Origin of the sequence: Streptomyces sp. NBC_01352 (genome assembly GCF_036237295.1) — a bacterium.
GTDB classification, from domain to species: Bacteria; Actinomycetota; Actinomycetes; order Streptomycetales; family Streptomycetaceae; genus Streptomyces; species Streptomyces plumbiresistens.
This window is the reverse complement of the sequence record NZ_CP108354.1, coordinates 6102758-6159188: the sequence shown is the minus strand read 5'-3', so window position 1 is coordinate 6159188 and position 56431 is coordinate 6102758. Positions and strand designations below refer to the sequence as shown.

The 56431-nt window shown below is 72.1% G+C and carries 52 protein-coding genes (2 of these 52 cut by a window edge); 25 read left to right on the top strand and 27 right to left on the bottom strand.

Annotated features, from left to right (window positions below; genetic code table 11):
• A protein-coding gene (locus tag OG252_RS28750; protein WP_266437931.1) for an amidohydrolase family protein crosses the window boundary here: on the bottom strand, positions 1 to 523 show its 5' end (the start). 716 nt of this gene lie to the left of the window's left edge; 523 of the gene's 1239 nt are visible here — the first part of the coding sequence; the start codon lies at positions 521 to 523; its stop codon lies off the left edge, out of view.
• Positions 524 to 741: 218 nt separating this feature from the next.
• Between OG252_RS28750 and OG252_RS28745 the strand changes: the two genes are divergently transcribed.
• A complete protein-coding gene (locus OG252_RS28745) occupies positions 742 to 3714 on the top strand; it encodes an AfsR/SARP family transcriptional regulator (protein ID WP_329339726.1) in 2973 nt (990 codons plus the stop codon).
• A 218-nt stretch (positions 3715 to 3932) separates the two neighbouring features.
• On the top strand, positions 3933 to 4121 hold the full coding sequence (locus tag OG252_RS28740; RefSeq protein ID WP_266437925.1) for a hypothetical protein: 189 nt from the start codon (positions 3933 to 3935) through the stop codon (positions 4119 to 4121).
• 152 nt (positions 4122 to 4273) lie between these two features.
• Here OG252_RS28740 and OG252_RS28735 read toward each other — a convergent pair whose 3' ends face one another.
• Positions 4274 to 5905 carry a FadD3 family acyl-CoA ligase gene (locus tag OG252_RS28735; RefSeq protein ID WP_329339723.1) on the bottom strand — a complete coding sequence of 544 codons (1632 nt, stop codon included), beginning with the start codon at positions 5903 to 5905 and terminating at the stop codon, positions 4274 to 4276.
• 96 nt (positions 5906 to 6001) lie between these two features.
• Here OG252_RS28735 and OG252_RS28730 point away from each other — a divergent pair, with 96 nt between their 5' ends.
• From OG252_RS28730 to OG252_RS28720, 3 genes are read left to right on the top strand one after another with little or no spacing between them, the layout of a single operon-like run.
• Positions 6002 to 7174 carry a lipid-transfer protein gene (locus OG252_RS28730; RefSeq protein WP_266437919.1) on the top strand — a complete coding sequence of 391 codons (1173 nt, stop codon included), beginning with the start codon at positions 6002 to 6004 and terminating at the stop codon, positions 7172 to 7174.
• 50 nt (positions 7175 to 7224) lie between these two features.
• Positions 7225 to 7644, top strand: coding sequence for a Zn-ribbon domain-containing OB-fold protein (locus OG252_RS28725; protein WP_266437916.1), 420 nt, complete (start codon positions 7225 to 7227; stop codon positions 7642 to 7644).
• Entirely contained in the window at positions 7623 to 8414 is a 792-nt protein-coding gene (locus OG252_RS28720) for an enoyl-CoA hydratase/isomerase family protein (protein ID WP_266437913.1), read from the top strand. The genes OG252_RS28725 and OG252_RS28720 overlap by 22 nt, the downstream gene beginning before the upstream one ends.
• A 19-nt stretch (positions 8415 to 8433) precedes the next feature.
• Here the strand turns inward: OG252_RS28720 and OG252_RS28715 are convergent, their stop codons facing one another.
• From OG252_RS28715 to OG252_RS28705, 3 genes are all read right to left on the bottom strand, one after another.
• Positions 8434 to 8979: a hypothetical protein gene (locus OG252_RS28715; protein ID WP_329339719.1), complete on the bottom strand. Its 546-nt coding sequence runs from the start codon at positions 8977 to 8979 to the stop codon at positions 8434 to 8436.
• A 47-nt stretch (positions 8980 to 9026) separates the two neighbouring features.
• Complete coding sequence (locus OG252_RS28710; RefSeq protein ID WP_266437907.1) at positions 9027 to 11396, bottom strand: outer membrane protein assembly factor BamB family protein; 2370 nt, start codon at positions 11394 to 11396, stop codon at positions 9027 to 9029.
• Between the two features lie 154 nt (positions 11397 to 11550).
• The gene (locus OG252_RS28705) at positions 11551 to 12303 is read right to left on the bottom strand and encodes a VOC family protein (RefSeq protein ID WP_329339717.1); all 753 of its coding nucleotides are present in this window, start codon (positions 12301 to 12303) and stop codon (positions 11551 to 11553) included.
• Positions 12304 to 12437: 134 nt separating this feature from the next.
• On the opposite strand from OG252_RS28705, the gene OG252_RS28700 reads away from it, so the two are divergent.
• Positions 12438 to 13073 carry a TetR family transcriptional regulator gene (locus tag OG252_RS28700; RefSeq protein ID WP_266448367.1) on the top strand — a complete coding sequence of 212 codons (636 nt, stop codon included), beginning with the start codon at positions 12438 to 12440 and terminating at the stop codon, positions 13071 to 13073.
• Positions 13074 to 13214: 141 nt separating this feature from the next.
• Here OG252_RS28700 and OG252_RS28695 read toward each other — a convergent pair whose 3' ends face one another.
• On the bottom strand, positions 13215 to 13667 hold the full coding sequence (locus tag OG252_RS28695) for an Lrp/AsnC family transcriptional regulator (protein ID WP_266437902.1): 453 nt from the start codon (positions 13665 to 13667) through the stop codon (positions 13215 to 13217).
• Positions 13668 to 13749: 82 nt separating this feature from the next.
• Here OG252_RS28695 and OG252_RS28690 point away from each other — a divergent pair, with 82 nt between their 5' ends.
• On the top strand, positions 13750 to 14373 hold the full coding sequence (locus OG252_RS28690; protein ID WP_329339715.1) for a LysE family translocator: 624 nt from the start codon (positions 13750 to 13752) through the stop codon (positions 14371 to 14373).
• A gap of 17 nt (positions 14374 to 14390) precedes the next feature.
• On the opposite strand, the gene OG252_RS28685 is transcribed toward OG252_RS28690, so the two are convergent.
• Positions 14391 to 14885: a nitroreductase family deazaflavin-dependent oxidoreductase gene (locus tag OG252_RS28685; protein ID WP_266437896.1), complete on the bottom strand. Its 495-nt coding sequence runs from the start codon at positions 14883 to 14885 to the stop codon at positions 14391 to 14393.
• Positions 14882 to 16066 (bottom strand): acyl-CoA dehydrogenase family protein, encoded by a 1185-nt coding sequence (locus tag OG252_RS28680; protein WP_329339712.1) that lies wholly within the window; start codon positions 16064 to 16066, stop codon positions 14882 to 14884. The genes OG252_RS28685 and OG252_RS28680 overlap by 4 nt, the downstream gene beginning before the upstream one ends.
• A 284-nt stretch (positions 16067 to 16350) precedes the next feature.
• Between OG252_RS28680 and OG252_RS28675 the strand changes: the two genes are divergently transcribed.
• The 3 genes from OG252_RS28675 (at position 16351) to OG252_RS28665 (ending at position 18750) form a co-directional block, all read left to right on the top strand.
• Positions 16351 to 17529 (top strand): thiolase C-terminal domain-containing protein, encoded by a 1179-nt coding sequence (locus tag OG252_RS28675; protein WP_329339710.1) that lies wholly within the window; start codon positions 16351 to 16353, stop codon positions 17527 to 17529.
• 104 nt (positions 17530 to 17633) lie between these two features.
• Positions 17634 to 18059, top strand: a complete 426-nt coding sequence (locus OG252_RS28670; protein ID WP_329339708.1) for a pyridoxamine 5'-phosphate oxidase family protein — start codon at positions 17634 to 17636, stop codon at positions 18057 to 18059.
• Positions 18060 to 18084: 25 nt separating this feature from the next.
• On the top strand, positions 18085 to 18750 hold the full coding sequence (locus OG252_RS28665; RefSeq protein WP_329339706.1) for a pyridoxine/pyridoxamine 5'-phosphate oxidase: 666 nt from the start codon (positions 18085 to 18087) through the stop codon (positions 18748 to 18750).
• A 38-nt stretch (positions 18751 to 18788) separates the two neighbouring features.
• On the opposite strand, the gene OG252_RS28660 is transcribed toward OG252_RS28665, so the two are convergent.
• From OG252_RS28660 to OG252_RS28645, 4 genes are all read right to left on the bottom strand, one after another.
• Positions 18789 to 19649, bottom strand: coding sequence for a GNAT family N-acetyltransferase (locus OG252_RS28660; protein ID WP_329339704.1), 861 nt, complete (start codon positions 19647 to 19649; stop codon positions 18789 to 18791).
• A 60-nt stretch (positions 19650 to 19709) separates the two neighbouring features.
• A complete protein-coding gene (locus OG252_RS28655; RefSeq protein ID WP_329339702.1) occupies positions 19710 to 20333 on the bottom strand; it encodes a GNAT family N-acetyltransferase in 624 nt (207 codons plus the stop codon).
• 353 nt (positions 20334 to 20686) lie between these two features.
• Positions 20687 to 21082: a Zn-ribbon domain-containing OB-fold protein gene (locus OG252_RS28650; protein ID WP_329339700.1), complete on the bottom strand. Its 396-nt coding sequence runs from the start codon at positions 21080 to 21082 to the stop codon at positions 20687 to 20689.
• Positions 21079 to 21528 carry a DoxX family membrane protein gene (locus OG252_RS28645; protein ID WP_266437873.1) on the bottom strand — a complete coding sequence of 150 codons (450 nt, stop codon included), beginning with the start codon at positions 21526 to 21528 and terminating at the stop codon, positions 21079 to 21081. The genes OG252_RS28650 and OG252_RS28645 overlap by 4 nt, the downstream gene beginning before the upstream one ends.
• A 137-nt stretch (positions 21529 to 21665) precedes the next feature.
• On the opposite strand from OG252_RS28645, the gene OG252_RS28640 reads away from it, so the two are divergent.
• From OG252_RS28640 to OG252_RS28615, 6 genes are all read left to right on the top strand, one after another.
• Complete coding sequence (locus OG252_RS28640; RefSeq protein ID WP_443068434.1) at positions 21666 to 21908, top strand: hypothetical protein; 243 nt, start codon at positions 21666 to 21668, stop codon at positions 21906 to 21908.
• A gap of 252 nt (positions 21909 to 22160) precedes the next feature.
• Complete coding sequence (locus OG252_RS28635) at positions 22161 to 23387, top strand: flavin-containing monooxygenase (protein WP_329339698.1); 1227 nt, start codon at positions 22161 to 22163, stop codon at positions 23385 to 23387.
• A gap of 203 nt (positions 23388 to 23590) precedes the next feature.
• The gene (locus tag OG252_RS28630; protein WP_266437869.1) at positions 23591 to 25078 is read left to right on the top strand and encodes a flavin monoamine oxidase family protein; all 1488 of its coding nucleotides are present in this window, start codon (positions 23591 to 23593) and stop codon (positions 25076 to 25078) included.
• A 104-nt stretch (positions 25079 to 25182) separates the two neighbouring features.
• A complete protein-coding gene (locus OG252_RS28625) occupies positions 25183 to 27408 on the top strand; it encodes an acetate--CoA ligase family protein (RefSeq protein WP_266437867.1) in 2226 nt (741 codons plus the stop codon).
• 7 nt (positions 27409 to 27415) lie between these two features.
• Positions 27416 to 28255, top strand: coding sequence for an enoyl-CoA hydratase/isomerase family protein (locus tag OG252_RS28620; protein ID WP_329339693.1), 840 nt, complete (start codon positions 27416 to 27418; stop codon positions 28253 to 28255).
• 79 nt (positions 28256 to 28334) lie between these two features.
• Positions 28335 to 28973, top strand: a complete 639-nt coding sequence (locus OG252_RS28615) for a flavin reductase family protein (protein WP_329345211.1) — start codon at positions 28335 to 28337, stop codon at positions 28971 to 28973.
• A 10-nt stretch (positions 28974 to 28983) separates the two neighbouring features.
• On the opposite strand, the gene OG252_RS28610 is transcribed toward OG252_RS28615, so the two are convergent.
• Both OG252_RS28610 and OG252_RS28605 read right to left on the bottom strand, forming a co-directional pair.
• The gene (locus OG252_RS28610) at positions 28984 to 30057 is read right to left on the bottom strand and encodes a class I SAM-dependent methyltransferase (RefSeq protein WP_329339691.1); all 1074 of its coding nucleotides are present in this window, start codon (positions 30055 to 30057) and stop codon (positions 28984 to 28986) included.
• 241 nt (positions 30058 to 30298) lie between these two features.
• Entirely contained in the window at positions 30299 to 31627 is a 1329-nt protein-coding gene (locus OG252_RS28605; RefSeq protein ID WP_266437860.1) for an MFS transporter, read from the bottom strand.
• Between the two features lie 71 nt (positions 31628 to 31698).
• On the opposite strand from OG252_RS28605, the gene OG252_RS28600 reads away from it, so the two are divergent.
• Positions 31699 to 32742 (top strand): GlxA family transcriptional regulator, encoded by a 1044-nt coding sequence (locus OG252_RS28600; protein ID WP_329339688.1) that lies wholly within the window; start codon positions 31699 to 31701, stop codon positions 32740 to 32742.
• Here the strand turns inward: OG252_RS28600 and OG252_RS28595 are convergent.
• The 4 genes from OG252_RS28595 to OG252_RS28580 all read right to left on the bottom strand — a co-directional run bounded on the left by OG252_RS28595 (position 32626) and on the right by OG252_RS28580 (position 37283).
• The gene (locus OG252_RS28595; RefSeq protein WP_329339686.1) at positions 32626 to 33912 is read right to left on the bottom strand and encodes an MFS transporter; all 1287 of its coding nucleotides are present in this window, start codon (positions 33910 to 33912) and stop codon (positions 32626 to 32628) included. The two genes, OG252_RS28600 and OG252_RS28595, sit on opposite strands and share 117 nt — an antisense overlap.
• A gap of 130 nt (positions 33913 to 34042) precedes the next feature.
• The gene (locus OG252_RS28590; protein ID WP_307675602.1) at positions 34043 to 35092 is read right to left on the bottom strand and encodes a Zn-dependent alcohol dehydrogenase; all 1050 of its coding nucleotides are present in this window, start codon (positions 35090 to 35092) and stop codon (positions 34043 to 34045) included.
• Entirely contained in the window at positions 35092 to 36258 is a 1167-nt protein-coding gene (locus OG252_RS28585; RefSeq protein ID WP_329339683.1) for an acyl-CoA dehydrogenase family protein, read from the bottom strand. The genes OG252_RS28590 and OG252_RS28585 overlap by 1 nt, the downstream gene beginning before the upstream one ends.
• A gap of 113 nt (positions 36259 to 36371) precedes the next feature.
• Positions 36372 to 37283, bottom strand: coding sequence for an SDR family oxidoreductase (locus OG252_RS28580; RefSeq protein ID WP_266437845.1), 912 nt, complete (start codon positions 37281 to 37283; stop codon positions 36372 to 36374).
• A gap of 83 nt (positions 37284 to 37366) precedes the next feature.
• Between OG252_RS28580 and OG252_RS28575 the strand changes: the two genes are divergently transcribed.
• A complete protein-coding gene (locus OG252_RS28575; protein ID WP_329339681.1) occupies positions 37367 to 38293 on the top strand; it encodes a cyclase family protein in 927 nt (308 codons plus the stop codon).
• Between the two features lie 426 nt (positions 38294 to 38719).
• On the opposite strand, the gene OG252_RS28570 is transcribed toward OG252_RS28575, so the two are convergent.
• The 3 genes from OG252_RS28570 to OG252_RS28560 form a co-directional block, all read right to left on the bottom strand.
• The gene (locus OG252_RS28570; RefSeq protein ID WP_266448360.1) at positions 38720 to 39181 is read right to left on the bottom strand and encodes an ATP-binding protein; all 462 of its coding nucleotides are present in this window, start codon (positions 39179 to 39181) and stop codon (positions 38720 to 38722) included.
• A 517-nt stretch (positions 39182 to 39698) separates the two neighbouring features.
• A complete protein-coding gene (locus OG252_RS28565; protein ID WP_329339679.1) occupies positions 39699 to 40562 on the bottom strand; it encodes an acyl-CoA dehydrogenase family protein in 864 nt (287 codons plus the stop codon).
• 1 nt (position 40563) lies between these two features.
• Positions 40564 to 41718 (bottom strand): acyl-CoA dehydrogenase, encoded by a 1155-nt coding sequence (locus OG252_RS28560; RefSeq protein WP_329339677.1) that lies wholly within the window; start codon positions 41716 to 41718, stop codon positions 40564 to 40566.
• A 142-nt stretch (positions 41719 to 41860) separates the two neighbouring features.
• On the opposite strand from OG252_RS28560, the gene OG252_RS28555 reads away from it, so the two are divergent.
• Positions 41861 to 43369, top strand: coding sequence for a class I adenylate-forming enzyme family protein (locus OG252_RS28555; RefSeq protein WP_329339675.1), 1509 nt, complete (start codon positions 41861 to 41863; stop codon positions 43367 to 43369).
• Positions 43370 to 43396: 27 nt separating this feature from the next.
• On the opposite strand, the gene OG252_RS28550 is transcribed toward OG252_RS28555, so the two are convergent.
• Positions 43397 to 43909, bottom strand: coding sequence for an EF-hand domain-containing protein (locus OG252_RS28550; RefSeq protein ID WP_266437831.1), 513 nt, complete (start codon positions 43907 to 43909; stop codon positions 43397 to 43399).
• A gap of 149 nt (positions 43910 to 44058) precedes the next feature.
• On the bottom strand, positions 44059 to 44439 hold the full coding sequence (locus tag OG252_RS28545; protein ID WP_266437828.1) for an STAS domain-containing protein: 381 nt from the start codon (positions 44437 to 44439) through the stop codon (positions 44059 to 44061).
• 350 nt (positions 44440 to 44789) lie between these two features.
• On the opposite strand from OG252_RS28545, the gene OG252_RS28540 reads away from it, so the two are divergent.
• Complete coding sequence (locus OG252_RS28540; RefSeq protein ID WP_329339672.1) at positions 44790 to 45371, top strand: sigma-70 family RNA polymerase sigma factor; 582 nt, start codon at positions 44790 to 44792, stop codon at positions 45369 to 45371.
• Complete coding sequence (locus OG252_RS28535) at positions 45368 to 46798, top strand: maleylpyruvate isomerase N-terminal domain-containing protein (RefSeq protein ID WP_329339670.1); 1431 nt, start codon at positions 45368 to 45370, stop codon at positions 46796 to 46798. The genes OG252_RS28540 and OG252_RS28535 overlap by 4 nt, the downstream gene beginning before the upstream one ends.
• A 190-nt stretch (positions 46799 to 46988) precedes the next feature.
• On the opposite strand, the gene purU is transcribed toward OG252_RS28535, so the two are convergent.
• The gene (gene purU / locus OG252_RS28530; RefSeq protein WP_266437820.1) at positions 46989 to 47870 is read right to left on the bottom strand and encodes a formyltetrahydrofolate deformylase; all 882 of its coding nucleotides are present in this window, start codon (positions 47868 to 47870) and stop codon (positions 46989 to 46991) included.
• Between the two features lie 47 nt (positions 47871 to 47917).
• Positions 47918 to 48418, bottom strand: a complete 501-nt coding sequence (locus OG252_RS28525; RefSeq protein WP_266437817.1) for an SCO4402 family protein — start codon at positions 48416 to 48418, stop codon at positions 47918 to 47920.
• 117 nt (positions 48419 to 48535) lie between these two features.
• Here OG252_RS28525 and OG252_RS28520 point away from each other — a divergent pair, with 117 nt between their 5' ends.
• Positions 48536 to 49843 carry an ABC transporter substrate-binding protein gene (locus tag OG252_RS28520; RefSeq protein ID WP_266437814.1) on the top strand — a complete coding sequence of 436 codons (1308 nt, stop codon included), beginning with the start codon at positions 48536 to 48538 and terminating at the stop codon, positions 49841 to 49843.
• A gap of 14 nt (positions 49844 to 49857) precedes the next feature.
• Here the strand turns inward: OG252_RS28520 and OG252_RS28515 are convergent, their stop codons facing one another.
• Positions 49858 to 51906, bottom strand: coding sequence for a hypothetical protein (locus OG252_RS28515; RefSeq protein WP_329339667.1), 2049 nt, complete (start codon positions 51904 to 51906; stop codon positions 49858 to 49860).
• Positions 51907 to 52130: 224 nt separating this feature from the next.
• Positions 52131 to 53516: a transcriptional regulator gene (locus OG252_RS28510; protein ID WP_266437809.1), complete on the bottom strand. Its 1386-nt coding sequence runs from the start codon at positions 53514 to 53516 to the stop codon at positions 52131 to 52133.
• A 284-nt stretch (positions 53517 to 53800) separates the two neighbouring features.
• On the opposite strand from OG252_RS28510, the gene OG252_RS28505 reads away from it, so the two are divergent.
• The 3 genes from OG252_RS28505 to OG252_RS28495 form a co-directional block, all read left to right on the top strand.
• Complete coding sequence (locus OG252_RS28505; RefSeq protein ID WP_266437807.1) at positions 53801 to 54463, top strand: bifunctional DNA primase/polymerase; 663 nt, start codon at positions 53801 to 53803, stop codon at positions 54461 to 54463.
• Positions 54464 to 54571: 108 nt separating this feature from the next.
• Positions 54572 to 55366: an ABC transporter ATP-binding protein gene (locus OG252_RS28500; RefSeq protein ID WP_266437805.1), complete on the top strand. Its 795-nt coding sequence runs from the start codon at positions 54572 to 54574 to the stop codon at positions 55364 to 55366.
• Positions 55363 to 56431 carry the 5' portion of a transporter gene (locus tag OG252_RS28495; RefSeq protein ID WP_329339664.1) on the top strand. Its footprint extends 530 nt past the window's final position, so only the first 1069 of its 1599 coding nucleotides appear in the window; it begins with the start codon at positions 55363 to 55365; the stop codon falls past the right edge of the window. The genes OG252_RS28500 and OG252_RS28495 overlap by 4 nt, the downstream gene beginning before the upstream one ends.

The window sequence follows — 56431 nt, the reverse complement described above, 5'->3', positions numbered from 1 at the left end:
GCCCCTGCGCCTGCGGTCCGCACCACTCCTCCACCATCCAGTCGTTGTAGGCCTGGACACAGAGCAGGCCGAGCTCGTGGTCCTTCGCCTCCGTGAAGGTCTGGCCGCAGAAGCGGGGGAAGGTCGGGAAGCAGACGGCGGACTGGACGTGGTTGACGTCCATGTCGGCGAGCCGGGCCGGGACGTCGTACGAGCCCGGCCGCATCTGCTCGTACGTGATGACCTCGAGCTTGATCTCGTCCCTGCTGTAGCCGACGGCGGTGTCGAGGCGGGTGAGGGGGCGATGCAGGTCCTCGTAGATCCACCAGTCGCCGAGCGGGCCGTCGTCGCCGGGGCGGCCCATGACGGGCTTGAAGCGGCCGCCGAGGAAGGACATCTCCTTCAGGGGGGCGCGGACCGTACGGGGACCGGTGTCGAGGTACTTCTTCGGGAGCCGGTCCTGCCAGACGGTCGGGGGCTCAACGGTGTGGTCGTCGACGGAGATGATCAGTGGGAGCGCGGAGTGCGCCGAGTTGGTCTCCATGGGGGCACGGTAGCGCTGATCTGACGGTCCGTCAGCTATGGGTGCGGGGGCGTGCTGGGAGCGTGGTCGTGACGGTTCCTGTCCGGAAGTGTGCGAAGAGAGCGTGAGGAGCTTGTGATATCCCGCGCGCCTCCCTGTGATCGGGCTCTCCACAGCTGACGCATCTGCCATGAGCAAGGCAAACTGGCGTCGTTGCTCACGTTTCTAGGGGGACGGCGATGGACGGTGTACCGCAGGTGCCCGAGGTACCGCGCGTACCGGAGCAGAGGCGTCCCGACTCCGCCACGGGGTCGGCGGCTCTGCGCTTCGGTGTGCTCGGTCCGGTGCGCGCCTGGCGCGGCGAACAGCCGCTGACCACCGGGTCCCCCCAGCAACGCGCCCTGCTCGCCGCCCTGCTCCTGCGCGAGGGCCGCACGGCGACCGCGGCCGAGCTGATCGACGCCCTGTGGGGCGAGGAGCCCCCGTCCCAGGCGCTGGCGGCGCTGCGGACGTACGCGTCGAGGCTCCGGAAGGTGCTGGATCCGGGCGTCCTCGCCAGCGAGTCCGGCGGCTACGCGATCCGCGGACTGAGCGACGGCGCGCTGGACCTGACGGTCGTGCAGGACCTGGCGACCGAGGCGGAGAAGGCGAAGAACGCCGGCGACCTGTGCCACGCCCGTGACGTCCTGGGCCGCGCGCTCGCCCTGTGGGACGGGGAGGCGCTGGCCGGAGTGCCGGGCCCGTACGCGGAGGCGCAGCGGGTGCGGTTGGAGGAGTGGCGCCTGCAACTCCTGGAATCCCGCCTCGACATGGACCTGGAGCAGGGCTGCCACGCGGAGGCGGTCTCCGAACTGACGGCCCTGACGGCGGCGCACCCCCTGCGTGAGCGCCTGCGCGAACTGCTGATGCTGGCGCTGTACCGCAGCGGACGCCAGGCGGAGGCCCTCGCCGTGTACGCGGACACGCGCCGCCTGCTGGCCGACGAACTGGGCGTGGACCCCCGCCCGGGGCTGAAGGACCTCCAGCAGCGCATCCTGCAGGCGGACCCGGACCTGGTGGAACCGTCGGCCCCCAAGGCCGAACCGGCCGCGACGGCGGTCCGCCCGGCCCAGCTGCCCGCCACCGTCCCGGACTTCACCGGGCGCGCCTCCTTCGTCTCCGAGCTGGGTGAGGTGCTGGCCTCGGCCGAGGGCAGGGTGATGGCGGTCTCGGCGCTGGCGGGGATCGGGGGCGTGGGAAAGACGACCCTGGCGGTGCACGTGGCCCACCAGGCACGGTCGGCCTTCCCCGACGGCCAGTTGTACGTCGATCTCCAGGGCGCGGGCTCCCGGGCGGCGGAACCGGAGACGGTCCTGGGGGCGTTCCTGCGGGCCCTGGGCACGGCCGATTCGGCGATCCCGGACTCCCTGGAGGAGCGTGCGGCCCTGTACCGCTCGGTCCTGGACGGCCGCCGGGTCCTGGTCCTGCTGGACAACGCACGGGACGCGGCACAGGTGCGTCCCCTGCTCCCGGGCACCGAGGGCTGCGCGGCCCTGGTGACCTCCCGGGTGCGGATGGTGGACCTGGCGGGGGCCCATCTGATCGACCTGGACGTCATGTCCCCCGACGAGGCGCTGTCCCTGTTCACGAAGATCGTGGGCGAGGAGCGGGTGGCGTCCGAGCGGGAGGCCGCGCTGGACGTCGTGGCCGCGTGCGGTTTCCTCCCGCTGGCGATCCGCATCGCGGCCTCGCGGCTCGCGGCCCGTCGTACCTGGACGGTGTCGGTCCTGGCGGCGAAGCTGGCGGACGAGCGGCGGCGGCTGGACGAGCTGCAGGCCGGCGACCTGGCGGTGAAGGCGACCTTCGAGCTGGGGTACGGACAGCTGGAGCCGGCGCAGGCACGGGCGTTCCGGCTGCTGGGGCTGGCGGACGGGCCGGACATGTCGGTGGCGGCGGCCGCGGCCGTGCTGGACCTGCCGGTGGAGGACACCGAGGACGTGCTGGAGTCGCTGGTCGACACCTCCCTGCTGGAGTCCGCGGCTCCCGGCCGGTACCGGTACCACGACCTGGTGCGGCTCTACGCGCGTGCGTGCGCGGAGCGGGACGAACAGCCGCCGAGCGAGCGGGAGGCGGCGCTGTCGCGGCTGCTGGACTTCTACCTGGCCACCGCGGCCGGGGTGTACGCGACGGAGCGGCCCGGCGACCGGCTCGTGGACCATCTGGCGGGGACGGAGTACCCGGGCCTGACGTTTCCGGACGGCCGCGCGGCCCGGGACTGGCTGTACACCGAGGCGAACTGCCTGCTGGCGTGCGCCCGGCAGTCCGCGAGCGGGTCGGGGACGCTCCGGCGGGCCATCGACCTGCTGTGGGCGGCGCTGGACATCTCCGAGTCCGGAGCCAACTCCAAGGAGTACGAGGCCACGGCCAAGGCGCTGCGGGAAGCCGCCCGGCAGATCGGTGTGCCGCAGGTGGAGGCCCGGGCCCTGATGACCCTGGCCCATGCGCACATCGACGGGGGACGGTTCGACCAGGCCGACCAGGAGGCCGAGCAGGTGATCCAGCTCGCGCACGAGGCCGACGACCTCCTGCCCGTGTGCTGGGCGCGCAACGCGCGGGGCGTCATCGCGCTGTACCAGGGCCGCAACGCCGACGGCGAGGTCCATCTGACGAAGGCAATCGAACACTTCCGCACACTCGGCGACCGCCCGGGCGAGGCCAGCGCCCTGTGCAACCTCTCCCGCATTCACCTGGCGACCGGCCGCACCCAGAGCGCCGTCTCCCTGGCCCAGCAGGGCATGGAGATCTACGACGCCATGGGCAACTCCATGCGCGGCGCGAACGGCCGCTACGCCCTGGGCATGGCGCTCACCCAGAGCGGGCGCCTCGACGCGGCGGCGGAAAGGCTCCACGAGGCGCTGGAGGTCTTCCGCGACAGCCGTCAGCGACTGTGGGAGGGCATGACGCTGTTCCGGCTGGCCGAGGTCGACATCGCGGGGCAGCGCTACGCAAAGGCGGCCGCCAACGCCGAGATGGCCCTGACCGTCCTGCGGGGCATCGGCGGGGAGTGGCGGCGCGGCAACGTCCTCACCGTGCTGGGACGCGCGCTCACCGGCGTCGGCCAGACGGGGCGCGCCCACGTCTGCTGGCAGGAAGCCGTGCACATCTACGAGGAGTTGGGCTCCCCGGAGGCAGTCACCGTGCGCGCGCTGCTGAGTCCCGCGCAGGTCGCCTGAGCCCCTGGTCGCGGCGTTCATCATTCGTTTATCGCCGGGATCCATCCTCAAGTCAGTCGATCCGTCGTGTCGGGGGGCAGACGGGTCGCCGGAACCGGCCGCACACCAGCGTTCTAGGGTTGAGCGGCCCAGGAGGCCCGCCCGGTCACCCTCGGGGGAGTGACCGGACGGGCCCCGCCGACTTACGGACGAACACACCACATGGGGAGAGAGCGATCATGAGCGACAACCCGGTCGTCAAGCCTGAGGACATCCACGCCACGTCGGAGCCCGTCGACGCCGAGGCGGCCGCCACCGAGAAGGCCGACGGCGGTGCGACCACCCTGGGCGACATCCACGCCACGGACGAGCCCGTCGAGACCAAGGACATCCACGCGACGTCGGAGCCCTTCAAGCCGACGAAGTAAGCCTTCGCACACGGGGGGGGCGGCCGCGGCGGCGCGGAGGGGGAGCCGTCGCGGCCGAGGTGTGTCCGGCGTCCGGTCCGGGCCGGATCGTGGCAGCACAGCAACACGGCACCACAGCAACCCGGCAACCCGGCACCACAGCGACCCGGCGTTCACACCGGCCGGCTCCCACGGCCGGCCGACCACGACCGCCCCCGCAGCTCCCCCTTCACCACCTTCCCCCCGGCGTTCCGAGGCAGCTCCACCAGGAACTCCACCGACCTCGGCACCTTGTAGTTCGCCATCTCTCTCCGGGCCCAGGCGATCAGGTCGTCCGCCGTCAGCAGGGCCCCCGCCCGCCGGACCACGTACGCCTTGCCGACCTCGCCCAGCCGGGGATCCGGGACGCCGATCACCGCCACGTCCGCCACATCCGGGTGCAGGCCGAGCAGTTGCTCGATCTCTGCCGGATAGGCGTTGAAGCCGCCGACGATGAACATGTCCTTCAGGCGGTCGGTGATGCGGAGGTTGCCCGCGGCGTCCAGGACGCCCACGTCGCCCGTACGCAACCACCCGTCCGCGCCGACCGCCTCCGCCGTGGCCGCCTCGTCCTCGTAGTAGCCCCGCATCACGTTGAAGCCGCGGACCAGCACCTCGCCGGGGACGCCGGCCGCCACCTCCCGGCCGCCCGCGTCCACCACCCGCACCTGAGCCCCCGGTATCGCCCGCCCGGACGTCGATGCGATCACCGACGGGTCGTCGCCGCGGCGGCACATGGTGACGATGCCGGTCGCCTCGGAGAGGCCGTAGGCGGTCAGGACCGTGTCCACGCCCAGTTCGCCCCGCAGGCGTTCGACCAGCCGCAACGGCACCACCGCCGCGCCCGTCACCACCAACCGCAACGCCGACAGATCGTGGGCGTCCCGCGCGGGGTGGTCGAGCAGTGACTGGTGGAGCGTGGGCGGGCCCGGCAGGACCGACACCCGCTCCGCCGCGATGTTCGCCAGCACGGTGTCGATGGTGAAGACCGGCTGCGGGATCATCGTCGCGCCCCGCATCAGGCAGGCGATCACGCCCGCCTTGTAGCCGAAGGTGTGGAAGAAGGGGTTCACGATCAGGTAGCGGTCGCCTTGCCGCAGGCCCGCGAGGTCGCTCCACACCTCGTACGCCCGCAGGGTCTGCGCGTGGGTGATCACGGCGCCCTTGGGGCGGCCCGTCGTGCCGGACGTGTAGACGATGTCCGAGGGCGCCGAGCCGGGGACGGCCGAGGTCCGCGCCCGTACCGCCGCTTCCCCCACCGCGTCCCCGCTCGCCAGGAAGTCCTTCCAGGTGCGGAAGTCGGCCGGTGCGTCGTCGGAGAGGACCACCACCTGCTCCAGGGCCGGCAGCCCCGGCAGCGGACCGGGACCCACCCCCTCGCCCGCCGCGCGCCGCAGCGACGCCACGTACGAGGTTCCGAGGAACGTTCCCGTCACGAACAGCAGGCGTGCGCCGCTGCGGTGCAGTACGTCCGCGGCCTCCGTCCCCTTGAAGCGGGTGTTCAACGGCACCAGTACCGCGCCCGCCGACACCGCGCCCAGTGCGGAGACGATCCAGTCGAGGGTGTTCGGCGCCCAGATCGCGACCCGGTCGCCCGCCGCCACCCCGTTCGCGACGCACGCCGCCGCCGCGCGTTCCACGCGGGCGCCCAACTCGCCGTAGGAGATCCGCGTACGGCCCTCCACCACCGCCTCGACGTCCGCGTACCGCTCGGCCGCCGACCTGACCAGCCCGGGGATGCTTTCCCACTCCAAGTCACCGCGCACAGCAGGCCTCCAGTCCGATTAGCTGACTACCCGTCAGATTAGCTGTAGCCTGACGGACTGTCAGCCGCCCAGTGAGCTGCGGAGGTAACCCCCAGCATGGCCGGAGCAGCAGGAACAACAGGAACAGGCCTCAAGGACGCCACCGCCATAGTCGGCATAGGCCAGACCGCCTTCGCCAAGCGGCTCGACGAGGACGAGCGGACCCTCGCCTGCCGGGCCGTCCTCGCCGCCCTCGACGACGCCGGCATCGCGCCCGGCGAGGTCGACGCCCTCGCCTCCTACACGATGGAGGAGACGGACGAGGTCGAACTGGCCAAGGCCGTCGGCTTCGGAGACCTCACCTTCTTCAGCCGGATCCCCTACGGCGGCGGGGGATCCTGCGCCACCGTCGCGCACCTCGCCGCCGCCATCGCCACCGGTCAGGCCACGGTCGGAGTCGCCTGGCGCTCAAGGAAGCGGGGGTCGGGACCCCGGCCGTGGAAGAACACCGTCACCCAACTCCCCACCCCCGCCCAGTGGACCCGCCCCTTCGGCCTGCTCCGCCCCGCCGACGAGATCGCCATGCTCGCCCGCCGCTACATGCACGAGTACGGCGCCACCCGCGACCACCTCTTCAACGTCGCCCTCGCCTGCCGGAACCGGGCCAACCAGAACCCCGCCGCGATCATGTACGACCGCCCCCTCACCCGCGAGATGTACATGACGTCCCGCTGGATCAGCGAGCCCCTCTGCCTCTTCGACAACTGCCTGGAGACGGACGGGGCGCTGGCGTGCGTGATCGTCAGCCGGGAGCGGGCCCGGGACTGCCGCCGCAGACCCGTCTACGTCCACTCCACGGCCCAAGGCCTCCCCGCCCAGCACCACGGCATGGTCAACTACTGGAACGACGACCCCCTCACCGGCCCCGCCTGGACCGCCGCCCGGCACCTGTGGAAGCACGCCGACGTCACACCCCAGGAGGTCGACGTCGCCCAGATCTACGACGCGTTCACGCCCCTCGTCCCGCTCTCCCTGGAGGGCTACGGCTTCTGCGGACGGGGGGAAGGGGGGGCCTTCACCGAGGGGGGCGCGCTGGAGATCGGGGGGCTGCTGCCCCTCAACACCGGGGGCGGCGGGCTCTCCGAGGCGTACGTCCATGGCTTCAACCTCATCAACGAAGGCGTGAAGCAGCTCCGGGGGACCAGTACGGCACAGGTTCCGGGCGCCGCCACCTGTCTCGTCACCGCGGGTGAGGGCGTCCCCACCTCCGCCCTGCTGCTGAGGAACTGACACCGGAACCGACACCGGAAGAGACACAGGGAGTGACCCATGGAGCCGCCGTGCTGACCCCCGTGACCGACCCCGACAGCGCCCCCTTCTGGCGCTACGCCGCCCAGGGCGAGCTGCGCGTCCAGGCCTGCGCCGACTGCGGCGAGCTCCGCTTCCCGCCCCGCCCCTGCTGTCCGCGCTGCCAGTCCTTCGCCAGTGAATGGCGGGCGATGTCCGGGCAGGGGCGCGTCTGGTCGTACGTCGTCCCGCATCCGCCGCTGCTGCCGGAGTACGCGGCGCTGTCGCCGTACAACGTCGTCGTCGTCGAGCTCGTCGAGGCGCCGCACATCCGGCTCGTCGGCAACCTGGTCAGCGAGCCCGGGGACCCTCTCAACTCCCTTGATCCACACACCATCCGCATCGGCGCCAGGGCCCACTTCGCCTACGACGGGACGACCGGGCTGCCCCAATGGGTCCTGGAGCGGCCGTGAGCGTGCGCGTCGAGACCGACAAGGACACCGCCGTCGCCGTCGTGACCCTCGACCGGCCGGGCAGACTCAACGCCATCGACCTCGCGATGGCCGATCAACTGCGGGACGTCTGGCAGGGGTTGCGGTTCGACGACTCCGTGCGGGCCGTCGTCCTCACCGGCGCCGGCGGGCGGGCGTTCAGTACCGGGATCGACCGGGACGCCGTGGTGCCGCAGCCGAACTCGCCGTACATGCAGGACGATCCGCTGCTCACGATCGGGCCGAAGGCGAACGATCTCTGGAAGCCCGTGGTGGCCGCCGTGCAGGGGATGGCGTGCGGCGGGGCCTTCTATCTGCTCGGCGAGAGCGACTTCCTGGTGGCGGACACGACGGCCGCCTTCTTCGATCCGCACACCACGTACGGCATGGTCAGCGCGTACGAGTCGGTGCTGATGGCGCAGCGGATGCCGTTCGGGGAGGTCGCGCGGATGATGCTGATGGGCACGGCGGAGCGGATCTCCGCGCAACGGGCCCACGACATCGGGCTGGTCTCCGAACTCACCGAGGCGGGCGGGGCCTTGGAGGCCGCGACCGCCGCCGCGACCGTCATCGCCGGGTATCCGGCCGAGGCCACGCAGGGGACGGTCCGCGCGCTGTGGGCGGCGAAGGAGGCGGCGCGTGCGCAGGGGTTCGCGCAGGCGCCGCATCTCGTCACGCTGGGGAACCTGCCCGCCGACCGCCAGGCCGAGCTGTTCGCCGAACGGCAGAGCGGGAGGTTCCGGTCGCGTTGAGCGCCCGTCGGCCCGTCCGTCAGTCGGCCGACGCGAACAAGTCCGGGTCGCACGTGGCGACTTCAGCTGCCAGACCCGGATTGTCCAGGGGCACCTGCACCTTCGCCCTGTCGTTCGCGGCGACGAACTCGTCCACGCTCTGCACGTCGACCTGCTGGGAGTCGGCGTCGAGGAACCTGACGGTGACGGTGAAGTAGTGGCCCACGGAGTTCGGGTTGGTGACCTCGACCGTGGCGTACGCGTCGGCCTCCGTCACGCAGCTCACCAGCTCGACCTCGGCGTCCGCCGGGGCCGTGGAGGTGCTCCCTCCGGAGGAGCTGCCGCTGCTTCCGTAGTCGTCATCGTCGTCATCGTCGTAGTCGCGGTACGTGCCGCCGCCCGACGTCGACGACGACGAACTGTCGTGGTCCTGGCCGGAGCTGCTGCAGCCCCCGCCGCCGCTGCCACCGTCGCTGCTGCCGCTGCTACTGCTGCCGTGACCGCGCCCCGTAGAGAACCCGGTGAGCGACAGCATCACCAGTACCGCCACCGCCGTGAACTTGAGCCTGCTTCCCCGTAGTTGCATGTCGTCACTCTATGCAACCTCTGTCACGGTCACGTCACCGCTCCGGCTCAGCTGGTTCTCGCCGTCCCCGTCCCCTTCTCCGCATCCAGCGCGTACACGCACCGGTCCTTGCTGCACGCGTACACGACCCCGTCCTTGACGACCGGGGAGCCGGTGATCTCGCCGCCCGTCGCGAGCTTCCAGCGCAGGCGGCCGTCGTCGGCCTTGAGCGTGTAGAGCAGGTGGTCGGTGGAGCCGAAGTGGATACGGCCCTCCGCCACCGCCGGGGCGCCGACGATGTCGCCACCCGCCTGGAAGCGCCACTTGGGCGTGCCGGTGACCGCGTCGAGGGTGTAGAGGCCCTTGCCGCTGCCCACGTGGACGTGTCCGCCGGCCACCAGGACCGAGTCGACGGAGGAGCGGGCCTCGGTGGCGATGCGCCAGCGGTCGCGGCCGTCGGTGGCGTCGAGGGCGTAGACCGTGCCGAGGTAGTCGGCGAGGTACACGCCGCCGCCGGTGACCGCGGGGCCGGGCACGAAGGTGGGCGCGCAGAGGAAGACGGCCGGGGCCTCGAAGTGCCAGCGGACGTGGCCGCTCGCCGCGTCGAGCGCGAGGACCCGGGAGCCGGCGGAGACGTAGACGTTGCCGTCGTGCGCCTGGGCCACCCGGACCGGCACGCCGCCGCAGGAGGCCGTGTCGCCGATGGGGTACGACCAGCGCTCGTCGCCCGTGCGAGCGTCCAGGGCGCGCAGACGGGCGTCGTGCCAGAGGTACACCGCGCCCTCGTGCAGGGTGGGTCCGGCCTCCGGGGACTCGAAGTCGGTCTGGCAGCCGGTGAGCTCCCACAGCTTCTGGCCGCCGGAGGCCTCCCAGGCCTGGACGCCGCCGCCGCGCGTCCCGGTGATCACGGTGCCGCGGTCGGCCTTGAGGGAGTACACCCAGGCGTCCGTGGACAGCCGCCACAGGTCACCGCCCTCGCGGGCGTCGAGGGCGAACAGGGTGGGTCCGTCGGAGGCGTGGATACGACCGTCCGCGACCGCCATCGACCAGGCCACGTCCCGCGTCTTGAAGCGACGGCGGCCGGTGGCCACGTCCAGGGCGTGGACCTCGAAGGAGGTGACGTAGACGAGGTCGCCGGCGACGGAGGGGGTGCCCCAGACGTCGTTCGACATGCGGAAGCGCCAGGGGCGCCAGCCGGCCGCGGTCTCCGCGGGGGCGGGAGGCGCGGCGGTCACGGCAGGGCCTACGGCAGCGTCCGTGCCGTTGACGCCGGGGCGGGGCTTGGACCAGGAGGCGACCAGTCCGGCCTCCGGAGGGGGCGCCTTGACGGCGGCGGCGCGGGCGTCGGCGACGCGCGGGCCGGGCCCGATGGGGACCTGGGCGCCGGCCAGCCGCACGGGGCCGGTGTCCGGGGCGGCGGCGACGGACACGGGGCCCGGTACCGGCCCCGGGACCACGGGGTCACGGGACGGCGGGGGCGGGATGGGCGCGACCCGTCCGCCGCCGCTTCGTCCGCCGCTCTGGGTCTGCTTCACCGGCGGCCGTCCGCCGCGGCGCGCCTCGATCAGGGCCACTGCCCGCTCGGGCAGCCAGGCCGACGCCGTACCGCTGTCGTCGGAGCCGGAGCCGAAGAGGTGGGGGGCCAGCTGGGCCTGGAGGTCGGCGGGGTTGGGGCGGGCCGTGGCCTCCATCTGCATACAGGACTCGATGAGGGGGCGCAGTTCGTCCGGGAGGCCTTCGAGGTCCGGGCCCTCACGGAGCAGCATGAAGACGGTCTCGACGGGGTTGGCGCCGTGGAAGGGCGGGTGCCCGGTGGCGGCGAAGACCAGCATGGAGCCGAGCGAGAAGACGTCGCTCGCGCCGGTCACGCTGCGGGAGTCCTTTGCCTGCTCCGGGGACATGTAGGCGGGGGTGCCCACGGCGACGTTCGTCATCGTCAAACGCGTGTTCGAGACGCCGGACGCGATACCGAAGTCGATGACCCGCGGGCCGTCCTCGACCACCAGGACGTTCGACGGCTTCAGGTCACGGTGGACCAGCCCGGCGCCGTGGATCGACTGCAGCGCCTCGGCGACACCCGCCGCCAGCCAGCGCACCGCCTGGGCCGGCATCGGCCCGCACTCGTTCACTATCTCCTCGAGCGAGGGCGCGGGCACGTACGCGGTGGCCAGCCACGGCACCGCCGCACGCGGGTCGGCGTCGACCACGGCCGCCGTGTAGAAGCCCGAGACCGCCCGGGCCGCCTCCACCTCGCGGGTGAAGCGGACCCGGAAGAGCTGGTCCTCGGCGAGCTCCGTACGGACCGTCTTGATCGCCACGCGCCGGCCGGAAGCCGAGCGCGCGAGATAGACCAGCCCCATGCCGCCGGCACCCAGCCGTCCCAGCACCTCGAACGGCCCGATGCGCCGCGGATCGTGCTGCGTCAGCTGATCCACCACTTGCCTGCCACCTCCCCGTACGGGCCGCGTCATGCCACATGTGTACGCGACCCCGTGCAGCGTCTCACCACCGCACCGCCATGGCGGCACGCACCCCGATTCTTCCTGGCCCGGGCGCTGGTTGCGAACCCGGAAACAAATGGGGTGTCTCACATCAAAGCACTGTTTTCCATCGCTCCAGCAGCGCGAACGACGCCCCCTGATTGTCGGTGACCACGGCTACCCGCCCGTACGAAGTCTCGAAGGGCGGCGCCTGGACGCGCCCGCCCAGCCGGTTCACCGTCCCGAGGGCGGCCACACAGTTCTCGACGCGGAAGTGGACCAGGAAGTGGGACGGCATCTCCGCCGGGAAGACGTCGGAGACGGGGGCGCGGCCGAAGTCGGGGTGGGCGTCCGGCCCGAAGAGGGCGTCGTGGAAGAGGCCGCCGTAGAAGGTGTTGGCGGTCTCGGTGTCCCGGGTGTACAGCTCGGCCCAGACGAAGGTGCCCGGCTCGTGCCGCCGGCCGAAGCCACGGTGCGTGCCCGGCTCCCAGAGGCCGAAGACGGCACCCTCGGGATCGGTGACCAGCGCGGCCGTGCCCAGCTCGCCGACCGGCAGGGGCGCGGTGACGACCTGCCCGCCGGCCGCCCAGACCCGGTCGGCGAGCCCCTCGACGTCCGGGGTGGCGAAGTACACCGTCCAGACGGTGGGCATCCGGCCGTCCGCCTTGCGGGCGAGCGCGGCCACCGGTTCGCCGTCCGCCAGGGCCCACGTGGACCCCCCGTACGACTCCTCGAAGGTCCACCCGAAGAGCTCACCGTAGAACCGCTTCCCCGCCGCGACGTCGGGGAGCTGTGCGTCCACCCAGCAGGGGACGCCCTCTCCGTAGACGTCCTCTCCGTACCCGGATGCCCTGTTTTCGGCCATGCCGCCAAAGTAACGGCGTCGCCCGCACCCCGCAGACCAGGCACACCCGCCCCATCCCGCCCGGGCACCCCATTTGCAGTCGGCCGAATCGCGCTCCGATCACCCCTCGGTAAGCTGACGGCATGACAGGACAAGTGCGTACCGTCGACGGCCGCGTGGCCGGCCGGCGTGGGCAGGCGACCCGGCAGAAGCTGCTCGACTGCCTCAGCGAGATGCTCAGCTCCTCCCCTTACCGGGACGTCAAAGTCATCGATGTCGCCCGGAAGGCGGGGACTTCACCCGCGACCTTCTACCAGTACTTCCCGGACGTCGAAGGCGCCGTCCTGGAGATCGCCGAGCAAATGGCCGCCGAGGGCGCCGAGTTGACCGAGCTGGTCGCCGGCCGCTCCTGGGTCGGCAAGGCCGGCTGGCAGACCGCCCAGGAACTCGTCGACGGCTTCCTTGAGTTCTGGCGCCGCAACGACGCGATCCTCAGAGTCGTCGATCTCGGGGCCGCCGAGGGCGACAAGCGGTTCTACAAACTCCGTATGAAGATCCTGAACTCGGTGAACAACTCCCTCTCGGACGCGGTCGCCGAACTCCAGTCCAAGGGCAGGGTCGACAAGGAGGTGAATCCGGCCGCCGTGGCGGGTTCCATCGTCGCGATGCTCGCGGCCGTCGCCTCGCACCAGAAGGGCTTCCAGACCTGGGGTGTGAAGCCGGCCGAACTCAAGCCGAACCTCGCGCTGTTGGTGCACCTCGGCGTGACCGGCAAGAAGCCGACGAGGTAATCCACATACCCATGCCATACCCCACGCCACAGCCCACGCCACAGCCCACGTCATAGCCACGTCATAGCCCACGTCTTTTTGCGCGGTCCAAGTCCTGTCTGGCAGGCGGTAGTTCACTCGGGTGGACTACCGCCTGCGGCGTTATGCGGGCAACGGCCGGTCCTTCACCACGTGCTTCATCACCAGCGTGGACGTCAGCCGCTGCACGCCCGGCAGCGTGGCGAGGCGTTCGTCGTAGAGCCGCTGGAAGGCGGCGAGGTCGGCGGTCGCCACCCGCAGCAGATAGTCGGGCTCCCCGAAGAGCCGCTGCGCCTCCAGCACATGCTCGATCTCCCCGATCGCCCGCTCGAACCCGGCGACCGTGTCCCGGTCCTCCTGCCGCATCGAGACGAAGACCAGCGCCTCGAAGGTCAGCCCGACGGCCGTCGGATCCACCACCGCCCGGTAGCCGCTGATGGCCCCCGACCGCTCCAGCTCGCGCAGCCGCCGGTGACACGGCGAGACGCTCAGCCGCACCCGCGCGGCCAGCTCGGTCACGGTCAGCCGCCCGTCCTGCTGCAGCTCGGCAAGAATTTTCCGGTCCACGTCGTCCATGGGGGAGATTCTTCCCCCACATCGCGGATCAAGGGCAAAATTCGGGAACACTTTCGCGCCGATCGCGCCTAATGTCCCCGCCATGGACTCGGGAACCCTCATCTCCTTCCTCGCCGTCGACCTGCTGCTGGTGTGCGTGCCGGGCGCCGACTGGGCGTACGCGATCTCGGCGGGGCTCAGGGACCGCTCGCCGGTGGCGGCGGTGGCCGGGCTCGTCGCCGGGTACGCGCTGCACACGATGCTGGCCGTGGCCGGGCTGGCGGTGCTGGTGTCTCGCTCGCCGGGGCTGCTGACCGGGCTGACGGCCGCCGGCGCCGCGTACCTGGTGTGGCTGGGGTGGGGCGTGCTGCGGCGGCCGGGCACTCCGGGAGCGGCGGCTCCCGGCGGCGAGACGGCCTCCGCCCGCGTCTTCCTGCGCGGTGCCACGATCAGCGGCCTGAATCCCAAGGGACTGCTGCTGTACCTGTCCGTCCTGCCGCAGTTCCTGGTCACCGGCGGCGCGCACCTGCCCGTGCCCGCGCAGACCGCCGTACTCGGCCTGCTCCACATGGGGTGCTGCGCCGCCGTCTACCTGACGGTCTGCCTCGCGGCCCGCGCGGTCCTCGGCGCCCACCCGGCGGCGGCCCGCGCGGTCACGCGGACGTCGGGGGTGGCGATGCTGGGGATCGGGGCGTTTCTGCTGGTGCAGCGGCTGGCGACGCTCTGAGACCTACCTCTGGGGACTCACCTTCGTACGATCCTGAAGAGCCGTATCTCCCGTTCCACCCGTGCCTGGTACGTGGCGTACGGCGGCCAGAAGGCCAGCACCGCCTTCCAGGCCGCCGTCCGCTCCTCCCCCTCCAGCAACCGGGCCGTGACGGGGATGTCGTGCCCCTTCCAGCTGACGGTCGCCTCCGGGTGGGCGAGGAGGTTGGCGGTCCAGGCGGGGTGACCGGTCCGGCCGAAGTTGGAGCCGATCAGGATCCAGCTCTCGCCGCCCGGCTCGGTGCCCGACTCCGTGCCCGTCTCCGGCATGCAGGCCAGCGGCGTACGCCGGGGCAGGCCGCTTCTGGCTCCGGTCGAGGCGAGGATCACGCCCGGCAGGAGCTGGGCGCTGAGCAGGAACCGGCCGCGGGTCAGCCGGTGTACGGCACGGTCGAGCGCGGGGATCACATGGGGCGCCACCTTGGCGAAGCCCCGCGTCGACGACACCTTCTGGACCACTCGCACACCGATCACACCGTCACCTCCGCGCTCTCGAAAAGGTGCGCCGCGCCGGCGGCGTGCGCCCGCAGCCGGTGCACCGGCCCGAACAGCAGCTCGTCGCCGCAGGCGCGCTTGAAGTACAGGTGAGCCTCGTGTTCCCAGGTGAAACCGATGCCGCCGTGCAGCTGGATGCCCTCGGCGGACGCGGAGCGCAGCGCCTCCAGCGCCTGCGCGAGGGCGAGAGCACCGACCTGCTCTCCGTGCGCGGCGGCCCAGGCCGCGTAGTACGCCGCCGAGCGCGCCGCCTGCACCTCCACGTACACGTCGGCCAGCCGGTGCTTCACCGCCTGGAAGGACCCGACCGGCCGCCCGAACTGCTCGCGCCGCCGCACGTACTCGACGGTCAGTCCCAGCACCTGGTCGGCGGCCCCGACGGCCTCGCCCGCGAGCACGGCGGCGGCGCTGTCGCCGAGGCGGCCGAGCGCGGTGAGGACGTCCGCTTCCTCGCCGCCCAGCAACTCGGCTTCCGTGTCCCGTAGTTGGACGCGTGCCTGCGGCCGGGTCGCGTCGAGGGCGGTCTGCCGGGCCCGCACGAGCCCGTCCGCGTCGCCGCGCACGAGGAAGAGCAGCGTCCGCGACCGAGCGAACCCGCCCGCGTGCGCGGCGACCAGCAGCAGACCCGCGCTGTGCCCGTCGAGCACCTGGTCGGCCTGCCCGTACAGCCGCCAGCCGTCCCCCACCCGCCTGGCCTGTACGCCCCCTGCCCGGCCGCCGCCCGCCCAGTCGCCGTCGTTGTCGCCGGTGAGGGCGAGGGCGGTGGCGAGGTGGGTGCCGGGGACGGCGAGGGCCGCGGTGAGGGTGCCGTCGGCGATCCGCGGGAGCAGTTCGGCGCGCTGGGCGCCGGTCCCGAGGGCGAGGAGGAGCGGGGCGGCGAGGGCGGCGGTAGCGAGCAGCGGCGAGGGGGCGAGGAAACGGCCCGTCTCCTCGCAGGCGAGGGCGAGTTCGGTCACCGAGCAGCCGACACCGCCGTACGCCTCGGGGAGGGCGAGGCCGGGCAGCCCGAGCTGCTCGGCGAGGGCGGTCCACAGGGCGGGGTCGTGTCCGGGTGCGGTGTCGACGGCGGCCCGCAGTTCGGCCGGCCCGCAGCGCTTCCGCAACACCTCGCGGAGGGTACGGCGGATCTCGTCCTGCTCGGCGGTGAAACCGGCGTCCATGAGGCGCCCCCGTTCATCCATATCTGACGGGCCGTCATATTAGGACCGGGAGGACGGGATGCCCAGCCCCGTGACACCTGCCGCGCATCGCCTTATCTGATGTACCGTCAGATTCACGAGGAGTCTGATCCATGAGGAAGTCGGATTCATGAGGAGGCCGGGTTCATGAGGAGGCCGGGTTCATGAGGAGGCCGGGTTCATGAGGAGGCCGGGTTCATGAGGAGGCCGGGTTCATGAGGAGGCCGGGTTCATGAGGAGGCCGGGTTCATGAGGAGGCCGGGTTCATGAGGACGGGTTCCCGGAACGTCGCGATCGTCGGGGTCTCCCTGTCCGACTGCGGCCGCGTGGACGACGCGACCCCGTACACCCTGCACGCCCAGGCCGCCCGCCGGGCCCTCGCCGACGCGGGACTCGACAGGGAGGTGGTCGACGGCTTCGCGTCGGCCGGCACCGGCACCCTCGCGCCCGTCGAGGTCGCCGAGTACCTGGGCCTGCGCCCCACCTGGGTCGACTCGACGTCGGTGGGCGGCTCGACCTGGGAGGTCATGGCGGCGCACGCGGCGGACGCGATCGCCTCCGGCCACGCGAACGCGGTGTTGCTGGTCTACGGCTCGACGGCCCGCGCGGACATCAAGGCGGGACGACGGAACGGGAACCTCTCCTTCGGCTCCCGGGGCCCGCTCCAGTTCGAGGTCCCGTACGGCCACACACTGATCGCCAAGTACGCCATGTCGGCCCGCCGCCACATGATCGAACACGGCACGACCATCGAGCAGTTGGCGGAGGTGGCGGTGCAGGCGAGGGCGAACGCCGTCCTCAACCCCGAGGCGATGTTCCGCGACCCGATCACGGTCGACGACGTGCTGTCCGGCCCGATGATCGCGGACCCCTTCACCAAACTCCACTGCTGCCTGCGCTCCGACGGCGGGGCGGCGGTGCTGCTCGCGGCCGAGGAGTACGTGCGGGACTGCCGTACCGCACCGGTGTGGATCCTCGGCACCGGCGAGCACATCTCGCACGCGGCCATGTCCGAGTGGGCCGACTTCACGGTGTCCCCGGCGGCGGTGAGCGGACGGATCGCCTTTGAACGGGCGGGAGTTCGGCCCGACGAGATCGACTTCGCGGAGATCTACGACGCCTTCACCTACATGACGCTGGTGACGCTCGAGGACCTCGGGTTCTGCGGGAAGGGCGAGGGCGGGGCGTTCGTGGAGAAGGGGCGGCTGAGGGTCGAGGGCGGGGAGCTGCCGGTGAACACTGACGGGGGCGGGCTGTCGGCCCAGCATCCCGGGATGCGGGGGTTGTTCCTGCTGGTGGAGGCGGTGCGGCAGCTGCGCGGGGAGGCGGAGGGCCGCCAGGTGCGCAAGGACGCAGGGCGCCTGCCGGAGCTCGCGGTGGCCTCGGGGACGGGCGGGTGGTTCTGCTCGTCGGGGACGGTGGTGTTGGGGCGGACGCGTCCGTAGAGAGGTCCGGTTGCTCGTCCGTGTCGGGCGGGAACACTGGCCTCGCCGTTCTGCGTTGCGCTCTGACAGAGGACGATGACGCCCGAGCCGCTGGAGGAGTCCGCATGGCCCTGACCCGCGAAGAACGTGAACAGTTCCTGGCCGAGCCGCACATCGCCGCGCTGGCGGTCGACGCGGGAGCGGGACGCGCTCCGCTGACCGTGCCGATCTGGTACCAGTACGAGTCCGACGGCACCGTGTGGATCATGACGGCACTCGACTCCCGCAAGAACGAACTGATCCGCGCGGCGGGCCGTTTCACGCTCATGATCGACCGGCTGGAACCCACCATCCGGTACGTCTCGGTCGAGGGGCCGGTCATCGACACGACCCCCGCCACCATCGAGCAGCTCCGGGAGATCTCCGCGCGTTACCTCCCGGCCGACAAGGTGGACGGGTACGTCGACACCGCCTGGAAGGAGCACGGTGAGCAGGTCGTGATCCGGATGCGGCCCGAGCGGTGGGTGTCGTCGGACCTCGGGACGGTCTGAGGCGCGCAGGCGTGACAATCGGGGGATGGGAACCGATCTTCATGAGCTGCTGAGGTCACTGCGGGTGTGGGACCCGAAGGTCACCTCACTGCCGGCCTTCGACCCGACCACCGCCCCCGACGCCCCCCTCCCCCTCTTCACCACGTGGTTTGCCGAGGCGGTGGCGGCCGGGCAGATCGAGCCGCACACCATGTCCCTCGCGACGTCGGACGCGGAGGGCCGGCCGGACGTACGGATCGTGATGATGCACGGCGCCGACCCGGACGGCTGGTCCTTCGCGACCCACGTGAGCAGCAGGAAGGGGGCCCAGCTGGCCGACCGCCCGTATGCGGCCCTCGGGTTCTACTGGCCGGTCCTGGGGCGTCAGGTGCGGGTGCGGGGACCGGTCACGGCCGCCCCGTCCGAGGAGGGGCAGGCGGATCTGCACGCCCGCTCGACGGGGGCGCTCGCGGCGGCCCTCACCGGCCGGCAGAGCGAGCCCCTCGACTCCCTCGACGAACTGGCCCGCGTCTCGGCGGCCGCCTGGGACCGCGCCCAGCAGGACCCCGGTGCCCCGGTCCCTACCTGGACGCTCTACCGCCTCCGCCCGGACGAGGTGGAGTTCTTCCAGGGGGACGGACGACGGCAGCACGTCCGGCTGGTGTACCGGCGCGGGGAGGCCGGCTGGGCGAAGGAACTGCTCTGGCCCTGATGGCCGTATGTCCCCGCCGGCGCTACCGGGAGATGGCCCTACTCGGAGAACCCGTACACCGCGAAGTCGGTCACCGGCCGGTACCCGATCCGCTGGTACAGCGCGTTGCTCGTCGGGTTGGCCAGGTCCGTGAAGAGCAGCACCTCTTCGGCGCCCGCGTCCCGTGCCGCCCGGCTGACCTCGGCGGTGACGGCACCGGCATAACCGCGTCCGCGCAGGTGGGCGGGGGTGTAGACGGGAGCGACCCGGACCTGTCCGGCGACCTGCGGGGTGACTCCGGCCATGGAGACGGGGGTGCCGTCCGGGGTCTCCCAGATGGTGATGCGGCCGGCGGCGATGCGGGCGGCGGCCCAGGTGTCTGCGTCCGTGGCGGCGTGCTCACCGATCGACGCGATGAACTCGCCGTACCAGCGCACGAGTCGTTCCCGGTCGGCTTCCCCCGCGACCCGCGCCCGACCCTCCGGCACCGGCTCCGGAACGGTCAACGTGCCTAGCCCGTACAGCCGTTGGCGCTGCTGGAGCGTGGCGGTGGCGCCGGTGCGGGCCTGCCAGGCCGCGGCGAAGGCGGCGGCGGTCTCGCGGTCCGCGCCGATGCCGGGGAGCGGTCGGCCGAGTCCGTCCAGGTGGGCGGCGAGGGAGTCGGCGTCCTCGGTGGTGAGGGCGGTGACGCTCAGCTTGTGGGGAGGCGTCTGGAAGTACGTGGCCCGTACTTCCCCGTCCCGCTCCAGCAGGCCGAAGACGGGCGGCTCGCTGCCGTATGCGTGCGCGCCGCCGGTGCGCAGTCCCTCGGTCACCGTCAGGGTGACGGTGTGCAGGTCGGGCCGGGAGCGCAGGAAGGCTCCGGCTCGGGCGAGGAAGGCGTCGAGGTCTTGGGTGCCGTGCCAGTCGTCGGGGTGCATGCATGCATGATCTCGCCGGTCGACGGCCAACTCCCTTGATTTTCCCGCAGCCTGCCCCGGCTACGTCTCCGGTTCGGGGTCCGTCGTCAGGCGGGCGTGCAGGTGTACGTCCCGGAAGGCGTCCTTCCGGCCCGCCTCGAACATCGCGCCCCGCAGCGTCCCCTCGTACCGGAACCCGCACTGCTCGGCGACCCGACAGGAGGCGTCGTGGCCGAGGGCGTGGCCGAGTTCGATGCGGTGGAGGCCGAGGTTCGTGAAGGCCCAGCGGGTGGTGAGGGCGAGGGCACGGGTGGCGACGTGGCGGCCGCGTGCCTCGGGGAGGATCCAGTAGCCGACGCGGGCGAGGCGCAGGTCCTGCTCGATCGCGTTGATGCCGATGTGACCCAGCGGCGTACCGGTGCCGGCGTCCGTCACGCAGTACGACACCGAGGTCCCCTCCACCGCCTGCACCGCCCTGGAGCGCAGCGACTCGCGGGCGCCTTCGAGGTCGGTGACCGGCCTGAGGGGTGTGTTCCAGCGCCGGAACTCCGGGTCGGTCGTGCCACGCAGCCAGGCCGCGACATCGGCTTCGGACCGGGGGTCCCAGGGGCGCAGACGTATGCCGGGGGCGAGCAGGTCGGGGAAGGGGTGGGTACGGGTGCGGGTGCGTGTGGGGTTCCCGTGCTGGGCGTCGACGTGGGGCATCCGGCCATTGAAGCCGGTCGGCCCGGCCCGCTGAAGCCGGTTTCCCCTTTCCTGACGCTGCGGCCGGAACCCGCGAAGCAGCCACCCGCCACCCTCACCGCCGGACGGAACCCGCGAAGCAGCCGCCCGCCGCCGTCACCGCCGGTGGGACCCGCAAGGCGCCCCGCCCAACCCACCCGCCGGAACCCACCAAGCCCTCCCCACCACCCGGGCGGAACTCACCAACCCCCTCACACCCCCCGGGCAGAACCCACCAAACCCCAGCACCCTCTGCCAGAACACACCAAACCCCCGCACCCCCGGCCGGAACCCACCAAGCCCCACCGCCCGCCCGAACCCGCGAAGCCGCCTCCTCACCCACCCGCCCGGAACACCGGCGCCCCCTCCCGGAAGGCGACGTCCAGTCCCATCCCGGCCCGCAGTCGGTCAGGCGACGCGCACTCCACGATCTCGGTCATCATCCGCGGCCCCTCGGCGAGGTCGACGACCGCGGCGACGTACGGCGTGCGGCCGGCGAAGGGGGGCAGGTCGTTGCGGTGGACGACGGACCAGGTGTAGAGCGTGGCCCGGCCGCTCGCCCGTTCCCAGCTCACGTCCTCGCTCCAGCAGTGCGGGCAGAACTCGCGCGGGTAGTGGTGGGCCCGCCCGCACGCCCCGCAGCGCCGGATCAGCAACTGCCCCTGCGCCGCCGCGTCCCAGTAGGTCCGGGTGAAGGCGTCCGCCTCGGGGAGGTCGAAACGCGCGCTCACGGGAACAACCCCAGCGCGCTGTCCACCGACCACGTCTGCCACGACATCCCGAACAGGGCCACCACCGAGATCAGCGCCATCATCGAGTTCTGCCCCTGCTCGGCCCAGTCGTGGATCATCAGCACGAGGTAGAGCAGGTTGAGCAGCAGTCCGCCGACCAGGGCGACCGGGGTCAGGAACCCGAGGATCAACCCCAGGCCGAGGGCGAGTTCCGCGTACACCACGACGTACGCCATGGTCCTCGGGTACGGCGTGACGACGACGTCGAAGCCACTGCGCACCGCGTTCCAGCGGTGCTTGGCCGCCACGTCCGCGGCCCAGGCGATGCCGGCGCCCTCGAACCAGGTCTTCTTGTCCTTGTGCCGCCAGCTCTCGAGCCACCACAGCCCGAGCCCTATGCGCAGCACGGCCAGCCACTGCGCACCAGTGAGCCAGATCGAGTCCATGGATCTGACGGTACGTCAGATGCCGGCCTCCGGAAACCCCTCGTCGCCTGAGCGGAACCTGTACGCTCCCCCTCAACCTGTCCACCGGCGTCACCGGCAAGCGTCTCGGCAGCGACATCCCCGAGACGCTGAACCTGATGAACCCGATGTACCACCTCGGGAAGAAGAACCCCGGCCGCTCCAGGCACTGGTGGATCCGCCTCGGCACGAAGGACAGCGACACCTCGCTGACCGTCTCCGCCAACATCGCCGCCGCCGCGGCCGGCCTCGGCGACGACGTCAACCACTTCTACTACTGGGACGAGGGCCACGGCGCCAACACCGACCCGGGCGACTTCATCACCTGGATCGCCAAGGTGACGGGCTACAAGAAGCGGTAGCCCTCCTTCTCCCTCCCCCTCCCCCCTCCCCCCGAACGCGGTGCCGGTTTCCCGTCATGTCTCCGGCCACCGCCCGCGACGCCGAGCCCACCGCACGATCCCGGGCTCGGCGTCGCGCCTCCCCGAGTCCCGCACAACCAGACGCCCTACGTCACAGGCCCCACCCACCTCTCCTACAGCCGTGATCAATCCGCAACCAATTCCGGTCTTGACCGAGACCCATCAACCCGGTGCGTGATTACGCTCGCGCACATGGCCGACTCCACAGCGTCCTCATCCGCCTCCGCGACCCCGGCGGAGCCGAAGCACGCGGAACCCGCAGACCGCCCCGTGTACGTCATCGGCGGCGGCCCGGGCGGACTCGCCGCCGCGTACGCTCTGCGTGCCCAGGGCCTGCGCGCCGTCGTGCTGGAGAGGTCCGACAGCGTCGGGGCGTCCTGGCGGCGCCACTACGACCGGCTGCACCTGCACACCACGCGGCGGCTTTCGAGCCTGCCCGGTCTCGCGATGCCGCGCCGGTTCGGGCGCTGGGTCTCCCGGGACAACGTGGTGCGGTACCTGGAGAAGTACGCCGAGTACCACGAGCTGGAGATCGTCACCGGCGTCGAGGTCTCCCGGATCGAGCGCTCCCCCGACGGCACCGGCTGGCTGCTGCACGCCACCGGCGGCCGCGAGCTGACCGGCGCCGCGGTGGTCGTAGCCACCGGCTACAACCACACGCCCCACGTGCCCGACTGGCCGGGACGCGACACCTACAAGGGCGAGCTCCTGCACGCCGGCGACTACCGCAACCCCGAGCCCTTCGCCGGCCGTGACGTCCTCGTCGTCGGCATCGGCAACACCGGCGCCGAGATCGCCGTCGACCTGGTGGAGGGCGGCGCCTCGCGCGTGCGCCTCTCCGTCCGCACCGCCCCGCACATCCTGCGCCGCTCGACCGCCGGCTGGGCCGCCCAGTACACGGGCGTGCTCGTACGGCGTCTGCCGGTGTCCCTCGTCGACCGGCTCGCGGGGCCGGTCGGCAAGCTCAGCGTGCCCGACCTCTCCGCGCACGGTCTGCCCCGCCCCGACACCGGCCTCTACTCCCGCGTCCACGAGGGCTCGGTCCCGGTGCAGGACGTCGGCCTGATCGACGCCGTCCGCAAGGGCGCGGTCGAGGTCGTGGCCGCGGTCGAGGGCTTCGAGGACGGCAAGGTCGTCCTCGCCGACGGCTCCCGCGTCGAGCCGGACGTGATGATCGCGGCCACCGGTTACGCCCGCGCCCTGGAGGGCCTGGTCGGCCACCTCGACGTACTGGACGCCCGCGGCAAGCCGATCGTGCAGGGCGCCCGCACCCCGGACAACGCCCCCGGCCTCTTCTTCACCGGCTTCACCAACCCCATCAGCGGCATGCTCCGCGAACTGGCCATCGACGCGCAGAAGATCGCCAAGGCCGTCGCCAAGGACGGGGCAGGACGGGTGTCCCGGCTCCCGGTGAAGTAGGGAGTGAAGTAGAAGGCGACGTAGATGGTGGCGTAGAAGACGTCAACTCGCTTACGTATGCCTCCAGTTGCGTATGGGTCAGATGTGCCGCGAGTACGCGCCGGGACGGCCGTTTCTCGCCACGCGTGTGCCGCACGTCACCAGAATGTGAGCCCTGCTCACTTTCCGGCTCCACCCACCTCTCGCTACGACGGAGGATGCACGTGGCACGCGAAAGACAGCTCTCCCGCCGCACCCTGCTCGGCGGCGCCGCCGCGACCGCCGGTGCCGTCACCCTGACCACCACCGCCGCCGGCGCGGCGTCCGCGGCGGGCCGTGACGTGGACGTCGCCGTCGTCGGCGCCGGCCTCGCCGGACTCACCGCGGCCCGTGACCTGGTCGCGGCCGGAAGGACGGTCGCCGTCCTGGAGGCCCGTGACCGCGTCGGCGGCCGGGTGGTGAACCTTCCGCTGGGCAACGGCGGCGTCACCGAGGGCGGCGGCGAGTTCATCGGCCCCACCCAGGACCGCATCAAGGCGCTCGCCGACTCCCTGGGCGTGGCGACCTTCCCCACCTACAACACCGGCAAGAACCTCCTCTACAAGGACGGCAAGAAGACGGCCTACGCCACCGACGGACTGCTCGGCGCCGTCCCGCCCGTGGACGTGGCCGGTCTCGCCAACGCGGCGATCGTGCAGGCCTCGCTGAACGACATGGCGAAGCAGATACCGGTCGACGCCCCCTGGACCGCCGCGAAGGCAGCGGAGTGGGACCGGCAGACCTTCGAGACCTGGCTGCGCGCCAACGCCGTCGTGCCGTCCGCCAAGTTCCTCCTCGACGTGGCCTGCACCTCGATCTTCTCGGCCGAACCCCGTGAGCTCTCCCTCCTGTTCGTCGTCTCCTACATCGCCACCGCCGGCAACGCGTCGAACCCCGGCACCCTGGAACGCCTCACCGAGACCGCGAACGGCGCCCAGGAACTGCGCTTCGTCGGCGGCTCCCAGCTGGTGCCGGCCAGACTCGCCGCCACCCTGGGCGACCGGCTGGTGCTGAGCGCCCCGGTCCGCTCCATCGCACGGTCCGGCGGCCGCTACGTGGTGACCGCGGACGGTACGACGGTCACCGCCGACCGCGTCGTGGTCGCCGTACCCCCGCCGCTCGCCGCCCGCATTGCATACGAACCCCTGCTCCCCGCCGGCCGCGACCAGCTCACCCAGCGCCTGCCGATGGCCTCGGTCGGCAAGGCGATCGCCGTCTACGACACCCCCTTCTGGCGCGCCGACGGCCTCAACGGCCAGGTCGTCAGCGACACCGGCGTGGTCAGCTCGACCTTCGACAACTCCCCGCCCGACGCCTCCTACGGCGCGCTGATGGGGTTCATCGAGGCCGACGAGATGCGGGCCCTGGACTCGGCGAGCGAGGCGGCGGTCCGCACGGCCGTGCTGAAGGACTACGTGACGTACTTCGGCGAGAAAGCCGCCTCCCCTTCCTCCTTCGTCCTGCAACGCTGGAACAACGAGGCCTACACCCGCGGCGGCCCCGTCTCCATCGCCGCCCCCGGCGTCCTGACCCAGTACGGCCCGGCCCTGCGGGAGCCCGTCGGCGGCATCCACTGGGCCGGGACGGAGACCTCCACCTACTGGATGGGCTTCATGGACGGGGCCGTGCGGTCGGGCGAGCGGGTGGCGAGGGAGGTACTGGCCGCGCTGTAGGCATCGCGCTTCTTTGCGTGCACGCCCGTTCCTGACACTGCGTCAGTTCTGTAATCTGACACTGCGTCAGTTATTTGTGCTGTCACACAGGAGCGGGCGGACCGATGCTTGGATCAACCCACGGCACCCTCACCACCGACTCCCGCGGGGCCCGGGTCATCGCCTGTGGCGAGCAACCCGGGCCCGCCGTCCACGGCCGGCCCGCCGAGGTCGACGATCTCGACGTCAGCGGACGGCCGCTGTACTGCGACGTCCCCGATCTGGACCGCTTCTTCCACCCCGAGTCCGTCGCCGTGATCGGCGCCTCGGACACGGAGGGGCGGCCCAACACCGGCGTCACCCGCCAACTCCTCGCCTGGTCCGAGCGCGTCGGCGCCCGACTGCACCCCGTGCACCCGACCCGCCCGGCCGTCTTCGGCATCCCCTGCTCCCCCTCCGTCGCCGATCTGCCCGAGCAGATCGATCTCGCCGTGCTGCTGGTCGCCGACCCCCTTCCCGTGATCGAGGAACTCGCCGAGGCCAAGGTGAAGTTCGCGGTCGTCTTCGCCTCCGGGTTCGCGGAGACCGGCGAGGAGGGCGCGGCGGCCCAGGCCCGTCTCGCCGCGGCCGTGGCCCGGTCCGGGATCCGACTCCTAGGCCCCAACACGAACCTCAACGCCTTCGAGCACTTCCGGGACGACCTCGACGGGCCCGCGATCGCGTTGATCACCCAGTCCGGCCACCAGGGCCGCCCCGTCTTCGCCCTCCAGGAACTCGGCATCCGCCTCTCCCACTGGGCGCCCACCGGGAACGAGGCCGACCTGGAGACCGCCGACTTCCTCTCCTACTTCGCCGAGCGGCCCGAGGTCGGCGCCATCGCCTGCTACGTCGAGGGCTTGAAGGACGGCCGTTCCTTCCTGCTCGCCGCCGACCGGGCCGCCCGGCGCGGGGTGCCGGTCGTCGCGGTCAAGGTGGGCCGCACCGAGACCGGCGCCCGCACGGCCGCCTCACACACCGGCAAGCTGACCGGCGCCGACACGGTGGTGGACGCGGCGATGCGGCAGTACGGAGTGATCCGGGTGGACGGCCTCGACGAACTCCAGGACACCGCCGCCCTGTTGGCCCGCGCCCGGCCGCCCCGGGCCGACGGAGTCGTCGTCTATTCGATCTCGGGCGGCACGGGCGCGCACGTCGCCGATCTGGCGACCGAGGCGGGGCTGCGGCTGCCGGAGCTGTCGGACGCCAAGCAGGCCGAGCTGCACCAGTGGATACCCGAGTACCTGAACGTGGCCAACCCCGTCGACAACGGCGGGCACCCGGTCGGCGACGCGCGCGGCCGGAAGATCATCGACGCGCTGCTCGACGACCCTGAGGTCGGCGTCCTGATCTGCCCGATCACCGGGCCCTTCCCGCCACTGAGCGACAAGCTCGTCCAGGACCTGGTGGACGCCGCCGAGCGGACGGACAAGCTGGTGTGCGTGGTGTGGGGGTCGCCGGTCGGCACCGAGCCCGCGTACCGGGAGGTGCTGCTCGGCTCGTCCCGGGTGGCCACCTTCCGCACCGTCGCGAACTGCCTCACCGCCGTCCGCGCCCACCTCGACCACCACCGTTTCGTGACCGGCTACCGCTCCCCCTTCGACTCGGCACCCCGCACCCCTTCGCCGTCCTTCCGCAAGGCGCGTGAGCTGATGCGCCCGGGACAGCAGCTGAGCGAGCACGCGGCGAAGCAGCTGCTGCGGGCGTACGGCATCCGCGTACCGCGTGAGCAGTTGGTGACCAGCGCGGCGGCGGCCGTGCGCGCGGCCGGGCTGGTGGGCTACCCGGTGGTGATGAAGGCGTCCGGCGCGCGGATCGCCCACAAGACCGAGCTCGGCCTGGTGAAGATCGGTCTGACCTCGGCCAGCCAGGTCCGGGACGCCTACCGGGAGTTGACCGACATCGCCCGCTACGAGGACGTCTCCCTGGACGGCGTACTCGTCTGCCAGATGGTCGAGCGGGGCGTCGAGATGGTCGTCGGTGTCACGCACGACCAGCTCTTCGGGCCGACGGTGACGGTCGGGCTCGGCGGCGTGCTCGTCGAGGTGCTGCGGGACGTGGCCGTACGCGTGCCGCCCTTCGGCGAGAGGCAGGCGCGGGACATGTGCGACGAACTCCGGGGGCGGGCCCTCCTCGACGGGGTCCGGGGGCGCCCCCCGGCGGACCTGGACGCGCTCGTCGAAGTCGTCCTGCGTGTGCAGCGCATGGCGTTGGAACTCGGGGACCAGCTCGCGGAACTCGACATCAACCCGCTGATGGTGCTGCCGCGCGGGCAGGGTGCGGTGGCGCTGGACGCACTGGTGGTGTGCAGCTGAGATGAACATGCCTGATTCCCCCCGTACCTACGCGAATGCCCCTGAGCCGGAAAAATCCGCTGAGTCATTGGTACAGCACGCCACTGACAATCAGGTCTGCCGCATCACCCTCAACCGCCCCGAAGCCCTCAACGCCATCACCCCTGACCAGCGCGAACGCATCATCCGGCTGCTGTCGGAGGCCTCCGCCGACCCGGCCGTACGGGCCGTGGTGATCACCGGAACCGGCCGTGGTTTCTGTGCGGGCGCGGATCTGCGCGGCGGCCCGCCGACGGAGGACCGCGTCGCCGGTGACGTGGCCCGCACGATCCGTCTCGGCGCCCAGCGCCTGGTCGCCGCCGTCCTCGACTGCGAGAAACCGGTGATCGCCGCCGTGAACGGCACGGCCGCCGGCCTCGGCGCGCATCTCGCGTTCGCCTGCGACCTCGTACTCGCCGCAGAGTCCGCCAGGTTCATCGAGGTGTTCGTACGACGCGGGCTGGTCCCGGACGGCGGCGGCGCCTACCTCCTCCCCCGCCTCGTCGGTCCGCAGCGCGCGAAGGAGCTGATGTTCTTCGGCGACGCGCTGACCGCGCCGGAGGCGGAACGGCTCGGCCTGGTCAACCGGGTCGTGGCGGACGGGGAGTTGGACAAGACGGCCCGCGAGTGGGCCGAACGCCTGGCCACCGGCCCCACCCGCGCCCTGGCCCTCACCAAGCAGCTGGTCAACGCCTCCCTGGACACCGACCGCACGACCGCCTTCGCCGCGGAGGCCGCCGCGCAGGAGATCAACATGACGACCCAGGACGCGCGGGAGGGGGTTCGCAGCTTCGTGGAACGGCGGAACCCCGAGTACAAGGGCCGCTGACCCTTCTCTTCCTACCTGACTCTCTTCCTACCTGGCTCCCTTCCCATCTGACGGTCCGTCAGCTTCAATGGGGGACATGATGGGACACGCAGGAATGGCCGCCGCAGCCGTCCGCTACCTCAGGTCCGGGCCCCGCCCCGAACCCGTGGAACCGCTGCCGCGCCCGGACCTGCGCTGCGTCGGCGAGGACGAGCGGCCACCGGTCGGCCAGGCCGAGTTCCGGCGCGTCCTGGGGAACTTCGCGACCGGCGTGACCGTGGTCACCGCACCCGCCGCCGACGGCGAATCCGCTCCCGCCGGCTTCGCCTGCCAGTCCTTCTCCGCCCTCTCCCTCGACCCGCCGCTCGTCGCCTTCATGGTCGGCCGTACGTCCACGACCTGGCCGCGCATCGCCCGCGCCGGCGTCTTCTGCGTCAACGTCCTGGGCGCCCACCAGGGCGAGCTCTGCCGCGGCTTCGCGGTCAGCGGCGCGGACAAGTTCGCGGGCGTCGCCCACGACACGGCCCCCGCCTCCGGCTCCCCCCGTCTCGCGGGCGCGCTCGCGTGGATCGACTGCACGATCCACGCGGTGCACACGGGCGGCGATCACCTGATCGTGGTGGGGCGGGTGGAGGCGCTGGGGGAGGCCGACGAGGACGAGTCGCCCCTGCTGTTCCACAAGGGACGCTTCGCCCGGCTCGACGACAGTCATCGGGGCGCCCGCCGACCGCCCCGATGACTCCGTCTCCCTACGACCCCTCAGCCACCCCCAACCGCCAGAGCGACGTGACCTCCGCCGCGCGTGCGGCGTGCAGCGGATCGCCGGTGTCACGGGACCGCGGGTGCCGCGGCCGGGTGTCGAGCCGGTCCCGCACCCGCAGGCCGGCCGCCTCGATCTCGGCGAGCAGGTCGGCGCGGGTGCGCAGGCCGAGGCGTTCGGCCAGGTCGGACAGGACCAGCCAGCCCTCGCCCGCCGCTTCCAGGTGGTCGGCGAGTGAGGCGAGGAAGCCGTGGAGCATGCCGCCGCCCGCGTCGTAGACGCCGAGGTCCAGCTCGGAGGCGGGCCGGGCGGGAATCCAGGGCGGGTTGCACACGACCAGGTCGGCACGCCCGTCGGGGTACAGCGCGGGCCCTTCGACGCGGACCCGCTCGGCGAGGCCCAGCCGTCCGAGGTTGTCCCGCGCGCAGACCAGGGCGCGCGGACCGATGTCGGTCGCCACGAGCCGGCCGACACCCCGGCGGGCCAGGACGGCTGCGAGCACCCCTGTTCCCGTACCCAGGTCGAAGGCGGTACGGAACGTGGGCAGGGGCGCCCGCGCGACCAGGTCGACGTACTCGCCCCGCACCGGGGAGAACACCCCGTAGTGCGGATGGATCCGGGCGCCGAGGGCTGCCACCGGCACCCCCTTCTCCCGCCACTGCCGCGCCCCGATGACGCCCAGCAACTCCCGCAGCGGGACCGTCGACGGCCCCTGCGGCGGGCCGTACGCGTCCACGCACGCCCCGCGTACGTCGGGCGCCCGGCGCACCGCCAGGGAGTAGTCCTCCTCCAGGCGGACGAGGAGCCTGCCGAGCACCCGGGCACGATGGGCACGGGCCCGGCGGTACTGCCGGAAGGTCTCGGCCGCGGTGGCCCCGGTCCGGAGCCGTTTGCGGTCGACCCGATCGATCCGGCGGCCCATGGCCGCCAACAGGTGGCGTCCGTTGTGGAAGTCGCCCCGCCACAGCAGGGCGGTGCCTTCGCAGGCCAGCCGGTAGGCGGTGTCGGCACGCGTGCGGTCGTCGGCGACGACGGTGTTCTCGGTCCAGCGATTCGCGGACACGATGCGGTACTCCTCGCGATCGAACGTGCAGGGGCACGAAGAGCGCTTCGACGAGGAGATGAGAGAGCGGAGTCGTACGGGTCTAGTCGTACGGGTGAAAAGGCAGGCCGCCTCGGCCGGTTACCGCTCCCGCGTCGAAGCGCGCGAGGAACCGTCTCCGAGCACCGCACCGAGGACACCGAGTGTCATGAACAGCCCTTTCCGAGCGGGTGAGTCCGGAAAGCAGGCTAGCGGAGCGGCCCTAGACCGCCATCCCCGCTGGAGCCACCACCGGCCGCCGGATCACCAGCGCCATCAGCGCCGCCGCCGCGCACAGCGCCCCCGACGCGTACCAGACCATGTCGTACTCGCCGAAGACGTCCCGTACGACGCCCCCGAGGAAGGCCACGAGCGCGGCGCCGACCTGGTGGGCGGCGAGGACCCAGCCGAAGACGATCGCGCTGTCGTCGCCGAAGTGCTCCCGGCACAGAGCCACGGTGGGCGGGACGGTGGCGACCCAGTCGAGGCCGTAGAAGACGATGAAGAAGAGCATCGGCGGGTGGACCGACGGGGCCAGCAGCATCGGGAGGAAGAGCAGTGAGATGCCCCTGAGCGCGTAGTACACCGCGAGCAGCCGGCGCGGTTCGAAGCGGTCGGTGAACCAGCCGGAGGCGATCGTGCCGACGACGTCGAACACGCCGATGACCGCGAGCAGCGAGGCCGCCGCCGTGACGGGCATGTGGTGGTCGTGGGCGGCGGGCACGAAGTGGGTCTGGATCAGGCCGTTGGTGGAGGCTCCGCAGATCGCGAAGGTGCCGGCCAGCAGCCAGAAGGGGCCGGTGCGGGCGGCCTTCCACAGCACGGTGACCGCACGCCGGGCGGCTCCGGGGACCGGCTCCGGCTTCGGCACGAACTCCTTCGCGCCGTACGGCTTCAGGCCCACGTCGGCCGGGTGGTCGCGCAGCAGCAGCCATACGAAGGGGACGACCGCGAGGGCCGCCAGCGACACCGTGACGGCCGCCGGTCGCCAGCTGTGCGTCTCGACCATCCAGGACAGCACCGGCAGGAAGATCAGCTGACCGGAGGCCGAGGCGGCGGTGAGGATGCCGGTGACCAGGCCGCGGCGTTCGGTGAACCAGCGGTTGGTGACCGTCGCCGCGAAGGCCAGCGCCATCGAGCCGGAGCCCAGGCCGACCAGCAGACCCCAGCACAGCAGCAGCTGCCAGGCCGCCGTCATCCACACCGTCAGGCCGGACCCGATCGAGATGATCGTCAGAGCCACGGCGACGACCCGGCGGATGCCGAAGCGGTCCATCAGCGCCGCCGCGAAGGGCGCGGTGAGCCCGTACAGCGCGAGGTTGACGGAGACCGCCGCGCCGACCGTGCCGCGCGACCAGCCGAAGTCCTCGTTCAGCGGGTCGAAGAGCAGGCCGGGCAGGGACCGGAAGGCGGCGGCGCCGATGATCGTCACGAAGGTCACGGCCGCGACGAACCAGGCCCGATGCAGTGACATCATGCGGCTCCGCCGCGGGCGAGTCGGCTTCTTTCCGGCGCGGGATGCCTCTGCGGCGGCTTCGGTTGTCTGGGTCACGACATAGAGCTTTCTTTCCGGCCGCCCTCCGATCGAGTGGCCCGAAGGACATCATTCGCTAGGATCGGGCCATGGAAACGGCTCAGGGCTTCCGTCCCCACCGCGTCGTCGTCCTCGCCCTCGACGGCCTGCTCCCCTTCGAACTGGGCATCCCGCACCGCATCTTCGGCCGCCCCAGGGACGCCGAGCGCCGGCACCTGTACGAGGTCGTCACCTGCTCGGTCCGCCCGCCCGGCCCCGTCGAGACCGACGCCGACTTCGCCATCGAGGTCGCCCACGGCCCGGAGATCCTGGCCACCGCCGACACCGTGATCATCCCGGCGTCGTACGAACTCGGCCCGGTCTTCGAGGAGGGCGTGCTGACCGACGAACTGGCCGCCGCACTCGCCCACATCCGCCCCGGCACCCGCCTCGCCTCCATCTGCACCGGCGTCTACGTCCTGGCCGCCGCCGGCCTCCTCGACGGCCGGCCCGCCACCACGCACTGGGCCGAGGCCGAGCACCTCCAGCGCCTCTTCCCGCGCATCAAGGTCGACGCGGACGTCCTGTTCATCGACGACGGCGACATACTGACCTCGGCGGGCGTCGCGGCCGGAATCGACCTGTGCCTGCACATGGTGCGCCGCGACCACGGCACGGCGGTCGCCAACGAGGTGGCCCGCCGCACCGTCGTACCGCCGCACCGCGACGGCGGGCAGGCGCAGTACATCCACCGCCCCGTGGCCGACCCGCAGCTGGCGACCACGACCGCCGCCCGCGCCTGGGCGCTGGGCCGCCTCCACGAGCCGATCCAGCTGCGGGACATGGCCGAGCAGGAGGCCATGTCCGTACGCACCTTCACGCGCCGCTTCCGCGAGGAGGCCGGCATCAGCCCCGGCCAGTGGCTCACCCAGCAGCGGGTGGAACGGGCCCGGCACCTCCTGGAGTCCACCGACCTCTCCATCGACCAGGTCGCCCGGGACGCGGGCTTCGGCACCGCCCAGTCGATGCGGCAGCACCTACAGGCGGCCCTCGGCGTCACCCCCACCGCGTATCGCCGCACCTTCCGGGCCGGGAGCGGCGGGACCGGCATCGGCGAGCCCGAGGGCCACGGCGGTGTCGGCAGCCTTCGGTGAGCGGCCGGCGCGGCGCACCTCGCCCCACCAGCCGACCGCCGTCAGCACCACGGTGAGGCCCACGCCGGCCAGGATGGCCGTGGACGGCGCCGCCACCTTGAGGAGGGCACCGGCGAGCGAGCCCGTCGCCGCGTAACCCGCGCCCGCGGCCGCGTACATCACCGAGTAGCCCGCCGCCAGGACGCTCGGCGGGAGGGCCTCGCGCAGGGACAGGTTGCGGGTGAGCATCGCGCAGGACTGGAGGGTGCCGCCGACGACCAGCGCGGCGGCGATCCCGGCCGGGTCCCGCGTCAGCGCCGCCAGGGCCACACAGGCCGACGTGCCGGCCATCAGCACCACGCTGCGGGTGCGCAGCCGCCCGGGCCAGGACCGCAGACCGTGGACGAAGGCACCGAGGCCCCCGCCCACCGCCATCCCGGTCAGCAGCGGACCGGTCCAGCCGACGCCGACGCCGCGCTGTTCGAGCAGGGCCGGCAGCACGAGTTCGGCCAGACCGAGCAGGGCCAGACTGGCCGCGCCCATGACGTACACCGGCCAGGCGCCGGCCAGGATCCGGAGCTGCGAGACGCCCGTCCGGTCCGTGCCGCCCGTGTCGTCCGCGCCCCACCCGGCCGGCAGGAGCCACAGGCCCGCGACCGACGACGCCATCAGGGCGGCGCCGAGGAGCAGCGGGACGGGCGGTGCGACACCGAGGGCGAGGCCGGCGACCGCGGCCGGGGAGACGGCCCAGATCCCGGCCGTCAGTATCGACTCGACGGACAGCGCCTGCGCCGTCGCCCGCTCCGGGACGAGCACGGTGAGCAGCGTGCGCAGGCCACCGGTGGCCGCGGCCGGGGCGGCACCGGCGACAAGGGCGAGCCCGGCGAGGACCGTCGGATGCGCGTCGGGGACCACCCCGAGCCCCGCGAAGGCGACGGCGCCGACCGCGAGTCCGACGGCCAGGTGGGCGCGGGCGCGGTCGGGGCGCAGCCGCATCCCGAGGACGGGAGCGCCGGCGATCTCGCCGATGACGTAGGCCGCCGCGAGGATCGCGCCCAGCGAGTAGCCGCCGGGGCGTTCGCGCACCAGGAAGACCAGGGCCAGCGGCGCCATGGCCACGGGCATACGGGCGCCGACGGTGGTGCAGGACCAGATCAGGACCTGTCGGGAGGCGACGTCGCGGTAGCTCATGGGACGACGCTAGAGGCCGGGACCGACAACACCCCAAGGGATTTCCAGCACCTGTGGAAAACCCCTGACATGCCCCCGACGCATGCCCAGAACATGCCCAGAACAGGTCCAGGACAGGTCCAGGACAGGCTCAGAAGGTCAGCACACCCCGGGCCACCCGCCCCGCCTCCGCGTCCGCCGCCGCCTTCTCGAAGTCCTCGACGGGGTATGTCTCCGTCACCAACTCGTCGAGCAGCAGCCGCCCTTCCCGGTACAGCTCGGCGTACAGCGCGATGTCCCGCTGCGGCCGCGAGGACCCGTAGCGGCAGCCCAGGATCGACTTGTCCAGGTACATGGACGAGACGAGGAAGGACGCCTCGGCCGTGGCCGGAGGCACGCCGAGCAGCACCGCCTGACCATGACGGTCCAGCAGATCGATCGCCTGCCGGATCAGTTCCACCCGCCCCACGCACTCGAAGGCATGGTCCGCCCCCGTCGGCAGGACGTCCCGCACCCCCTCCGTCGAGGTCAGGAAGTGGGTCGCCCCGAACCTCCGCGCCACGTCCTCCTTCGCCGGGTTCGCGTCCACCGCGACGATCCGCAGCGCGCCCGCGATCCGCGCGCCCTGGAGGACGTTCAGCCCGATCCCGCCCGTGCCGATCACCAGCACGCTGTCCCCGCGGTCCACCTTGGCCCGGTTGAGCACGGCGCCCACCCCGGTCAGCACCCCGCACCCGATGAGCGCCGCGGACGGCGACGGGATGTCCTTCGGGATGCGCACCGCCTGCACCGCCTTCACCACGGTCCGCTCCGCGAAGGCGGAGTTGGACGCGAACTGGAACACGGGCCGCCCGCCCCGCGTGAACGGCTGCCCCGGCCGCCCGATCGCCCGTCGGCACATCGTCGGCCGCCCCCGGTCGCACTCGGCGCACGCACCGCAGTTGGCGAGTGTCGACAACGCCACGTGATCCCCGGGCGCCACATGCGTGACACCGGCCCCGACGGCCTCCACCACCCCCGCCCCCTCATGGCCGAGCACCACGGGAACGGGGAAAGGTATGGTCCCGTCCACCACGGACAGATCGCTGTGGCACAACCCCGCCGCCGAGATCGCCACCAGCACCTCCCCGGGCCCCGGATCCCGTACGTCGAGATCGTCCACGACCTCGATCCGCGTCCCGTCGAACAGCACGCCTCGCATCACGCGGCCCCCTGTCGGCCCTTGGGTTCCCTCGGCAGACCGAGCACGCGCTCGGCGATGATCGTGCGCTGGATCTGGTCGGAGCCGCCGTAGATCGTGTCGGCCCGCGAGAACAGGAACAGGTGCTGGAACGCGTCGAGTTCGTACGACGCCGATGCCGACCACTCCGCCGGCCCGACCGCCCCGCCGGCGCCCCGCACCAGCATCGCCAGCTCCCCGAGCCGCTGATGCCAGCCGCCCCACAGCAGCTTGGCCACACTGGGCGCCCCGGCATGGCCCGTACCCGAACTCCCCAGCGTGCGCAGCGCGTTCCAGCGCATCACCCGCAACTCGGCCCACAGCCGCACCAGCCGCTCCCGTACGACGGCATCACGCACCGCACCGGACTCGACGGCCGCCTGCACCACCCGCCCCAACTCCTTCGCGAACCCGATCTGTTGAGCGAGCGTCGAGACCCCCCGCTCGAACCCGAGCAGACTCATCGCAACGCCCCAGCCTCCGCCCTCTCCCCCGACAACGTGCTCCACGCGCGCGCGTGCCCCGTCGAAGAAGACCTCGTTGAAGTCACTCGTCCCCGTCAGCTGCCGGATGGGCCGCACCTCGATCCGCCCGGGCTGCTCCATGGGCACGAGCAGGAAGGTGAGCCCGTGATGACGCCTGGACCCCGGCTCCGTGCGGGCGAGCACGAAGCACCAGTCCGCCTCGTGGGCGAGAGACGTCCAGATCTTCTGCCCGGTGATCCGGTACGTCCCGTCCGAGCACCGCTCGGCCTTCGTACGCACCCCGGCCAGATCCGACCCCGCCCCGGGCTCGCTGTACCCCTGACACCAGAGTTCCTCCCCGGCGGCGATCGGAGGCAGAAACCGGGACCGCTGCTCCTCGGTGCCGTGCGCGAGAAGGGTCGGGCCGAGCAGGTTCTCCCCGATGTGCCCGGAGCGCGGAGGCGCCCCCGAGCGGGCGTACTCCTCGGCCCAGACAACCTGCTGCGTAAGCCCGGCAATCCGATTCCCGTACCCGCCCGCGGCCCACCCGAGCCCGATCCACCCGGCTTTGCCGAGGGTCCGCTCCCAGGTACGACGATCGAGGGACCCATCGACATGCGCCGCGAGCCACTCCCTGGCCTCCCCTCGGAACGCCTCGTCCTCAGCGGTAAACCCGAAGTCCATCGGGGGTCTCCTCTCAGCGCCGGACGCGTCCAGATACCTCTAGGGGCGCGGGGAACTGCGCGACCAGCCACAACGCACCCGCACCCGCCCCAACAACCCGCACCCCCGAGCTACTAGGCGTTCGGCCTGTCACGCCGCGCAGCGGCGAGCTCCATCCCCGCCACCCGCGCAAGCATCGGCATCGGATCCACCCCCACCGACCCCGGCAAGAACTCCGCGATCGTCTCCGGCGTCCACCCGCCGGAGGCATACGCGGCCCGCAACTCCCTCGGCTGCGCCCACACCGCGATCTTCGGCCCGGCGATCGTGTACACCTGCCCCGTGATGCCCTGCTCCCGGGCCTTCTCCGACAGCAGGTAGACGACCAACGCGGCGACATCCTCCGGCTCACCGATCTCCGCCAGCTCCATGGGCACGTTCGCCGACATCCGCGTACGGGCCACGGGCGCCACCGCATTGGCGGTCACCCCGTACTTGCTCAAGCCGAGCGCGGCGCTCCGCACCAGCGAGATGATCCCGCCCTTCGCGGCGCTGTAGTTGGCCTGCGACACCGAGCCCTGGTGGTTGCCGCTGGTGAAGCCGATCAAGGTGCCCGCCCGCTGCTGCCGCATCACCGCGGAAGCCGCCCGGAACACCGTGAAGGTGCCCTTGAGATGAGTGGCGATGACCGGGTCCCACTCCTCCTCGCTCATGTTGAACAGCATCCGTTCACGCAGGATCCCGGCGACGCACACGACCCCGTCGAGCCGCCCGTACGAGGCCAGCGCCACGTCGACGACCCGCTGCCCGCCGGCCATCGTCGAGATGTCGTCGGCCACGGCGACCGCGTCGCCGCCCGCTGCCGCGATCTCCTTGACCACGGACTCGGCGATCTCGCTCGTCGGCGAGCCACCGTCCATCGAGACGCCGTAGTCGTTGACGACGACCCGCGCCCCCTCGGCCGCCGCGCCCAGCGCGACCGCCCGGCCGATGCCCCGCCCGGCGCCCGTCACGGCGATCACCCTGCCTGCCAAGAAGTTCCCCATGCCGGCCCCTTCCCGCGGTTTCTGACGGACCGTTAGATTTTATGACCCGTGAGACTGTCGGAGACAAGCCCCAGGGAGGACGGATGTCGCTGCCGGCCGAGTTCCACGACATCGCCAAGCGCGTGAACAACTGGGGCCGTTGGGGGGCCGACGACGAGATCGGCACCCTCAACCTGATCACCGACGAGGTCGTCCGCGAGGCCGCGACCTGCGTCCGGAGCGGTCACCGGGTGCCTCTGGCCCTCCCTCTCCAACAGGACGGCGTGCAGACCGGGCTGATGCCGGGCCGGGTCAATCCCCTGCACGCCATGGTGCAGATCAACCAGGAGATCTTCGGGCCGGGCACGGTGGCGTGCAGCGACGACGCCGTGACCATGGGCCTGCAGGCCGCCACCCACTGGGACGCGCTCACCCACGTCTCGCACTCGGGCCGGCTCTACAACGGCCGCCCGGCCGGCACCATCACCCCGCACGGCGGGGCGGAGTTCAGCGGCATCGACAAGGCGCGGCACATCGTCTCGCGCGGGGTGCTGCTCGACGTGGCCCGGGCCCGCCACCAGGACCGCCTCGACGGTGGGTACGCCGTCACTCCCGAGGACCTGGAGGCCGCCGAGGAACTGGCGGGCACGCGCGTGCGTGCCGGTGACATCGCGCTCGTCCGGACCGGACAGATGCAGGTGTATCTCGCGGGCGACAAGCACGCGTACAGCCATCCGTCGCCCGGCCTGTCGATCCGTACCCCGGAGTGGTTCCACGCGCGTGATGTCGCCGCGGTCGCGAACGACACCCTCACCTTCGAGGTCTTTCCGCCCGAGATCGAGGATCTGTGGCTGCCCGTACATGCGCTCGATCTGGTGGAAATGGGGATGATTCAGGGCCAGAACTGGAATCTCGAAGAGTTGTCCACAGCCTGTGGACAAGAAGGTCGCTACGCGTTCCTGTTGTCAGCGATGCCCGAACCCTTCGCCGGCGCCACGGGAACCCCGGTGGCGCCCGTCGCGATCCTCTGAACCGCCAAGCCCCAAGCCCCCAGGCCGCCAGGCCCGCATGCCTCCCATGACCGTCGGACGGCGACGCACCACTGCCCGCCCCGAGCACGGCACCGCGCCGCCATCCGACTCCGGCGCGCCCGCCCCGATCCCTCCTGGCCCTGAAAGAACCGACGCCGAATCACGACCCGCACTCGGCGAGGGCTCCCGTCACCGAACCCCTCGTCGTCCCCTCACGGCGAATCGCTGACCACAAGCGTGTTCAAACGGTCACGCGGCGTCAACACCTGTTCGGGGATTTATCACTTACACCCCCATTTGCCGTGGGCGCGCACAGAAGCACGTCCGGCGCACGGATTCACCGTCCAGGAAGGGACGACAGCGCTTTCCGCGACCGTGCACCGGACCACCGGCATTTCCACGGGATCCGAGTCCACCGTGCGCCGGTCACACCGCCTCGAACGCCAGCCCCTCGTACGCCGAAGCGCCGTTCCCGTAGGTCGTCGCCCCGCCCTCGGACCCCGAACACCGGTCCAGTTCGCACCAGATGCGCTTGCCGGCGCCTTCCGGGCTCCAGCCCCATCGGTCGGCGAGTCCGTCGACGAGGGCGAGGCCCCGGCCGCCCGTCTGGTCGCCGTCCACGCAGCGCGGCACCGGGGCGCGGTCGCTGCGGTCGGCCACCTCGAGGCGTACGGTGGCCGACTCCGCCTCGACGAGCGGCAGGGACAGTCGCAGCACGGCCGGACAGCCGGTGTGGACCACGGCGTTGGTGACGAGTTCGGAGACGAGCAGGATCAGGGTCTCCGCGAGCGACTCGTCGTCCCCTATGCCGGACCCGGCAAGGCGCGAGCGGGCCCACCTTCGGGCTCGCCCCACCTCGGCGGGGTCGGGCCGGATCTCCAGCTGCACTTGAAGCACCTGCACCGCTCACACCATCCGAACCGGCGGACACATAGCCTCGCGCCTCACGAGGGCCACGATCGTAGCCATTTTTTGCGTGGCCACAACAATGGCCAAAGCCGGGGTCACGGAACGTGAATCCCTTATGAGACAGCATGGTTGACGTACAGTCACCTCAACAAGCGCTTCGGGCATATTCCAGCGCGAAGGAGTACCCGTGCGGGATACTGTGCGACGCTCGTCGGGGGAAGTCGAACAAGCAGAGGCCGACGGCCTTTCTGCCCTGCGAACAGCGGCGCGCACCGCCGGATCCGGAGCCGCCTCCAAGGCAACTCCGGCATGGCTCGTGCTCGGAACCATTCGCATCTCACACAAGGTACCGGAGCGGCACTCCGACTCCGGGACGTGACGAGTCACACCTAGGACACAACCCGATATCAACGCTCCGTGATTCCGGTATGCCACAATCCGCGACATCCGTCCGGGCCGCCCCGCCGACATCCCAGCACACTCGCCTTTCCGCCCCTCAGCCCGCCAGATCGGCCGCGAGGATCTCCTCACTCTCCGTGTTCGCTCCGCCACGCTGGGACCGCACCCAGGCCCGTTTCAGATGCAGGTGAACCTCGCTCTCCCAGGTGAACCCCATCCCTCCGTGCACCTGGAGGCAGTCCCGGGTGCCGCGCACGGCGGCCTCGTCGGCGAGCAGCCGGGCCGCCGCGATGTCCACCGGGTCGGCGGTGACGGCCGCCGCGTACACCGCGGCCCGGGCCGTCTCCGCCCGCACCAGCAGCTCGGCGCACAGATGCTTGACCGCCTGGAAGGCCCCGATCGGCTGCCCGAACTGCTCACGGGTCCGGGCGTGTTGCACGGCCAGCTCGCACGCGCGCGTGGCGGTGCCCAGCTGCTCCGCGGCGGTGAGGAGGACGGCGACCGGGTCCGGCGAGCCCACCGCGGTCACCCGGTGCAGCGGCGTCAGCGGATCCACCGACCGCAGCGGTACGGCACCGGCAGTCTCCCCTCGTACGACGTCCGCCTCCGCCAGCCACTCCACCAGCCCGCCGTCGACGGCGGCCACGACCGTCTCCCCGGTCGCCACCCCCGGCACGGCCCCCGCCGCGAGATGCGTGGCCACCAGCGGCCCGGGCAGCAGCACCCGGCCCGCCTCCTCGAAGGCCAACACCGCCTCGGGAAGCCCGAGTCCGACGCCGCCGTCGGCCTCCGGCAGGCGCAGCGCGAAGAACCCGGCCGCGCCGAGCTCCCGCCACAGCGCGCGGTCCAGTCCCGGCGCCGATACGGCCGCCCACAGCGCCTCGCGGTCGAAGCGGCGTGCCAGCAGCCCTCGTACGCCGTCCCGCAGGGCCCGCTGGTCCTCGGTCGGTCGGAAGCGCATGTCATCGTCCCTTCGGCAGCCCGAGGATCCGCTCGGCCACGATGTTCCGCTGGATCTGCGAGGTCCCGGCCGCGATGGTGTAGGACAGCGAGGACAGCCGGTCGAGGGTCCACTCCCGGTCGAGGTCGAGGCAGTCGGGGCCGAGGACGTCGGCGGCGGCGTCGTAGAGCTCCTGGCGGGCGTGCGAGTACCGCAGCTTGAAGACCGAGCCGCCCACGCCCGGTACGCCGCCGCTCGCCTCCGCCTCGCTCACGTTCCACTGCGTCAGCCGCCACAGGGCGCGGAACTCGGCGTTGAGCCGGCCCAGCCGCCGCCTGAGCACCGGATCGTCCCAGCGTCCGTTCCCGCGTGCCGTCCGGGCGAGTTCGCCCAGCACGCGGCGACAGGCGACCACCTCGCCCACGAAGGCCGTGCCGCGTTCGAAGGACAGGGTCACCATGGTCACGCGCCAGCCGTCGTTCTCGTCGCCGACCCGGTTGGCGACCGGCACCCGCACCTCGTCGAGGAACACCTCGGCGAACTCCGCGGACCCGGCGAGCGTTCTGAGCGGCCGTACGGTGATGCCCGGGGCGTCCATCGGCAGGGCGAGCCAGGTGATGCCCCGGTGCTTGGGCGCGTCCGAGTCGGTCCGGACCAGCAGTTCGCACCAGTCGGCGACTTCGGCGTGCGAGGTCCAGATCTTGGAGCCGGTCACCACGTAGTCGTCGCCGTCCCGGTACGCGCGCGTGCGCAGCGCCGCGAGGTCGCTCCCGGCGTCCGGTTCGCTGAAGCCCTGGCACCAGACCTCCTCGCCGCGCAGCACGGGCGGCAGCCAGCGGGCCCGCTGCCCGGGCGTCCCCTCGGCGGCGATCGTCGGTCCGGCGTGCAGCAGTCCGACGAAGTTGGCGCCCACATAGGGTGCGCCGGCCTTCTCGGTCTCCTCCAGGAAGATCAGCTGCCGGGTCGGGGTGGCGCCCTGGCCGCCCGCGTCGACGGGCCAGTGCAGACCGGCGTACCCGGCGTCGTGGAGCATGCGCTGCCAGCCGAGGTCGTAGGCGCGGCGCCCGGGCCAGTCGTCGGGCGACGGCTTCGGCGGCAGCGTGGGCAGGACCTTCTCCAGCCACTCCCTCAACCGGGCCCGGAACTCCTCCTCTTCGGGTGAGTACGCGAGATCCACGAGCAGCCCCCTAGGCACGAATCTGATGCTCCATCAGATCTGACTCCCGGGAAGGCTAGCCCCGCACCCCTGGACCGACAAGGCACCTGGCCCTACGCTCTGCCCACCATCTGACTGTCCGTCAGCTACACAGGGGGCCGTTGTGAACGACACCGCCCGCGCGCTCAGCGCCGCCCGCACCCTCTGGGACCTGGTCACCCGCCGCGCCGACCTCACCCCCGACCGCCCGGTCCTCCTCCAGGAGGAGCGCGCGCTGAGCTTCGGAGAGCTGCGCAACCGGGCCGAGCGGGTGGCGGCAGGCCTGTACGACCTCGGCGTACGCCCCGGCACGGTCGTCGCCTGGCAGCTGTCCACCCGCATCGAGACGGCCCTCCTGTCCTTCGCGCTGGCCCGCCTGGGCGCCGTACAGAGCCCGGTCATCCCGTTCTACCGGGACCGCGAGGTCGCCTTCGCGCTGCGCGAGTCGAAGGCGGAGTACTTCGCGGTGCCGGGCGAGTGGCGCGGCTTCGACCACACGGAGATGGCACGGCGGCTCGGCGCCAAGGGGATCATCGAGGCGTACGACCGCCTGCCCGACGGCGACCCGTCCGTCCTGCCCGCGCCGCCCGCCGAGGGCACCTCGGTCCGCTGGATCTACTGGACCTCGGGCACCACCTCGTCCCCCAAGGGCGTCCTGCACACGGACCGTTCCCTGATCGCGGGCGGCTCCTGCCTCGCCCACGCGCTGCGGCCCACCGCGTCCGACGTCGGCTCGATCGCCTTTCCGTACGCCCACATCGGCGGCCCGGACTACCTGGTGATGCTGCTGCTGTACGGCTTCCCGGCGGTGATGTTCGAGCAGTTCGCGCTGCCGGACGCGCTGGAGGGCTGTCGCCGGCACGGGGTGACGATCGCGGGCGGATCGACGGCGTTCTACTCGATGTTCCTCGCCGAGCAGCGCAAACAGCCGGGCGTCCCGGTCGTTCCGTCCCTGCGGCTGCTCGCGGGCGGCGGGGCGCCCAGGCCGCCGGAGCTGTACCACGCCGTCGTACGGGAGATGGGCGTGCAGCTGACCCACGGGTACGGCATGACCGAGGTGCCGATGATCACGATGGGGGCGCCGGACGACACGGCCGAGATGCTGGCGACGACGGAGGGGCGGCCGCCCGAGGGGATGGAGATACGGATCGTGGACGGGGAGGTGCGGTTGCGGGGGGAGGCCGTGTGCCGGGGCTACCTGGACCCGGCACAGACCGCCGAAGCCTTCGACGAGGAGGGGTTCCTGCGCACCGGGGACCTCGGGCGGCTGACCGACACCGGCCATCTGGTCCTCACCGGCCGGCTCAAGGACGTCATCATCCGCAAGGGCGAGAACATCTCGGCGAAGGAGCTCGAGGACCTGCTGCACCGGCATCCGGGCGTCGGGGACGTGGCCGTCATCGGCCTGCCGGACGCGGAGCGCGGGGAGCTGGTGTGCGCGGTGGTGGAACAGCCCTCCGGCGCCGAGGAGTTGACCCTGACGGCGGTGACGTCTTACCTGCGTGCGGAAGGACTGTCGACGCACAAGCTGCCGGAGCGGCTGGAGGTCGTGGACGCCCTTCCGCGGGGCGAGACGCTGCGGAAGGTGCTCAAGTACAAGCTGCGGGAGCGCTACGCGGGCACGGTGGGGTGAGGGCCCCTCAGAGGCGTGCGGCCGCGGTCACTCGGGGACGGTGAAGTACCGCGCGAAGGCCGTCACGATCTCGGTCTCGCCGATCCTGCCGTCGCCGTCCGTGTCGAGCGCGGTCGCGGCGGCCCGGGCGACCTCCTGGGGGACGCCCAGGATGCCCAGCACGCGCGCGGTGTCCTCGACGGTGGCCGCGCCGTCCCCGTCCGGGTCGGCGACGGCGAGCGCCGCGTGCAGGAAGGGCCGGGCGATCTCGGCGAAGCCCTCGGGGTTGTCGCGCAGGCGCTTGACCGCGCCGCCCACGAACTCCTCCCGGGTGATGCGCTGGTCGCCGTCGCGGTCCGCTATGCCGGCCATGCCCTGCCAGAACGCCTCGGCACCGAGATACAGGGCCTGCCCCTTGTCGGACCGGGCCGCCGTGCCGAACTCCGTGAGCAGCGCCTTGGCCGCCACGTTGAAGTCCTCGCGGTCGATGTAGCCGTTGCCGTCCTGGTCGAAGGTGGCGAACCGGGCGGCGATCCTGCGCTCGTACTCGCTGCTGACCATGTCGTGTCGTGCCGCCTTACGTGAGGTCGGGGTGTACTGGCACGGAGCGTACGACGCGGCAGGCCCTTCGGGCGCGGGAAAGCGACGCTTGTGCCAAGACCGGGGGAATTTCGGGACAACGGTGTTTCAGAGCGACAGCCTGCCGGGCTTCACGCCGAGAGCGGGTCGGCCTCCTCGGCCACGGCCGACTCGAGGTCCGGATGGACGTCGAAGAGGCGGCGGACGCCCAGTGCGCCCAGGACCCGGTTGACGTGCGAGCCGTCCTCCGCGCCGTGAGCCGGGAGGATCAGGCGGAGCCGGCCCTGGCAGGAGCGCATGAGGCGGCGGGAGGCTATGAGGACGCCGACGCCGCTGGAGTCGCAGAAGAAGACCTCGGAGAGGTCGAGGACGATGCTGTGGCCGCCCTCGGCGATCACGTCGTGCACCCGCTGACGCAGCACCGGCGACGTCACCAGGTCCAGCTCGCCCGACACCGTGAGCACGGCCCACTCGCCCTGCCCACCACCGGTCACATTGAACGCCACCACCATGCCCTTCGCTCGCCGGAAAGCAAACGGAAGCTGTTCTTACGCTTCCTTGCAGCGCGGCTGCCCAGCGGCCGTTCCCTGAAACGCGGGCCCGAAAACGGAAACAATTCAAAATAGGCTTGTTTCCGTCGCATTCGATCCTGTTCGATCAGGTCTGATCGCACGGTGTGTGGGTAGGCGCCGCATTCGAGGACCGTACGCGTCGAGATCCACTACCACCTCGTGGCCCCCGGGGGGCGCGCAATGGAACAAAGGGGCGTGCACGGTCCGAGGTGCCGACTACATTCAAGGAGACGGTGGGCGCAGGCTTGACAGGGACACATGCCGGGACACGGGCAGGCTGAGGGGGCCGCATGGCGAAGAAGGACGCACCGCCCCGCTGGGACCGCAAGATGCAGCAGCGGCTCGCACGCGGTGAGGCGGCCGCCCTCGGCGAGCTCTACGACCGTTTCGCCTCCCTCGTGCACGGCCTCGCCCACCGCGTCCTCGGCGACGAACGCGCCGCCGACGGCATCACCCGCGAGGTCTTCGCCCACGTCTGGGAAAACCCCGACGCCTACGACCCCAAGCAGGGCCCCCTGCGCACCTGGGTCGCCACCCTGACCCACCGCCTCGCCGTGCAGCGGCTGCGCGCCACCGAGACCGCCGCGCTGACCCAGGAGGGCCACGGCACCACCGAGGACCTGGAGCGCAAGGTCCGCCACGCCTCGGTCGCCGCCCGCGCCGACTACATCGTGCAGTCCATGCCCGCACCCCTGCGCGCCGCCCTGGAGCTCGCCTACTTCCAGCGCCGCGACTACCGCCAGACCGCCGCCGACCTCGACGTCACCGAGGACGAGGCCCGCCGCCGGCTCCGCCTCGGCCTGCAACTCCTCTCCACCGCCCACGACGCCGGAGCACCCGGGTCGCCGCCCGGATACGGGGGTGCGGCATGAGCGGATCGGGCCGGTTCGAGGCACACGACGAGCAGGACGAGCCCGACGGGGCCGAGGGAGAGACCGGGCAGAAAGGCGAGGAGGGCCAGGAGGAGTACGACGGCTCCCGCAAGCCCGACGACGACATGGACGCCGACAACAGCCACGACCCGGGCGGGTACGGCGGCTCCGGCGACGGTCCCGGCAACGGCCCCACCCCCGACCCCGGCCCCAACCACGGCCGGTCACCCCGCATACCCATGCCCCGCTCCTCCGTGGAGGACGGCGACCGCCCGCTGCCCGCCCTGGAGGAGCCGCCCCCGCCCGCCCCGCCGCTCGTCCTGGAACACCACGTCCTGAAGGCGCTCCTCGGGGCGTGGGCGCTCGCCGCCTGCTCGGCGGAGGAGACGCTGGCCGTCGAGGACCACCTCGGCGACTGCGGCAGCTGCGCGGACGAGGCCCTGCGCCTGCGCGAGGCGGTCGGCCTCCTGCAACGCCCGGAGAGCCTCGACCTGGACCCCGGCCTGCGCACCCGCGTCCTGGAGAGCTGCCTCGACCGGCGCCCGCCGCGCATCCCGGTGCCCGACTGGGCGACGCCGTACGACGCCGAGACGGCCCGCCTGGACGCCCTGCTCCAGGACATAGGCGACGCCGAGTGGCACGCGCCCGTGCGGCTGCGCTGGTTCGAGGCCGACGAGGCGACGAGCCGCCGTACCACCGTCGCCGGGGTCATCGCCCACCTGCTCACCGTCGACGGGCTGGTCGCGATCGCCCTCGGTCTCGACGACCCGCTGGGCGAGGTCACCGCCGAAGCACCGACACCGACCGCGCGGACCGAGGCGTACTGGCGGGCCTCGCACTTCCCGCCGACCCGGTCGGTGCGCGTGCCCTGGCGGGAACAGAGCCACGACCTGGTGCGCACGGTGTCCTTCACCGGCGGCGGCGCCGGCCGGCTGGCCGTCCCCTACGGCGTCTTCGAGCTGCCGCTGCACGACGCGATGCTGGACCGCGCCTTCGAGTGCTGGGTGCACGCGGAGGACATCGCCGACGCGGTGGACTACCCGTACGACCCGCCCTCCCCGCGCCACCTCAACCGCATGATCGACCTCGCGGCCCGCATGCTGCCCACCGTACTGGCGGTACGCCGCCGGACCGGGCTCGCTTCCCCGGCCCACGGCCGACACCTCGTACCGGCCGGCGAGCCCGGCCGCACCCTGCGCCTCGAGATCGAGGGCCACGGCGGCGGCGAGTGGCTGATCCCGCTGGACTCCCCCGCCGCGATCGGCTCCGCCGACCACGAGATCGCCCATGTCGCCCTGGACGGCGTGGAGTTCTGCCGCCTGGCCGCGGGCCATGTGTCTCCGACGGAGGCGGCGGCGGGGCAACTGGGTGATCGGGAGGCGATCAGGGACGTACTGTTCGCGGCGGCGAGCCTGAGCCGTATGTAGGGGCGGGTTGCGGATTCGTCGGCGGCTGCGGCTGCGTGGGGGCTGGTCGCGCCCACGCGGCGGAGCCGCAAATCGACACAGCCCCGCGCCCCTGAAGGGACGTCCACTGCACGTACTTCAGGGGCGCGGGGAACTGCGCGACCAGCCACATCCAACCCGCAGCCGCCCGACAGCAGAACCCCCCGAGCTACTAGGCGAACACAACCGTCCGCCGCCCGTTCACCAGAATCCGCCGCTCCGCATGCCACTTCACGGCCCGCGCCAGCGCCTGGCACTCCACATCGCGCCCGATCGCGACGAGCTGGTCCGGCGTCACCTCGTGTCCGACCCGCTCGACCTCCTGCTCGATGATCGGCCCCTCGTCCAGATCCGCCGTCACATAGTGCGCGGTCGCACCGATCAGCTTCACCCCACGCGCATGCGCCTGGTGGTACGGCTTCGCGCCCTTGAAGCTCGGCAGGAAGGAGTGGTGGATGTTGATGATCCGGCCGTTGAGCTGCTTGCACAGGTCGTCGGAGAGCACCTGCATGTAGCGGGCGAGGACGACCAGCTCGACGTTCTCCTCGCGCACGAGCTCGAGCAGCCGCGCCTCGGCCTCCGCCTTCGTGTCCTTCGTCACCGGGATGTGGTGGAAGGGGATGTCGTACGAGCCCACGAGCTCGGCGAAGTCCGTGTGGTTGGACACCACGGCGGCGATCTCCACCGGCAGCGCGCCGATCCGGGTGCGGAAGAGCAGGTCGTTCAGGCAGTGCCCGAACTTGCTGACCATCAGCACGATGCGCATCTTGTCGTCGGCCCCGTTGATCTGCCAGTCCATGTCGAAGGCGTCACCGATCGCCGCGAAGCTGGCCCGCAGCTTGTCCACGGTCACCGGCGCCTCCGCCGAGAAGTGGACCCGCATGAAGAACAGTCCGGTGTCGTGGTCGCCGAACTGCTGACTGTCCTCGATGTTGCAGCCGGTCATGAAGAGGTAGCTCGACACGGCGTGCACGATGCCCTGCTTGTCGGGGCACGAGAGGGTGAGGACGTACTGGTCTGAGGGGGCGGCGGCTCGGCTGGACTGCGCGTTCATGCAGCACAGGGTCCCATATCCGGCGCCGGGGCCGTCCCGCCGTCTCGCTACGCAGACCGCGTCAGGATCCGCAGCACCTCGAGCGTGCTCGGCGGCGTGTCCGGGTCCTCCCCGTCGGCCACCGCCATCCGTACGTGCGCGTCCCGCGCCGCCCGCACCGCGTCCGGCCAGGCCTCGTGCTCGACGTAGACGGAGACCGGGGCGTCCGGCCCGACCTGGTGCATGATCCGCAGCACGCGCAGGACGGCGGTGTCCACGAGGGCCGCCTCCTGGGAGTCCCGGAAGATCGTGCCGACGTACTTCTCGGCGGACCAGTTGTCCAGCCAGGTGTCCTCGACCAGGCGGTACACGGCGTCGGTGACGTCCCCGTACCCGTCGACGCCGGCCAGCCAGACGTTCTGCTGGAAGACCGGATCGGAGAGCATGTGCAGCGCGGAGCGCACATTGCTGCGCCAGCGCCACCACGGCATGTCGTTCTGTGGCATGCCGCCCATGGTGGACGAGCGACGGCCGTGACGGGAAGAGTTCTCCGAACCTTGCACGGTCATCGATCGTACGTTCTCCCCCTCGGGGGCCTCACCCCACCCCGCTGTTCACCTGCGCGTCACCGTCGCATAACCAAGGGTCACTCCCAGGTTAGCGGTGTGACGGAAGCGTGTGTGCCCATGAGCGGCAGGCGACCCATCCGCAGCACCTTCCTCCCCATGTTCACCCGGCCGGGCAGAGCCACCGCCCTCGCCTCGGGGGCCCTGGTGGCGTGCGCGTCACTGACGGCCGGTTGCGGGGTCGTCCCCGGTGGCACGGGGGGCTCCGGGGACGATCCGATCAAGGTGATGACCTGGGCACCGCAGAACACCGACGCCACCAACAAACCCGGCATGCCCGCCTTCGCGCAGGCCTACGCCCGCTGGATCAACGCCAAGGGCGGCATCAACGGCCGCAAGCTCACCGTCCTGACCTGCAACGACCGCAATGACAGCGTGGCCGCGGCGAAGTGCGCCCGGCGCGCGGTCAAGGAGGGCGTCGTCGCGGTCATCGGCTCCTACAGCCAGCACAGCGACTCCTTCTTCCCGCCCCTGGAGGGCGAGGGCATCCCCTACATAGGCGGCTACGGCGTCACCACCGACGAGTTCACCAGCCCCCTGTCCTACCCCGTGAACGGCGGCGCCCCCACCCTCCTGGCCGGCCTCGGCAAGGCCCTCGCCCCGAGCTGCGGACCCGTGGCCCTGATCCGGCCCGACACCATCGCCGGCGACGAACTCCCGGTGCTGCTCGACTCCGGTCTGACGGCGGGCGGACACGCGGTCGCGGAGGACCTGCGGGCGGCCGAGGACGCCACCGAGTACTCGGAGAAGTCGGAAGAGGCGCTGGAGAGCATCACCACCGACCCCGAGAAGAACGGGTGCGTGGTCCCCTCGATCGGCGACCGCACCGGCACCTTCATGGACTCCTTCCGCCGCGCCCGCGAGGACTACCCGGAGGTACGCACCGGCACCGTCCTCGGCAGCGTCGACCAGACTGTGATCGACGCCTCCGGCGGACCGTCCGGGCCGTACGAGGGGTCGTACATCACCGGCTGGTACCCCGTGGAGACCGATCCCCGCTGGGACACCATGAAGAAGGTCATCAGCGAGAAGGCCTTCGGCGACAACCGGATCGACCCCGCGGACGCCGGTGTGCAGACGACCTGGATCGCCTACGCGGTGTTCAAGGCGGCCGTCGAGTCCCTGGGTGACGGAGAGATCAGCGCCGACGCCGTGCGCCGGGCCCTGGACCACGGGCTCGAGGTCGACACCGGCGGTCTGACGCCGACCCTCCGCTGGGAGTCCCAGGCCGAACTCGCCTCCGTCGGCTTCCCGCGCCTGGTCAACACCGACGTGACCCTGCAGGTCGTACGGAACGGGCGGCTGGTGTCGGCGAAGAAGGGCTTCACCGACGTGACGAACACGTTGAAGAACGCCGACCTGAACTGACCGGCGGGTCCCGTTCACAGCTGGGTCGGCTGGCGCTCCGTCAGGCCGTACGTCTTCGCGATCGCGTTCCACAGCCGGGCGGCCCTGGTCTTCTCGGTGCTGGCCGTGCCGCTCGCCCGGTTGCCGGCCTGGGTCTGGCCGGTCACGACCGCCTGGCCCTTCTTGCAGCCCTTCTTGCCGGCCGCCTGGTCCGCCCAGGCCGCGTAGTGGTTGTCGGCCGCCGCGGACGCCTTCCACGCCTTGGTGAGGGCGTCGGTCAACTGAGCGTTGGCGGGCAGCTTGTCGACCGCGAGGCCGGAGAGCCGGGTGACGAGGTCGGTGCGCTGCTGGGCCGCGGCCCGCAGATCCTTGGCGGCCTGGCCGAGGCTCTTGCAGGTCTTGACGTTGGCCACCGCGTTGATCACCGCGGTACGGCTGTCTCCGCTGTCCGCCAGCAACTTGTCCAGCGCGACGGCCTGTTCCTTGGCCGGGTCCGCCGACGGCGAGGCCGACGCGTCGGTCGCGGGGGCCGTCGCGGAGACGGTCTGGTTCTTGTCGGTCTGGTCGTCGCTCCCGCCACCGGCGAGCAGCGCGCCCGCGCCGATACCGAGGACGGCGATGCCGATCCCGACGGCGGCGATCAGCGGCACCCTGGAGCCGGAACGGCCTCCTCGCCGGCCGCCGTCACCTCCGTCGTCGTACGCGGCGGCCTGGGGCGGACCGGCGTAGGGCGGCTGCGCGGACTGCCCGTACGGCGGCCGGGTGCCTTGCCCGTACGGCGGCTGGGCGCCGGGCTGCTCGAAACGCGGGAGCTGCTGGGTCGCCCCGGCCGGGGCCGCGCCGCCGGGCCCGCTGCGGAAGAGGTTGTCGAACTCGGCGGGCGGCTGCCGGTCCCCGCCCGTCTGTCCGGGCACGGGCGCTATGTACTGCGTGGCCTCGGCGTCGGGGCCGGACGCGGGCGGCAGCGGCCCCGCGGAGGGCATCGGACCGGCGGACGGCATCGGACCGGCGGCGTGCTGAGGTCCCGCTCCGGCGCGGTGGCTGCCGCCGCCCTGCGGGGCGCGGCCCAGGAACTGCGTCGACTCGCCGGACGACTCGGCAGGCACCTCGGGCGGCAACGCCCCGGGGCCCACCGGCGGGATGTACTGCGTCGCCCCCTCGTCGGCGGCGGCGGCCGCGACGGGCGGGAGGTACTGGGTGGCGCCCTCCTCAGCGGGCGGCAGGGGGGCGGCATGACCGCCGCCACCGTGCAGGACGGGCGGGAGGGGGGCGTTGGGCATGCCGTGCCCGGGCGCCGGGAGGGCGGGGTTCGGGGCGCCCTGCCCTGCGGGCGGCAGGGGCGCCGAGGCGCCAGGAGAGCCGTACGGGTCGGCGGGCGGCGCAGAGGCACCCTGTGCGGGCGGGAGGGGCGCCCCGGCGGCGGGAGAGCCGTAAGAGTCGGCGGGCGGCAGGGATGACGCGGCGACAGGAGAGCCGTACGCGTCGGAGCCGTAGGCGCCGGCGGGCGGCTGAGCCGTCCCCGAGGCCGGAGAACCGTAGGTGCCCGCGGATGACTGGGGCGGGCCCCCAGCCGAAGAACCGTAGGCGTCGGCCGACGGGGAAGACCCCTGAGCGCCACCATGCCCAGCAGGCGAAGAACCGTAGGCGTCGGCGCCCGCCGAGCCGTACTGGCCCGGCGGCGGCGTGGGAGAGCCGTACGCGTCGGCACCGTACGCCTGGGTGTCCTGCGGCTGCGGGTTGCCGCCCTGTGCGCCCCAGGACTGTTCGGGGGCGCCCCACGACTGGTCGGGCGTGCTCCAGCCCTGGCCCGGCGGCGGGGCCGGGGCCTGGTGCTGCTCGGGGCCCCACGGCGTGCCCCAGGCCTGACCGCCGGCCGGACCGGACGCCTCGCCGGGCGTCGGCGCGTGGTGCCCGGCGCCGGTCTGCGGACCGCCGTAGCCGCCCTGCCCGCCGCCGTATTCGCCGTTTCCGCCGTACCCGCCCGTCATTCCCGGCAGCAGGGGTTCCCCGCCGTCGGAGGGCAGCACGATGCCTTCGCGCGCCTCGCGCGGCGAGGGCTCCTCGCCCTGTCCACTCTGCGTCACCGGGACTCCTACGAATGGGGGAACTTCGGAATCGTCGGCTCACGCTACCGGGTCTCCCGAGCCGGGTGCCACGCAGCTCATGACGTGACCTGCGTCCCTGTGACCGCGGTAACAGATCACCATGCGCACGGTGACAGAACCGGTCCCCCATCCGCTACATATGGCCCCTCTCCGCCTCCGGCGCCTTCGTTTCCCTGCCGTTCATGCCCTCGTACCCCGCGCTTTCAGGCCGCCGCCTGGAGGTCGAGGCGTGCCCCGAACTCCCTTACCACCGCCTCGTCCCGGTACGGCTCCAGCCGCTGCTGGAAGTCGTCGAGGTACTCGGCGCCCCGGTTGGAGCGGAGGGTCTCCAGCAACTCCACTGCTTTCATGCCGGTGTTGCAGGCCTGCTCGATCTCCCGCTGCTGCACCTGCGCGGAGGCCAGCAGCACATAGCCGATGGCCCTGCGACGGGCCCGCGACTCGGGGTGCCCGTCCAGCGACTCCTGCGCGCGCCGCGCCGCCGCCTCGGCCTGTCCCAGGTCCCGGTGGCAGTGCGCCAACTCGTCGGCCAGGTAAGCCTCGTCGAAGTGGGCGATCCAGGCCGGGTCGTCCCCGGCGGCCGGGTCGGCCTGTTCCAGCGCGCTCACCGCCCGCCCGGACGCCGCCTGGGCCGCCCGCGCGTCGCCCATCAACGCGTGCCCGCGCGCCTCCGCCGCGTAGAACATCGACTCCGCGCGCGGAGTCACGCGCCCACGCGCCCCCTCCTGCGCCGCCCGCGCCAACTGCGCGATCTCACGCGGGTTTCCGAGCTGCGCGGCGAGGTGGCTCATGGAGGCGGCGAGAACGTACCCGCCGTAGCCGCGGTCGCCGGCCGCCTGCGCGAGCCGCAGGGCCTGGATGTAGTAGCGCTGGGCGAGGCCGGGCTGGCCGGTGTCGACGGCCATGTAGCCCGCGAGTTCGGTCAGCCGGGCCACCGCGGCGAACAGGTCGCGGCCGACCGCCTCCCGGTAGGAGCCCGCCAGCAGCCCGGACACGACACTGTTGAGGTAGTGCACGACGACCGGGCGTACGTACCCGCTGCCGTACTGGTGGTCCAGGTCGCACAGCGCCTGGGTCATCGCGCGCACGGCCGCCACGTCGGACTGCCCCACCCGTGGCCCCGCCGAACGCGCCACCTGCGCGTCGGGCGAGGAGATCAGCCAGTCGCGGCTCGGTTCGACCAGCGCGGACGCGGCGACGGAGGAGCCGGACAGGAAGTCCCGGCGGCCCACGTCACTGCGCCACAGCTCACACACCTGCTCGATGGCTCCCAGTACCGTCGGCGAGAACTGGAGGCCCACGCCCGAGGCGAGGTTCTTGCCGTTGGCCATGCCGATCTCGTCGATCGTGACCGTACGGCCGAGTTTGCGGCCCAGCGCCTCCGCGATGATCGCCGGGGCGCGGCCGCGTGGCTGCTGTCCGCGCAGCCAGCGCGCCACGGACGTCTTGTCGTACCGCAGGTCGAGACCGTGCTCGGCGCCGCACATGTTGACCCGGCGGGCGAGCCCCGCGTTGGAGCAACCCGCTTCCTGGATGAGCGCCTGCAGCCGTTCGTTCGGCTGCCGCGCGACGAGAGGCCTTGCGGCCATGGCGTACCCCCTGTGGCTGCGGTGCCTGCCCACGCACCGAGTTGACGTGTCTTCCACCGAAAAGATCCGGCCGTGAAGATCAATGCCCCGCCGACACAGCGAAAATGCGAGGCATGCGAGGATTGCCGGGGTAAAGGCGGGTGCCGCCCCCACACCTGGCTACCCAGCTCACGCCCTGCTTCCTCCTGCGCGCCCCCACACATGCATCCATGCGCCCCAGATGCGGAACGGATGCTCCTCCCCCGCGCGCGCGACGCCCGTAACTCCAGGTGGGCGCGGGAGTTGTGTTCAGCGTGGAAGAGACGATCGCGGGCACCGAAGCCGTTCAGATTCCGAGGCAGCGCGGGGAATCGCTGCTGGAGACAGCCGTACGCTACGCCGAGGAGCGCCACTGGGACGTCTTCCCCGGCACCTGGCTGGAAGCCGTCGACGGGGTGCAACGCTGCTCGTGCGGCGACGCCGCGTGCGCCGTGCCCGGAGCGCACCCGGCGCGGGCGGACTGGGAGACGCAGGCGACCGGCAGTGCGACCGTTGCGCGCCGGATGTGGCAGAAGCAGCCGACGGCTTCGATTCTGTTGCCGACGGGGCGGACGTTCGACGCGATCGACGTGCCCGAGACCGCGGGGTTCCTCGCGCTGGCGCGCATGGAGCGGATGGAACTGACGCTGGGCCCGGTGACCCTCACTCCTGACCGGCGGATGCAGTTCTTCGTGCTGCCCGGTGCCTCCGTGAAGGTGCCCGAGCTGGTACGGAAGCTCGGTTGGTCACCGTCCTCGCTCGATCTGGCGGCGCTCGGTGAAGGTGCCTACGTGGCGGGGCCGCCCAGCCGGTTCGGGACGCGGGGGGCCGTGCAGTGGGCCTGCCGGCCCACCCCCGCCAACCGGTGGCTTCCCGATGCGGAGGAGTTGATCTCGCCGCTCGCCTATGCGTGTGGGCGGGATCGGTAGTTTCGCGGCCACAGTTCGTTCGTGGTTGCTCGCGCCTGCGCGGCGGAGCCGCATATCAGGCACAGTCCCGCGCCCCTTGGAGGCGTTGTCCCACCGTAGGGTGCATCCATGACGTCGGGAGCAGTGACGGGTGCAGCGGCCGTACGTGTGCGGGGGCTCTGGAAGCGGTTCGGGCAGCAGGTCGCCGTGGCCGGGATCGATCTGGATCTGCCCGCCGGGAAATTCATCGGGCTCGTCGGGCCCAACGGTGCCGGGAAGACCACCACGCTCTCCATGATCACCGGGTTGCTGCGGCCCGACCAGGGATCCGTCGAGGTCGTCGGGCATGACGTCTGGCGGGATCCGGTGGAGGTGAAGGCGCGGATCGGGGTGCTGCCGGAGGGGCTGCGGCTGTTCGAGCGGCTGTCGGGGCGCGAACTGCTCGCCTACTCCGGGCGGTTGCGCGGGCTGCCCGGTGCCGAGGTCGACAAGCGGGTCACCCAGCTCCTCGACGTCCTCGACCTGGCCGGCGCGCAGCACAAGCTCGTCGTCGACTACTCGACCGGCATGCGCAAGAAGACCGGGCTCGCGGCCGCACTGCTCCACAACCCCGAAGTGCTTTTCCTGGACGAGCCGTTCGAGGGCGTCGACCCGGTGTCCGCGCAGACCATCCGGGGCGTGCTGGAGCGCTACACCGCCTCCGGCGCGACCGTCGTCTTCTCCTCCCACGTCATGGAGCTCGTCGAGTCGCTGTGCGACTGGGTGGCGGTGCTGGCCGCGGGCCGCATCCGCGCCCAGGGCACGCTCGCCGAGGTCCGCGGCGACGCGCCCACCCTGCAACAGGCGTTCCTGGAACTCGTCGGCGCGAACGCCCGCGACACCGGCTCCCACCTCGACTGGCTGGGCGGCGGGGCGACCCGATGAGCGGCACCGCGGTATCCATCACTCCTGTCGTCGTACGGCTGAAGCTGTCCCTGCTGCGCAACGGACTGCGGCAGTCCAGTGGCCGGCGGGCCGCCTACGTCGCCTCGGTCGTCGCCGTGCTCCTCGTCTCCGCGGTGCAGCTGCTCGGCCTGATCGCGCTGCGCGGACACGAACACGCCGCGTCCGTGGTGGTGCTGCTGGTCGGGGTGCTGGCGGCGGGCTGGGCGGTGATGCCGCTGTTCTTCCCCGGCGGCGACGAGACCCTCGACCCCACACGCCTGGTGATGCTGCCGCTGCGGCCCCGCCCACTGGTCCGGGCGCTGCTCGCCGCCTCCCTGGTCGGCATCGGGCCGCTGTTCACGCTGTGCATGCTCGCCGGGGCCGTCGTGTCGGTCGCGCACGGGGGTGTGGCGTACGTCGTCGGTGTCGTCGGTGTCGTCCTCGCGCTGCTGGTCTGCGTGGCGCTCGCGCGGGCCGTCGCCGCCGCCAACCTCCGGCTGCTGACCAGCCGCAAGGGCCGGGATCTGGCGGTGCTGAGCGGGCTGGTCATCGCGATCGGGGCGCAGGTCGTCAACTTCGGTGCGCAGCAGCTGGGTTCGAGCGGCCTTGGCCAGCTGGACGGTCCGGCCGACGTGCTGAAGTGGGTGCCGCCCGCGTCGGCGATCGGGGCGGCCGACTCCGCGAGCGAGGGGTCGTACGGCATCGCCGTCCTCCAGCTCGCCCTGACCGCCGCCGCCCTGGTGGCCCTGATCGCCTGGTGGTCGCGGCATCTGACCCGGCTGATGACCGCGCCGGACGGCTCCACACTCCAGGCCGCCGACTCCGGCGCCCGCGAGCGGACCTCCACCGGCCTGTCCCGGCTGCTGCCCGCCGGCCGCACCGGCACGGTCATGGAACGCAGCCTGCGCTATGTGTGGCGCGACCCGAAGACCAAGGCCGCCTGGGTGACGTCCCTGGCCATCGGCCTGATCGTGCCGGTGTTCAACGCCTTGCAGGGCAGCGGCTCGATCTACTTCGCCTGCTTCGCCGCCGGGATGCTCGGCGTGCAGATGTACAACCAGTTCG

Excerpts from the sequence above, each read along its gene's own strand:
- OG252_RS28745 (WP_329339726.1), top strand. The coding sequence starts at position 742 with ATGGACGGTGTACCGCAGGTGCCCGAGGTACCGCGCGTACCGGAGCAG.
- OG252_RS28740 (WP_266437925.1), top strand. The coding sequence starts at position 3,933 with ATGAGCGACAACCCGGTCGTCAAGCCTGAGGACATCCACGCCACGTCG.
- OG252_RS28730 (WP_266437919.1), top strand. The coding sequence starts at position 6,002 with ATGGCCGGAGCAGCAGGAACAACAGGAACAGGCCTCAAGGACGCCACC.
- OG252_RS28720 (WP_266437913.1), top strand. The coding sequence starts at position 7,623 with ATGGGTCCTGGAGCGGCCGTGAGCGTGCGCGTCGAGACCGACAAGGAC.
- OG252_RS28715 (WP_329339719.1), bottom strand. The coding sequence starts at position 8,979 with ATGCAACTACGGGGAAGCAGGCTCAAGTTCACGGCGGTGGCGGTACTG.
- OG252_RS28705 (WP_329339717.1), bottom strand. The coding sequence starts at position 12,303 with ATGGCCGAAAACAGGGCATCCGGGTACGGAGAGGACGTCTACGGAGAG.
- OG252_RS28695 (WP_266437902.1), bottom strand. The coding sequence starts at position 13,667 with ATGGACGACGTGGACCGGAAAATTCTTGCCGAGCTGCAGCAGGACGGG.
- OG252_RS28690 (WP_329339715.1), top strand. The coding sequence starts at position 13,750 with ATGGACTCGGGAACCCTCATCTCCTTCCTCGCCGTCGACCTGCTGCTG.
- OG252_RS28680 (WP_329339712.1), bottom strand. The coding sequence starts at position 16,066 with ATGGACGCCGGTTTCACCGCCGAGCAGGACGAGATCCGCCGTACCCTC.
- OG252_RS28675 (WP_329339710.1), top strand. The coding sequence starts at position 16,351 with ATGAGGACGGGTTCCCGGAACGTCGCGATCGTCGGGGTCTCCCTGTCC.
- OG252_RS28670 (WP_329339708.1), top strand. The coding sequence starts at position 17,634 with ATGGCCCTGACCCGCGAAGAACGTGAACAGTTCCTGGCCGAGCCGCAC.
- OG252_RS28665 (WP_329339706.1), top strand. The coding sequence starts at position 18,085 with ATGGGAACCGATCTTCATGAGCTGCTGAGGTCACTGCGGGTGTGGGAC.
- OG252_RS28660 (WP_329339704.1), bottom strand. The coding sequence starts at position 19,649 with ATGCACCCCGACGACTGGCACGGCACCCAAGACCTCGACGCCTTCCTC.
- OG252_RS28655 (WP_329339702.1), bottom strand. The coding sequence starts at position 20,333 with ATGCCCCACGTCGACGCCCAGCACGGGAACCCCACACGCACCCGCACC.
- OG252_RS28645 (WP_266437873.1), bottom strand. The coding sequence starts at position 21,528 with ATGGACTCGATCTGGCTCACTGGTGCGCAGTGGCTGGCCGTGCTGCGC.
- OG252_RS28640 (WP_443068434.1), top strand. The coding sequence starts at position 21,666 with ATGAACCCGATGTACCACCTCGGGAAGAAGAACCCCGGCCGCTCCAGG.
- OG252_RS28635 (WP_329339698.1), top strand. The coding sequence starts at position 22,161 with ATGGCCGACTCCACAGCGTCCTCATCCGCCTCCGCGACCCCGGCGGAG.
- OG252_RS28625 (WP_266437867.1), top strand. The coding sequence starts at position 25,183 with ATGCTTGGATCAACCCACGGCACCCTCACCACCGACTCCCGCGGGGCC.
- OG252_RS28620 (WP_329339693.1), top strand. The coding sequence starts at position 27,416 with ATGCCTGATTCCCCCCGTACCTACGCGAATGCCCCTGAGCCGGAAAAA.
- OG252_RS28615 (WP_329345211.1), top strand. The coding sequence starts at position 28,335 with ATGGGACACGCAGGAATGGCCGCCGCAGCCGTCCGCTACCTCAGGTCC.
- OG252_RS28600 (WP_329339688.1), top strand. The coding sequence starts at position 31,699 with ATGGAAACGGCTCAGGGCTTCCGTCCCCACCGCGTCGTCGTCCTCGCC.
- OG252_RS28595 (WP_329339686.1), bottom strand. The coding sequence starts at position 33,912 with ATGAGCTACCGCGACGTCGCCTCCCGACAGGTCCTGATCTGGTCCTGC.
- OG252_RS28590 (WP_307675602.1), bottom strand. The coding sequence starts at position 35,092 with ATGCGAGGCGTGCTGTTCGACGGGACGCGGATCGAGGTCGTGGACGAT.
- OG252_RS28585 (WP_329339683.1), bottom strand. The coding sequence starts at position 36,258 with ATGGACTTCGGGTTTACCGCTGAGGACGAGGCGTTCCGAGGGGAGGCC.
- OG252_RS28580 (WP_266437845.1), bottom strand. The coding sequence starts at position 37,283 with ATGGGGAACTTCTTGGCAGGCAGGGTGATCGCCGTGACGGGCGCCGGG.
- OG252_RS28575 (WP_329339681.1), top strand. The coding sequence starts at position 37,367 with ATGTCGCTGCCGGCCGAGTTCCACGACATCGCCAAGCGCGTGAACAAC.
- OG252_RS28565 (WP_329339679.1), bottom strand. The coding sequence starts at position 40,562 with ATGCGCTTCCGACCGACCGAGGACCAGCGGGCCCTGCGGGACGGCGTA.
- OG252_RS28550 (WP_266437831.1), bottom strand. The coding sequence starts at position 43,909 with ATGGTCAGCAGCGAGTACGAGCGCAGGATCGCCGCCCGGTTCGCCACC.
- OG252_RS28545 (WP_266437828.1), bottom strand. The coding sequence starts at position 44,439 with ATGGTGGTGGCGTTCAATGTGACCGGTGGTGGGCAGGGCGAGTGGGCC.
- OG252_RS28540 (WP_329339672.1), top strand. The coding sequence starts at position 44,790 with ATGGCGAAGAAGGACGCACCGCCCCGCTGGGACCGCAAGATGCAGCAG.
- OG252_RS28535 (WP_329339670.1), top strand. The coding sequence starts at position 45,368 with ATGAGCGGATCGGGCCGGTTCGAGGCACACGACGAGCAGGACGAGCCC.
- purU (WP_266437820.1), bottom strand. The coding sequence starts at position 47,870 with ATGAACGCGCAGTCCAGCCGAGCCGCCGCCCCCTCAGACCAGTACGTC.
- OG252_RS28525 (WP_266437817.1), bottom strand. The coding sequence starts at position 48,418 with ATGACCGTGCAAGGTTCGGAGAACTCTTCCCGTCACGGCCGTCGCTCG.
- OG252_RS28520 (WP_266437814.1), top strand. The coding sequence starts at position 48,536 with ATGAGCGGCAGGCGACCCATCCGCAGCACCTTCCTCCCCATGTTCACC.
- OG252_RS28510 (WP_266437809.1), bottom strand. The coding sequence starts at position 53,516 with ATGGCCGCAAGGCCTCTCGTCGCGCGGCAGCCGAACGAACGGCTGCAG.
- OG252_RS28500 (WP_266437805.1), top strand. The coding sequence starts at position 54,572 with ATGACGTCGGGAGCAGTGACGGGTGCAGCGGCCGTACGTGTGCGGGGG.